This is a genomic window from uncultured Ellagibacter sp., from assembly GCF_934636505.1.
Taxonomy (GTDB): Bacteria; Actinomycetota; Coriobacteriia; order Coriobacteriales; family Eggerthellaceae; genus Ellagibacter.
Genome location: NZ_CAKUAL010000002.1, coordinates 1 through 57,671 on the forward strand (window position 1 = coordinate 1; position 57,671 = coordinate 57,671).

The 57,671-nt window shown below is 61.0% G+C and carries 48 protein-coding genes, 1 tRNA gene and 1 pseudogene; 40 read left to right on the forward strand and 10 right to left on the reverse strand.

Annotated features, from left to right (window positions below):
* The 12 genes and pseudogenes from Q0G18_RS00290 to dxr form a co-directional block, all read left to right on the forward strand.
* A pseudogene (locus Q0G18_RS00290) lies at positions 1 to 282 on the forward strand (IS256 family transposase); the annotation flags it as partial.
* A gap of 409 nt (positions 283 to 691) precedes the next feature.
* Positions 692 to 2,074, forward strand: a complete 1,383-nt coding sequence (gene mobB, locus Q0G18_RS00295; protein WP_297148382.1) for a molybdopterin-guanine dinucleotide biosynthesis protein B — start codon at positions 692 to 694, stop codon at positions 2,072 to 2,074.
* 65 nt (positions 2,075 to 2,139) lie between these two features.
* Positions 2,140 to 3,312 (forward strand): 4Fe-4S binding protein, encoded by a 1,173-nt coding sequence (locus Q0G18_RS00300; RefSeq protein WP_297148384.1) that lies wholly within the window; start codon positions 2,140 to 2,142, stop codon positions 3,310 to 3,312.
* A gap of 173 nt (positions 3,313 to 3,485) precedes the next feature.
* Positions 3,486 to 4,328, forward strand: a complete 843-nt coding sequence (locus tag Q0G18_RS00305) for an amino acid ABC transporter substrate-binding protein (RefSeq protein ID WP_297148386.1) — start codon at positions 3,486 to 3,488, stop codon at positions 4,326 to 4,328.
* A 108-nt stretch (positions 4,329 to 4,436) separates the two neighbouring features.
* The gene (locus Q0G18_RS00310; protein WP_297148388.1) at positions 4,437 to 5,090 is read left to right on the forward strand and encodes an amino acid ABC transporter permease; all 654 of its coding nucleotides are present in this window, start codon (positions 4,437 to 4,439) and stop codon (positions 5,088 to 5,090) included.
* Between the two features lie 24 nt (positions 5,091 to 5,114).
* Positions 5,115 to 5,891, forward strand: a complete 777-nt coding sequence (locus Q0G18_RS00315) for an amino acid ABC transporter ATP-binding protein (RefSeq protein ID WP_297148390.1) — start codon at positions 5,115 to 5,117, stop codon at positions 5,889 to 5,891.
* A gap of 135 nt (positions 5,892 to 6,026) precedes the next feature.
* Positions 6,027 to 7,604 carry a trypsin-like peptidase domain-containing protein gene (locus tag Q0G18_RS00320; protein WP_297148392.1) on the forward strand — a complete coding sequence of 526 codons (1,578 nt, stop codon included), beginning with the start codon at positions 6,027 to 6,029 and terminating at the stop codon, positions 7,602 to 7,604.
* Positions 7,605 to 7,781: 177 nt separating this feature from the next.
* Entirely contained in the window at positions 7,782 to 8,498 is a 717-nt protein-coding gene (gene pyrH / locus Q0G18_RS00325) for a UMP kinase (protein WP_158049653.1), read from the forward strand.
* A gap of 82 nt (positions 8,499 to 8,580) precedes the next feature.
* The gene (frr, locus tag Q0G18_RS00330; protein ID WP_297148395.1) at positions 8,581 to 9,141 is read left to right on the forward strand and encodes a ribosome recycling factor; all 561 of its coding nucleotides are present in this window, start codon (positions 8,581 to 8,583) and stop codon (positions 9,139 to 9,141) included.
* 21 nt (positions 9,142 to 9,162) lie between these two features.
* Entirely contained in the window at positions 9,163 to 9,942 is a 780-nt protein-coding gene (locus Q0G18_RS00335; protein WP_297148397.1) for an isoprenyl transferase, read from the forward strand.
* Between the two features lie 73 nt (positions 9,943 to 10,015).
* Positions 10,016 to 10,936, forward strand: a complete 921-nt coding sequence (locus Q0G18_RS00340) for a phosphatidate cytidylyltransferase (protein ID WP_297148486.1) — start codon at positions 10,016 to 10,018, stop codon at positions 10,934 to 10,936.
* 27 nt (positions 10,937 to 10,963) lie between these two features.
* On the forward strand, positions 10,964 to 12,187 hold the full coding sequence (gene dxr / locus Q0G18_RS00345) for a 1-deoxy-D-xylulose-5-phosphate reductoisomerase (protein WP_297148399.1): 1,224 nt from the start codon (positions 10,964 to 10,966) through the stop codon (positions 12,185 to 12,187).
* Positions 12,188 to 12,255: 68 nt separating this feature from the next.
* Here the strand turns inward: dxr and Q0G18_RS00350 are convergent, their stop codons facing one another.
* A complete protein-coding gene (locus Q0G18_RS00350; RefSeq protein WP_297148402.1) occupies positions 12,256 to 16,887 on the reverse strand; it encodes an isopeptide-forming domain-containing fimbrial protein in 4,632 nt (1,543 codons plus the stop codon).
* A 10-nt stretch (positions 16,888 to 16,897) separates the two neighbouring features.
* On the opposite strand from Q0G18_RS00350, the gene Q0G18_RS00355 reads away from it, so the two are divergent.
* The 4 genes from Q0G18_RS00355 (at position 16,898) to Q0G18_RS00370 (ending at position 20,573) form a co-directional block, all read left to right on the forward strand.
* A complete protein-coding gene (locus Q0G18_RS00355) occupies positions 16,898 to 17,206 on the forward strand; it encodes a hypothetical protein (RefSeq protein ID WP_297148405.1) in 309 nt (102 codons plus the stop codon).
* A gap of 143 nt (positions 17,207 to 17,349) precedes the next feature.
* Complete coding sequence (locus Q0G18_RS00360) at positions 17,350 to 18,462, forward strand: site-2 protease family protein (RefSeq protein ID WP_297148406.1); 1,113 nt, start codon at positions 17,350 to 17,352, stop codon at positions 18,460 to 18,462.
* Between the two features lie 102 nt (positions 18,463 to 18,564).
* Complete coding sequence (locus tag Q0G18_RS00365) at positions 18,565 to 19,254, forward strand: HAD family phosphatase (protein ID WP_297148409.1); 690 nt, start codon at positions 18,565 to 18,567, stop codon at positions 19,252 to 19,254.
* Between the two features lie 98 nt (positions 19,255 to 19,352).
* Entirely contained in the window at positions 19,353 to 20,573 is a 1,221-nt protein-coding gene (locus Q0G18_RS00370) for a putative ABC transporter permease (RefSeq protein ID WP_297148488.1), read from the forward strand.
* Between the two features lie 147 nt (positions 20,574 to 20,720).
* On the opposite strand, the gene Q0G18_RS00375 is transcribed toward Q0G18_RS00370, so the two are convergent.
* On the reverse strand, positions 20,721 to 20,921 hold the full coding sequence (locus tag Q0G18_RS00375) for a hypothetical protein (RefSeq protein WP_297148411.1): 201 nt from the start codon (positions 20,919 to 20,921) through the stop codon (positions 20,721 to 20,723).
* On the reverse strand, positions 20,911 to 21,852 hold the full coding sequence (gene metA, locus Q0G18_RS00380; RefSeq protein ID WP_297148413.1) for a homoserine O-succinyltransferase: 942 nt from the start codon (positions 21,850 to 21,852) through the stop codon (positions 20,911 to 20,913). Before metA ends, Q0G18_RS00375 begins: the two co-directional genes overlap by 11 nt.
* Positions 21,853 to 22,283: 431 nt before the next feature.
* On the opposite strand from metA, the gene rplM reads away from it, so the two are divergent.
* From rplM to Q0G18_RS00395, 3 genes are all read left to right on the forward strand, one after another.
* The gene (rplM, locus tag Q0G18_RS00385) at positions 22,284 to 22,718 is read left to right on the forward strand and encodes a 50S ribosomal protein L13 (protein ID WP_158049677.1); all 435 of its coding nucleotides are present in this window, start codon (positions 22,284 to 22,286) and stop codon (positions 22,716 to 22,718) included.
* A gap of 2 nt (positions 22,719 to 22,720) precedes the next feature.
* Positions 22,721 to 23,113 carry a 30S ribosomal protein S9 gene (rpsI, locus tag Q0G18_RS00390; RefSeq protein ID WP_158049679.1) on the forward strand — a complete coding sequence of 131 codons (393 nt, stop codon included), beginning with the start codon at positions 22,721 to 22,723 and terminating at the stop codon, positions 23,111 to 23,113.
* 408 nt (positions 23,114 to 23,521) lie between these two features.
* Positions 23,522 to 23,680 carry a hypothetical protein gene (locus Q0G18_RS00395; protein WP_297148417.1) on the forward strand — a complete coding sequence of 53 codons (159 nt, stop codon included), beginning with the start codon at positions 23,522 to 23,524 and terminating at the stop codon, positions 23,678 to 23,680.
* A gap of 213 nt (positions 23,681 to 23,893) precedes the next feature.
* Here Q0G18_RS00395 and Q0G18_RS00400 read toward each other — a convergent pair whose 3' ends face one another.
* A complete protein-coding gene (locus Q0G18_RS00400; RefSeq protein ID WP_297148419.1) occupies positions 23,894 to 26,428 on the reverse strand; it encodes an aminotransferase class V-fold PLP-dependent enzyme in 2,535 nt (844 codons plus the stop codon).
* A gap of 221 nt (positions 26,429 to 26,649) precedes the next feature.
* Between Q0G18_RS00400 and Q0G18_RS00405 the strand changes: the two genes are divergently transcribed.
* The 10 genes from Q0G18_RS00405 to Q0G18_RS00450 all read left to right on the forward strand — a co-directional run bounded on the left by Q0G18_RS00405 (position 26,650) and on the right by Q0G18_RS00450 (position 40,017).
* Entirely contained in the window at positions 26,650 to 28,044 is a 1,395-nt protein-coding gene (locus Q0G18_RS00405) for an MFS transporter (RefSeq protein ID WP_297148420.1), read from the forward strand.
* Positions 28,045 to 28,179: 135 nt separating this feature from the next.
* Complete coding sequence (locus tag Q0G18_RS00410) at positions 28,180 to 28,557, forward strand: argininosuccinate lyase (RefSeq protein WP_297148422.1); 378 nt, start codon at positions 28,180 to 28,182, stop codon at positions 28,555 to 28,557.
* The gene (locus Q0G18_RS00415; protein ID WP_297148424.1) at positions 28,544 to 28,972 is read left to right on the forward strand and encodes a type II toxin-antitoxin system VapC family toxin; all 429 of its coding nucleotides are present in this window, start codon (positions 28,544 to 28,546) and stop codon (positions 28,970 to 28,972) included. Before Q0G18_RS00410 ends, Q0G18_RS00415 begins: the two co-directional genes overlap by 14 nt.
* A 323-nt stretch (positions 28,973 to 29,295) precedes the next feature.
* A complete protein-coding gene (locus tag Q0G18_RS00420) occupies positions 29,296 to 31,386 on the forward strand; it encodes a glutamine synthetase III (protein ID WP_297148426.1) in 2,091 nt (696 codons plus the stop codon).
* A gap of 284 nt (positions 31,387 to 31,670) precedes the next feature.
* Positions 31,671 to 33,620, forward strand: coding sequence for a molecular chaperone HtpG (htpG, locus tag Q0G18_RS00425; protein WP_297148428.1), 1,950 nt, complete (start codon positions 31,671 to 31,673; stop codon positions 33,618 to 33,620).
* A gap of 149 nt (positions 33,621 to 33,769) precedes the next feature.
* Positions 33,770 to 33,845 (forward strand) — tRNA-Thr (locus tag Q0G18_RS00430).
* Between the two features lie 217 nt (positions 33,846 to 34,062).
* A complete protein-coding gene (locus Q0G18_RS00435) occupies positions 34,063 to 35,028 on the forward strand; it encodes a LysR family transcriptional regulator (RefSeq protein WP_297148431.1) in 966 nt (321 codons plus the stop codon).
* A gap of 359 nt (positions 35,029 to 35,387) precedes the next feature.
* Positions 35,388 to 37,778, forward strand: coding sequence for a MurT ligase domain-containing protein (locus Q0G18_RS00440; protein ID WP_297148433.1), 2,391 nt, complete (start codon positions 35,388 to 35,390; stop codon positions 37,776 to 37,778).
* Positions 37,779 to 37,922: 144 nt separating this feature from the next.
* Positions 37,923 to 39,446, forward strand: coding sequence for an LCP family protein (locus Q0G18_RS00445; protein ID WP_297148435.1), 1,524 nt, complete (start codon positions 37,923 to 37,925; stop codon positions 39,444 to 39,446).
* Positions 39,447 to 39,537: 91 nt separating this feature from the next.
* Positions 39,538 to 40,017 (forward strand): 23S rRNA (pseudouridine(1915)-N(3))-methyltransferase RlmH, encoded by a 480-nt coding sequence (locus Q0G18_RS00450; protein ID WP_296060047.1) that lies wholly within the window; start codon positions 39,538 to 39,540, stop codon positions 40,015 to 40,017.
* A 124-nt stretch (positions 40,018 to 40,141) separates the two neighbouring features.
* On the opposite strand, the gene Q0G18_RS00455 is transcribed toward Q0G18_RS00450, so the two are convergent.
* The 4 genes from Q0G18_RS00455 to Q0G18_RS00470 form a co-directional block, all read right to left on the reverse strand.
* A complete protein-coding gene (locus tag Q0G18_RS00455; protein ID WP_297148437.1) occupies positions 40,142 to 42,373 on the reverse strand; it encodes an ABC transporter permease in 2,232 nt (743 codons plus the stop codon).
* Between the two features lie 12 nt (positions 42,374 to 42,385).
* Entirely contained in the window at positions 42,386 to 43,255 is an 870-nt protein-coding gene (locus Q0G18_RS00460) for an ABC transporter ATP-binding protein (protein ID WP_297148439.1), read from the reverse strand.
* A gap of 84 nt (positions 43,256 to 43,339) precedes the next feature.
* Positions 43,340 to 44,485, reverse strand: coding sequence for a sensor histidine kinase (locus tag Q0G18_RS00465; protein WP_297148441.1), 1,146 nt, complete (start codon positions 44,483 to 44,485; stop codon positions 43,340 to 43,342).
* The gene (locus Q0G18_RS00470; protein WP_297148443.1) at positions 44,482 to 45,156 is read right to left on the reverse strand and encodes a response regulator transcription factor; all 675 of its coding nucleotides are present in this window, start codon (positions 45,154 to 45,156) and stop codon (positions 44,482 to 44,484) included. The genes Q0G18_RS00465 and Q0G18_RS00470 overlap by 4 nt, the downstream gene beginning before the upstream one ends.
* Positions 45,157 to 45,695: 539 nt before the next feature.
* Between Q0G18_RS00470 and Q0G18_RS00475 the strand changes: the two genes are divergently transcribed.
* The 6 genes from Q0G18_RS00475 to Q0G18_RS00500 all read left to right on the forward strand — a co-directional run bounded on the left by Q0G18_RS00475 (position 45,696) and on the right by Q0G18_RS00500 (position 50,593).
* Entirely contained in the window at positions 45,696 to 46,616 is a 921-nt protein-coding gene (locus tag Q0G18_RS00475; protein WP_297148445.1) for an exodeoxyribonuclease III, read from the forward strand.
* 6 nt (positions 46,617 to 46,622) lie between these two features.
* A complete protein-coding gene (gene folE, locus Q0G18_RS00480) occupies positions 46,623 to 47,204 on the forward strand; it encodes a GTP cyclohydrolase I FolE (protein WP_276995754.1) in 582 nt (193 codons plus the stop codon).
* A gap of 74 nt (positions 47,205 to 47,278) precedes the next feature.
* Entirely contained in the window at positions 47,279 to 47,548 is a 270-nt protein-coding gene (locus tag Q0G18_RS00485; protein WP_297148448.1) for an ACT domain-containing protein, read from the forward strand.
* Positions 47,549 to 47,738: 190 nt separating this feature from the next.
* Positions 47,739 to 49,115, forward strand: a complete 1,377-nt coding sequence (locus Q0G18_RS00490) for a molybdopterin-binding protein (RefSeq protein ID WP_297148450.1) — start codon at positions 47,739 to 47,741, stop codon at positions 49,113 to 49,115.
* A 107-nt stretch (positions 49,116 to 49,222) separates the two neighbouring features.
* A complete protein-coding gene (locus Q0G18_RS00495) occupies positions 49,223 to 49,651 on the forward strand; it encodes a universal stress protein (RefSeq protein ID WP_297148451.1) in 429 nt (142 codons plus the stop codon).
* Between the two features lie 27 nt (positions 49,652 to 49,678).
* Positions 49,679 to 50,593, forward strand: a complete 915-nt coding sequence (locus tag Q0G18_RS00500) for a DUF2064 domain-containing protein (RefSeq protein ID WP_297148453.1) — start codon at positions 49,679 to 49,681, stop codon at positions 50,591 to 50,593.
* A 63-nt stretch (positions 50,594 to 50,656) separates the two neighbouring features.
* Here the strand turns inward: Q0G18_RS00500 and Q0G18_RS00505 are convergent, their stop codons facing one another.
* Together Q0G18_RS00505 and Q0G18_RS00510 are read right to left on the reverse strand one after the other, a co-directional pair.
* Positions 50,657 to 51,493: an RNA methyltransferase gene (locus tag Q0G18_RS00505; protein ID WP_297148455.1), complete on the reverse strand. Its 837-nt coding sequence runs from the start codon at positions 51,491 to 51,493 to the stop codon at positions 50,657 to 50,659.
* Positions 51,494 to 51,499: 6 nt separating this feature from the next.
* Entirely contained in the window at positions 51,500 to 52,339 is an 840-nt protein-coding gene (locus tag Q0G18_RS00510; RefSeq protein ID WP_297148457.1) for a cysteine hydrolase, read from the reverse strand.
* Positions 52,340 to 52,558: 219 nt separating this feature from the next.
* On the opposite strand from Q0G18_RS00510, the gene mazG reads away from it, so the two are divergent.
* The 5 genes from mazG (at position 52,559) to Q0G18_RS00535 (ending at position 57,501) form a co-directional block, all read left to right on the forward strand.
* Entirely contained in the window at positions 52,559 to 53,473 is a 915-nt protein-coding gene (mazG, locus tag Q0G18_RS00515; RefSeq protein WP_297148490.1) for a nucleoside triphosphate pyrophosphohydrolase, read from the forward strand.
* 1 nt (position 53,474) lies between these two features.
* Positions 53,475 to 54,182: a GTP pyrophosphokinase family protein gene (locus tag Q0G18_RS00520; RefSeq protein WP_158050182.1), complete on the forward strand. Its 708-nt coding sequence runs from the start codon at positions 53,475 to 53,477 to the stop codon at positions 54,180 to 54,182.
* Positions 54,183 to 54,286: 104 nt separating this feature from the next.
* Positions 54,287 to 55,411 (forward strand): aldo/keto reductase, encoded by a 1,125-nt coding sequence (locus tag Q0G18_RS00525; protein WP_297148460.1) that lies wholly within the window; start codon positions 54,287 to 54,289, stop codon positions 55,409 to 55,411.
* A 241-nt stretch (positions 55,412 to 55,652) separates the two neighbouring features.
* Positions 55,653 to 56,480, forward strand: coding sequence for an ABC transporter substrate-binding protein (locus Q0G18_RS00530; protein ID WP_297148462.1), 828 nt, complete (start codon positions 55,653 to 55,655; stop codon positions 56,478 to 56,480).
* Positions 56,481 to 56,760: 280 nt separating this feature from the next.
* Complete coding sequence (locus Q0G18_RS00535) at positions 56,761 to 57,501, forward strand: Abi family protein (protein WP_297148464.1); 741 nt, start codon at positions 56,761 to 56,763, stop codon at positions 57,499 to 57,501.
* The last annotated feature ends 170 nt before the right edge of the window (positions 57,502 to 57,671 follow it).

A 57,671-nucleotide genomic window follows, 5' to 3' on the forward strand; every position in this document is an offset into this window, starting at 1 on the left:
GGCGGGGTGAACAGGCAGATAAGGATCGTGCTGGACGAGCACAGGGGCATGAGGCTGGACCATATGGTCAAAGCCGTATTCTGGTACTGCGTGAGCAGGCTCGAATGCCCACCTCCGCCCGAGAGCATCCTGAGGGACATGCCGACCGACGACGACATAGACGGCCTGTACGAGAAGGCCGCCGAGCTCGGCTCAGGGGACGAGTCCGTGGCGAGATGGGGCGACGCGGTGGTGTGGAGCGAGTTCCACTCGAGCAATCCGTGGTCCCATGCCGGCGAATAGCCCGGGACACACTTTTTTGCCTATAACCCTCGTGGGCCAAACTTCAGGTCCTCGAAATGGCAAAAAATAAAGGCTCGCGTTTGCGAGCCTTTATTTGCTTCGTCCAACAGTGAGGAACCTGTCCCCTCCAAAAACAGGATTCTCGCTGTTGCCGAAGTCCGAACTGCGTAGTAGGTCGTTGCATAGTATAGCATCATTTGGCCGAATGCGCGCGACTCTTTTCATCCCGCTTGAGTGATGCGCCTCACCTCGTGCGATTGCGCGATTGGTACTCCGCTCAGCCTCTGGGGATGGTGAAATCGAGCGAATAGGTCGAAGCGTGCGCACCTGCCAGGCGAGGTGCATACTCCTTGCTGCTCCCTTCAGTGATATACTTTCGCCTTACGGAATAAGGACGGGAGAATCATCAATGGTCAACGTGCCGAGCCCGGCAGTTTCAATCGTCGGGCGCCACAATTCGGGGAAAACGACCCTCATCGTGAAGCTTATCGAAGAGCTTGTTGCTCGGGGACACGACGTGGGAAGCGTGAAACATCACAGCCACAAGGGCTTCGACATCGACTATCCGGGCAAGGACTCCTACCGCCATCGTGAGGCGGGCGCTTCGGAGACTGTCATCGCAGCGCCGGGACAGATTGCCCGCATGAAGACGCTCAAGGGCGAGGCGGAATGCTCCGACATCGTGCGAAGCATGCCGGGCCACGATATCGTCGTCGTGGAGGGCTATCGCAAAAGCGGCCTGCCGACCATCGAGCTCATGCGTTCGGGCAACGAGGCGGACCAGCGCGTCGCCGAGGCGTTTGCCTTGGGCGCGGAGCGCGGCTGGGCGCTTGGGACCGACTTCACCCAGATTGCGAAATGCCTTTTCACGCCTGAAGGCGAGCGCATCGAGGGCGCGGAGGAGGCTTTGGACGACAACCTTCGCAACGACGGGGAATGCGCTGCGCAGGCGCCTGCGGACGAAGTTCTCGACGAGCTGGCGGCTGCGGCCGCGGAAGATGGCATCCACCCCGACCTCGTGCGCAAGATGCCCGGCGTGAACACCGTTGCCATCGTGACCGATATTCCTCGCGCAATCGAGGCTGCGGCGATTTACGGTATTCCCGCGTTCGATCTTAACGACACGATTGCCCTCGCTGATTTTGTGGAGTCCCATTTCGTGCGCCCGCGCGTGACGGTGGTCATCCAGGCAGGCGGCGAGAGCCGACGCATGGGCCGCAGCAAAGCGACCGTCCCGTTTTTGGGTCGTCCGCTCATCTGTCGTCTGATCGAGCGCTTAAGCCCCGTGGCTGACGACCTGGTCATCACGACCAACGAGCCCGACAACCTGACGTTCCTGCATCAGGAGTTTCCGCAGCTCAATATCCAACTTGTGTGCGATATCTTCTCAAGCCGCGGCGCGCTGCCGGGTCTGTACACCGCGCTCCAAGCGGCGCGCAACCCCTATGTCGCCATTGTGGCGTGCGACATGGTGTTCGCGTCGGGCGCTCTCGTAGTCGCCGAGGCGCTGTGCATGAACGAGACGGGGGCCGACGTGGTCGTCCCTGTGAACAAGCACGGTTTCGAGCCATTCCACGCGATGTACCGTCGCATGGAGTGCCTACCCGCCGTGCGCCGTGCGCTCGATCGCGGCGAGAAACGCGCGCAGTCGTTTTTCGGGGACGAGTCTGTGGTCGTCCATGAGTTCCCCCAGAGCAAAGTGCTTGAGGCGGAGCCGATGGGCGGCTGCTTCATCAACGCGAACACACCCGATGAGCTGCATGCGCTCGAAGACATGGTGATGGAGGGCTAGCTTCTCCATCGAGGGGATGGCGCCTCGCTGCAGATGCGGGGCCCGCGAAAGGCAGTGATCTTAGAATGCCGAACCTTTCTGACATAGCCGATGTTGCCGAGGCTCTCGGAGGCAAGTCGGTCCTCGTGGTCGAGAAGCGTTGCGTGGCGGTGCGCAACCGCCATTCGACGTGCCGCAAATGCATCGAAGCGTGCGTTGCGGACGCGATCTCGGTCGGCGACAACAGCGTGAAGATCGACGCGGAGGCCTGCGTTTCCTGCGGCGCCTGTACGGTCGTCTGTCCCACCGAGGCGCTTGTTCCCGTCGAGCCTGCCGATGTTGAGCTCGCCAGCGCTGCTGCCTCGGCTACACGTGCGCTCGGCGGCAGCCTCTCCGTGTTCGCATGTGCCCGCATGGCTGCGCGCCGAGAGGGCGATCCCGACAAATACGTGTCCGTCCCCTGCCTTGCGCGCATGGAGGAAAGCCTCCTCTTGCAGCTTGCGTCCCACGGCGTGGGCGATGTGGCGCTCGTCGACGGAACGTGTTCGACCTGCAAGTTCGGCGGTACGAGCGAGGGCGTCACGGCGACGGTTGAGTCGGCGAACTCCCTGCTCGCGGCGCAGGGGTCGAGCGTCCGCGTTCGCCGCGCCTCGGAGTTTCCTCCCGAGGCGATAGAGACGAGCGGGCGCAAGTCGTTCGCCGCGGCGCGCCGCGGGTTCTTCTCGCAGGCGGGCGGTATGGCGAAAGACGCCGTGAAGGTCGCGACGGAGAAGGCGCTCGACGAGACGCTCGGCAAGCAAAATGAGAAGAAGGAGCTGAACCTTCGCGAGCTGCTCCGCCCCGACAAGGACGGTGGGCTGCCGCAATTCGAGCCTTCGCGGCGAATGAACACGCTCGACGCGATGGACGCGATCGGTCAGAGCGTCGTTCCCGAAATCGAGACGCGCCTGTTCGGAAGCGTATCGATCGACGAGTCGAAGTGCCGCGCGTGTGGGATGTGCACCGTGTTCTGTCCGACGGGAGCACTTAAGAAAAGCGAGGAGAAGCCCGCTTCGGGAGAGGGCAGCTACTTGGAGTTCCAGCTGATGGAATGCGTACAATGCAATCTGTGCGCCGACACCTGCCTGCAGAAGTGCATCACGGTCTCCAACGTGATTGCCACCTCCGAGCTCTTCGACTTCGAGCCGCGGCTTATCCATCTTCCCGATCCTCCTGCTCGCGGAAGCCTGCTCTCGCGCCTGAAGTCGACGGGCCGATAACGTGCGCCGTCAGCGAGCGGCCCTTCCTGTGGTCGTATTATTTCGACCGCTTGCGCGATGGGCGGGTTTCTGTGGTATACTGACAACACTTTAGCGCAGTAAAGTGCAGTAGCACAAACAGGGAAGGGCACCGTGCGCGACGAGCGAGCGCGGTGTGCGAAGGAAGGAATCTCATGAAGAAACTGAAGGTAATGGCAGCAGCGGTATGCGCCCTCGCCTTGGCGGCGTGCATGCTTGCCGGTTGCTCCTCCAACAACGCTTCGAACGACAAGAAGGACGCGGCTGCGACCAGCTCGGACAAGACGACGCTCGTCGTCGGCTTCGACCAGTCGTATCCGCCGTACGGCTTCGTCGGCAACGACGGCAACTTCACCGGCTTCGACCTCGACCTCGCTGCCGAGGTTGCCAGCCGCAACGGCTGGGACATCCAGCTCGAGCCCATCGATTGGGACGCGAAGGACACGCTCCTCAACTCCGGCGCCATCACCTGCATCTGGAACGGCTTCACCATGGAAGGCCGCGAGAATGACTACACCTTCTCCGATCCCTACATGCTGAACGCCCAGGTCGTCGTCGTGAAGAAGGGTAGCGGCATCGAGAGCCTCGCCGATCTTGCCGGCAAGAACGTTATCACGCAGACTGACTCTGCCGCCTATGACGTGCTCGCGGGCGACGAGGCGACTAAGGCCGACCTTAAAGCCACCTTCGCCTCGCTTGAGACCATCGGCGATTACAACACCGCCTTCATGCAGCTCGAGTCCGGCGCCGTCGACGCTGTGGCCTGCGACCTCTCCATCGCGCAGTACCAGATGAGCGCCAAGCCCGATGCCTATGTCCAGCTTCCCGAGGACCTTTCCTCCGAGCACTACGCGGTCGGCGTGAAGAAGGGCAACACCGAGCTTGCCGATGCGATCACCAAGACGCTCAAGGAGATGAACGAGGACGGCACCATCGAGAAGCTGTGCGAGAAGTACGCCGAGTACGGCCTGTCCTACACGAACTGGATTCTCAAGTAGTCTTTCGATAAGATAGTTCGCTTGCGGGCATAATTTCCCGCAGGCAGGTGAAAATCGCGGACGGGGCAACCTGTCCGCGATTCGTGTTGCAATAAGAAAGAGGTTGCCGTGGAAATTGGAACCATGCTTTCCATGCTTGGGCAAGGCTTCGTCGTAACCTTGCAGATATTCTTCCTGACGCTGGTGGGGTCGCTGCCGCTTGGCGTGGTGGTGGCGCTTGCGCGCATGAGCCGCGTGAAGCCGATTGCCTGGATCATGAAGTTCTACATTTCCGTCATGCGCGGAACCCCGCTCATGCTGCAGATGTTCTTCATTTACTTCGCTCCCTATTATATCTTCGGAATTCCTCTGAGCATGGAGTCGAAGTTTTCCGCAACGATCGTCGCGTTCATCATCAACTACGCGGCCTACTTCGCCGAGATTTACCGCAGCGGCATCCAGTCGATTCCGCCCGGACAGTACGAGGCCGCCGAGGTCTTGGGCTATTCGCGTCTCCAGACGTTTATGAAAATCGTGCTGCCCCAGGTCATTAAGAGGATTCTTCCCGCTATGGGCAACGAGATCATCACGTTGGTGAAAGACACGTCGCTCGCGTTCGCCATCGGCGTGGCGGAGATGTTCTCGACGGCGAAGGCGCTCGTCGCCTCGCAGGTGAGCATGCTGCCCTTCGTGTTCGCAGCGGTTTTCTACTGGGTATTCAATTTCGTCGTGGAAGTGGTTCTCGGGCGCGTCGAGAAGAAGATGGGTTATTACCACGATTAGCCGTTGGGAAGGTGAGGTTTGGCAATGCCTGAAGATAATGTGCTGGTAAAGCTCGAGCACGGTAAGAAGAGCTTTGGCGATGTCTCGGTGCTCAAAGACATCTCGCTCGAGGTTCGCAAAGGCGAGGTCGTCGCCATCATCGGCCCGTCGGGAGGCGGCAAGTCGACGCTTCTGCGATGCATGACGCTGCTTGAGACGCTTGACGCCGGATCGCTTTCCTACGGCGATTTGCCTGTGGCTGAAGATAACGGGGCAGGGCATGCCGTCTATGGCGGCAAGGATGTGATGAAGCAGGCGAAATCGCGCTTTGGCCTGGTGTTCCAGAACTTCAATCTGTTCCCGCACTACTCGGTGATCAAAAACGTCACCGACGCGCCGGTCAGCGTGCAGAAGCGTCCGCGCGCAGAGGCGCTCGAGCGCGGGCGAGAGCTGCTCGCGAAGATGGGCCTCGCCGACAAGGAGGACATGGTTCCCTGCGAGCTTTCAGGCGGTCAGCAGCAGCGCGTCGCGATCGCCCGTGCGCTTGCGATGGATCCCGAGGTGCTCTTCTTCGACGAGCCGACGAGCGCGCTCGACCCCGAGCTCACGCGAGACGTGCTTAAGGTCATCCGCGACCTGGCTGCTGAGCACATGACCATGGTCATCGTGACGCACGAGATGACTTTCGCCCGCGACGTGGCGGACCGCATCATCTTCATGGACGACGGCCTTGTGGTTGAGGAAGGCCGCGCCGTGGACGTGATCAACAACCCGCAGCAGGAGCGCACGCGCGCGTTCTTAAGCCAGTACCAGCAGGGATAGGGAAGCCTTAGGGGGTACACCCAGAGGTGTATCTGCGTGGTGCAACGATGACGATTGCGCCACGTTTCAGGAGCTCTTCAGGATGGCGTGGTAAGGTTTGCTCAAGAACCCGATGCGGGCGAAGGAGCAAACAACATGAGCGATTACAACGAGAACAATCAGGGTGGATACGACCCTCAGTCAACCAGCCAATCGTTCGGCCAGGGGACGGGCGGCGCGCCGACCCCCCCGAATTCTTACTATCATTACCAGGGCGCAGGCCCGGGTGGTGCGGCGGGGACGAATGCCACGGCGCCAGTCAACCCCGCGTCTTCCTATGCGCAGCCGGCGGGTGCGCACAACGCGCAGGCGTACGCTGCGAAGCAGGACGCAAAGTCCAAGAAGAGCCATTCGGGCGCGAAGACGTTTGGAATCGCGTTCGCGGGCGCTGCGCTTGCATGCGTGCTTGTGCTCGGCGGCGCCGGCGTTGTCAATACAGTGACGAGCGGCTCCCCGTCGGGCTCGACCACGGTGCTCGGCGGCACGTCTTCCGCATCCACGAGCGGCAGCGCCGACGAGAACGCGACGCTTGCGGAAAGCGTCTCCCAGAAATGCCTTCCGTCCGTGGTGGCTATCGACGTGTACACCAACCAGCAGAGCGGCTACTACGGCTACAGCACGCAGAATTCCCTTACCGAGACGTCTCTCGGCAGCGGCGTGGTGCTTTCCTCGGATGGCTACATCGTGACGAACTATCATGTGATCGAGGGCGCCGATGCTCTGAAGGTCACCATCGAGGGCGAGGAATACGACGCAGACATCATCGGCTCCGACCCCAGCTCCGACATCGCGGTCATCAAGGCGAAGAACGCTTCGGGGCTGACCGCTATGGAGTTGGGTGACTCCGACGATCTGACGGTGGGCGAGTGGGTCATGTCGATCGGCAGCCCCTTCGGCCTTGAGCAGTCGGTGGCGACGGGCATCGTGTCGGCTACGAACCGCTCGCAGATCATGGACAACTCTTCCGACTCGTACCAGTACGGCCAGCAGCAGTCGAGCACCACGACGGTCTACACCAACATGATCCAGACCGACGCAGCCATCAACCCCGGCAACTCCGGCGGTGCGCTCGTCGACAAGGACGGCAAGCTCATCGGCATCAACACGCTGATCACGTCCTATTCCGGCAACTACTCCGGCGTCGGATTCGCCATCCCTGTGAACTATGCGGTCAACTTGGCGCAGCAGATTATCGAGGGGAAGACGCCGACTCATGCGCAGCTGGGTGTGTCCCTTTCCACGATTAACGCGCAGACGGCCCAGCGCTACGGCTTCTCGGTGGATGAGGGCGCCTATATCGCAGCGGTGAGCAGCGGCTCTGGCGCTGACTCCGCAGGCCTCAAGGTGGGCGACATCGTGACCGCCTTCGATGGCAAGAAGGTCTCCTCCGCGAGCGATCTTATGCTCGCCGTGCGCTCGAAGAACCCGGGCGATGCGGCCACCGTCACGATCAACCGTGACGGGCAGAGCCAAGACGTGCAGGTGACGCTGGGCTCGGACGAGAGTTCGCAGGCGAGCGCAGGCGCAAGTTCGGGGTCTAACGGCTCGAATGGCTACGGGTCGAGCGGCGGCACGCTTGAGGATCTTCTGCGCCAGTACGGTTACGGCGGCGGCTCCAGCTCGAGCGGGACAAGCGCCAATGCGGGATCGGGCGCGATCGCCCAAGCCGCATAAGCGGACACGATAAGCGAATCGGCACGGTTTCGGCCGCGTGGGGACAAATCCCGCGCGGCCTTTTTCGTTCGAGGTGACGGAAAAGGCGTGCAGTTACGGCTCCGAGGCTCTAGCTTTGGGCCGATTCGGGTAAGATGATTCGAAATGGTTAAATCAAACGCAGAAAAAGGGGTTTCGATGGCCAACGAATACCAGTACAAGCGTGTGCTTCTGAAGCTTTCCGGCGAGGCGCTCGCCGGCGATTTGGGTTACGGAATCGATCCGAAGGTGGTCGATGACCTGGCCGACGAAATCGCGGAAATCGTGCATGATGGTGTCCAGCTCGCTGTCGTTGTGGGCGGCGGCAACATCTTCCGCGGCGTTTCGGGCGCGACGGAGGGCATGGACCGCGCGCAGGCCGACTACATCGGCATGCTCGCCACGGTCATGAACGCGCTCGCCTTGCAGGATTCCTTCGAGCGCCACGGCGTGTTCTCCCGCGTGCAGAGCGCCATCAACATGCAGGAAGTTTCCGAGCCCTACATCAGGCGTCGCGCCATCCGCCACATGGAGAAGGGCCGCGTCGTCATTCTCGCCGCAGGTACCGGCAACCCGTACTTCACGACCGACACCACCGCTGCGCTGCGCGCGTGCGAGCTCGACGTCGATTGTCTCATGAAGGCCACGAAGGTCGACGGCGTCTACGACTCGGATCCCAAGGTCAACCCGGACGCGAAGCGCTTCGATTCCATCAGCTACATGGAAGTGCTCAACAAGGGCCTTCACGTGATGGATTCCACGGCGACGTCGCTTTGCATGGACAACAAGGTTCCTATGATCGTCTTCGACCTGACGGTGAAGGGGAACATTTCTCGCGCGCTCAAGGGCGAAGCGGTGGGAACCACGGTAGAATAACGGCAACGGCCAAGCGAGGGCGCGACCTTCGCGGGCATGCTATCGGCGGCGATGCCGCTCGAAGGGGACGAAAGGAGCTCAGATGAGCATTGACGACATTAAGGCACAGGCCGAAGAGCGCATGGGCAAGGCCCTTTCGGCGCTGCACGAGAACTTTGCATCGGTGCGCACGGGTCGCGCGAACGCGATGGCGCTCGACCGCATCAAGGTGGACTACTACGGGGTTCCCACTCCCGTGAACCAGATGGCCGGCGTGAAGACGCCCGATGCCCATATGCTCGTCATCGAGCCGTGGGACAAGACGACGCTGAAGGCCATCGAGAAGGCGATTCTCGAGAGCGATCTGGGTGTGACGCCTTCCAACGACGGCACGGTCATCCGCCTGCCGTTCCCCGCGCTCACCGAGGAGCGCCGCCGCGAGCTCGTCAAGCAGTGCAAGGCGTACTCCGAGGAAGCGCGCGTCGCCATCCGCAACATCCGCCGCGACGCGAACTCCGCGGTCGAGAAGTGCATCAAGGAAGACAGCTTGCCCGAAGACGAGCAGCGTCGCGCCGAAGGTGCCATCCAGAAGATCACCGACAAGTTCATCGCCGAGGTCGACGAGTCCTTCAAGAAGAAGGAAGCGGAGGTCATGGAAGTTTAGCCCCCTTTGATTCGAGGTCTTTTGAACAAACCGCTTGATATCATTTTCCCCAACCCGCCTTCGGGGCTTGCCCCCGAAGCGCTTGATGCTGCGCGCATTCCCGAGCACATCGCCGTCATCATGGATGGCAACGGCCGTTGGGCGAAAAAGCGCGCGCTCAACCGCCTGAAGGGACATAAGGCGGGAATCGAGGCGGTGCGCGAGACCATCCGCTGCGCGAGCGATCTTGGCGTTCGCTACCTGACCATCTACTCGTTCTCGACCGAGAACTGGAAGCGCCCGCAAGAGGAAGTCGTCGGGCTTATGGATTTGTTCGCGAAGACGATGCTCGCCGAGGTGGACGGCCTTCACGAGGAGCATGTTCGCGTGAAGACGATCGGCGATCTGTCCCTTCTGCCCGAGGAGACGCGCGAGGCGTTCGAGGAGGCATGGGAGAAAACCAAGAACAACACGGGGATGACCCTGGTCGTTGCTGTGAATTACGGCTCGCGCCAGGAGATTCTCCGTGCGGTCAACCGCTGCGCGGAAGAGGTGGCCGCTCGCACTGCCGACGGCCTTGTCCCAAAAGAGATTTCCGCCGAAGACTTTGAGCGCGGGTTGTACACGGCGGGCATGCCCGATCCCGATCTGGTCATTCGGACGAGCGGAGAGGTTCGCTTGTCGAACTTCCTTCTGTGGCAGGTTGCCTATTCGGAGTTCGTCGTGACCGATGTGCTGTGGCCGGACTTCGACCGCTACGAGCTTTTGCGCTGCCTGCTCGAGTTTCAAGGGCGCGATCGCCGCTTTGGGGCGGTGAAGTAGCGTGACCCGCAAGGATGCCGACACGCGAGATGCTGCGGAGGAGTGGAAGCGCTCGGCCGAGCGCAAGGCGAGCCTGAAGGCCGCGCGCGCAACCGATGAGGAAAACGCAGGCCCGACACGTTCTACCCGCATCAAGGATTTTGCTTACAAGAAGACGCCGCAAAAGCTGAAAAATGCAACTGACCTGCAGGTTCGTTTTCGCACAGGTGCGATTTACGTAACCTTGTGCATCGTGTGCATCCTGGTAAGCGACATCTCGACGCTCGTTTTTTTGTGCGCGACGGCGGGGATTTGCGCTGGCGAGTTCTACTATATGCTGCGCGCCGATGCGAAGCTTCCCAACGAGATGCTCGGCATCATCGCCGCGATACTCTACCCCGTAAGCGTGTACTTCCTCGGCGTGGTCGGCGCGCTGTACGTGAGCATCGCGCTTCTGCTCTCGCTTATCGTTTGGTACGTGTTTTGGCTGCGTGCGCGCGTGCCCGATGTCGGCGTGAGCTTTTTCGGTGCGGCGTACACAGGTCTTCTCCTTTCGGGCATCGTGGTCGTGCGCACGGCGCTGCCCGACCCGTGGGGCGGCGTGCTCGTCATCGGCATCTTCCTGAGCATCTGGGCGAACGATTCCTTCGCCTACTTGGTGGGAAGCAAAATCGGTAAGCATAAGATGGCTCCGCGCGTCAGCCCGAAGAAGAGCTGGGAGGGCTTTTTCGCGGGCATCGTTGGTTCGATGGTCATCTGGGGCCTGTTCACGCTGATTCCCGGCTTGAACCTGAACCTTCCCGAGGCGCTCGGGTTCGGTGTGGTCTGCGGTCTTATGGGCGTGCTGGGCGATTTGGCCGAAAGTCGCATCAAACGCAACTCCGGTTTCAAGGATTCTGGCACGATCATGCCGGGTCATGGCGGCCTCCTCGATAGGTGCGACTCCCTGTTTCTCGTCGCGGCATCGTCGGCTATCCTTTTGGTGATTTCCGGGGCAATTCCCTTTAGCGTTTAAACGTCGCTTTTCAAGAAAGGTGCTTTCATGAGGCGTATCGTCGTTTTGGGATCGACGGGGTCGATCGGCACGCAAACGCTCGACGTGGTGCGTCAGCATCCCGATAAGCTTAAGATCGTGGGGCTTGCCGTGAACACGCGCGCCCAGGATATGCTTGCGCAGGCGAAGGAGTTCGGCGTCGGCCACCTCGCCGTGGGCAGCGAAGATGTCGCTGTGGGCGAAAGCGCTTCGGGCCTTGCCGCGTTCGCGAAGCCCTTTGGGGAAGACGGGTCGCTCGGTTTTGGGATGAATGCCGTGGTCGACTTGGTTCGATTATCCGAGGTTGACGTGGTCGTGAACGCGCTTGTGGGCGCTGCGGGCCTGCGTGCAAGCTACGAGACGCTCAAGGCTGGCAAGGTCTTGGCGCTCGCGAACAAAGAGAGCCTTGTTGTCGGCGGCGACTTGATCATGCCGCTTGCAGCGCAGGTCGATGCGGCGCGCAGGGCATCGGGATCTGCTCCCGCGGTGGGGCCGGCGGGCGCGCTCATGCCGATCGACTCCGAGCACGGGGCAATCTACCAGTGCCTGCTCGGCGAGAACGAACGCGAGGTCGCCAAGCTGTGGGTCACCGCATCGGGCGGGCCGTTCCGCGGTCGCACGCGCGACGATTTGCGCGACATCGCGCCTGCTCAGGCCTTGAAACATCCGACCTGGCACATGGGTGCCAAAATCTCGATCGACTCCTCCACGCTCATGAACAAGGGGCTCGAGGTTATTGAGGCGCACCACCTGTTCAACATGCCCTACGACAAGATCGAAGTCGTCGTGCAGCCGCAAAGTGCCATCCACTCCATGGTCGAATACACCGACGGCAGTGTGAAGGCGCATCTGGGGACGACCGACATGCGCATTCCCATCCAGTTTGCGCTCTCGTACCCTGACCGATGGGAGGCCCCGGTCGCGCCGCTCGACTTCCGGACGCTGGGGTCTTTGGAATTCGCCGCCCCCGATGAGAAGACGTTTCGCTGCCTTGCGCTTGCGCGACATGCGGGATCAGTGGGCGGAACTCTTCCCTGCGTGATGAACGCGGCGAACGAGATTGCCGTTGCCGCCTTCCTCTCCGAGCGGGGAAGCTATCTGGGCATTGCGGAATGCGTCGAGGCCGTGATGTCAGAGCACGAATCGCAGGGCGTGCAGAAAGTGGAGAGCATCGAGCAGCTTCAGGCGCTGGACGCTTGGGCGCGTGCGGAAGCCGGGAAGCATATACGCTAGCCTGGAGCTTCATCGTTTTATTCGGGAGGCCGACGGATTGTGCGTCGGCCTCCCGCGCGTTTCGGCCCCTAGCGTCTACCTGCCTTTCTCTTGCGGAGCGCAAGCGCTCCAGCCCCGATGCCGATCGCTCCCGCCGAGACCATGAGCACGGGGATCATCTTCAGCGCGAAGCCCATAAGCTCATCGCCGGTTTTTCCCAGACCCTTGCCCCTTGTGGTGCTGCCGCCCGAATTGACGATGGGCTGCGCGCCTTCGTCGACGTTCACGATGGCGTGGGCGATGCGCGCATCTTCAAGGCTGGGCGAGGTGAGCACCGCCCTGTTCGAGAACTTCGTTCCCGCCAGCGCTTCGTCGGCGATGTCTGCGGCGAAGGTAATCGTTGCGGTGCTTCCCTTTTCGAGCGTCCCGATGAACGCGGAAAACGTGTTGCCATCGCTTTCGAGGGCGGCATCGACCGGTTTTCCGTCGATTGCGACGTGGATGCTGTCGAAGTCGATAGGGGCCCCGCCGGGCATCTTCGTGTCCGCGACCAGCACGCTCTCGACCGTGCCGCCGACTGCCGTCGCCTCGATGGTGAAGCCGATCCGCTCGCCAATGGCTGCACTCTCCCTGTCGACGCTCTTCACGAGCTCGATGTCGACCTTGGAGGCAGGCCGCTCGATGACGGCAACGCGCGCTGTGCTGTGCGGCCTATCGCTTAACGTGGGCGACTCGATCGTCGCGGTGTTTTCGACGGTCGATCCGGCAAGGGATCCCTCTTCGATAAGGGCCTCATATTCGACGGAAACGTTCGACCCTGCGCTCACCTTGCCGAGTTTCAAGGCGAACGATTGGGTGTCCCTGCTTGCGAAGTCAGGTTCGATCCGCTTGCCGTCTACAGTTGCTACGAACGTGGCGTAGTCGATGGCGACCCCTTCGGGCATCCCCTCGTCCACGAGCAGCGCATCTTCGAGGTCTGTCTCGCCGACCTCGACCGATAGGGCGTAGGAAACCGTCTCTCCTGCAAAAACGGATTCTGCCGATGCCGTCTTCTCGATGCTTGCTGTGCCTGCGGGCGCGACGATGTCCACTACTGCTTGCGCAGTACGCTCGCCTCCGAGGGTGGGCGAGGTGAGCGTCGCGCCGTTCACCACCTTGTGCCCAACAAGGCCCTCATCAGCGACGTTCGCCTTGAACGACACCACGGCAACATCGTCTTTCCCCATCGTGCCGAGCTCGATTGCGAACGAGTCCCCTTTCTGGTGCACGACGGGTTCCTCCACGGTCTTTCCATTCACGGTAACGCTCAGGCTGGTGAAGTCGACTTCGATGCCCGAGGGGAGGCCGCTGTCGGTTATCACGGCGTCGCGCAGGGTCCCGTTGGTCGCGCGAGCCGTGATCGTGTACGTAAACGTGTCTCCCACCTGCGCGGTTTCCGCGCTCGCCTCCTTCTCAAGCGAGGCGTCCGCTAAAGGTTCGCCCACTTCGACGTCGTTTGCGGCGCTCGCTGTGGCAGCATCGCTTGCTTTGGCTTGCGCGCGGTTGACGACATGCTCGGATGCGACGGGGAGTTTTGCCGAGTATGCCACCGTGAGGGCCTCGCCGTCGTGCAAATCGATGCCCGGTTGGAGGGAGAAACCGAAGACAGTGCCGTCCTCGTTTTTCTCCAGCGTGACGTCAGGGTTGTCGAGGGTCGTTCCGTCGGGTCCGGTTACCAAGATGGACGAGGCGTCGATCGAGGCGAGCTCGTCGCTTTCGAAGCGGTCGGCGAAGATAACGTTGTGCGCGGTCGAGCCCTCGCGGGTTTGGGCGACGGTGACGGTGTAGTGGGCGACATCCCCCGCCTCGTAGCGCGGCTTGTCGGAGGTCTTCGAGACCTGGAGCTGCGCATCCTTCACCGTAATCGACGCGTCGCCGCTTGTTTGCGTGTTGGGTTCGTCGGTTGCGGCAATCGCTATGTTGCCGACGGTCGATCCCGCGAGCGCGGCGTCGGCGATGGCGACGGTGTAGTCGACGAACACGGCCGTCTCGCCTTCCTCGCCAAGGGGGTTTGTCCCTTGCTCGGCCTTCTCGCCGAAGCGATAGAATGTGCGCTCGGGCGAGTTGCTGGTGAGATTGCGATTCGTCTCTATCGTGAAAGAGGGCTTCTCCCCGTCGGTGCTGATCACGCAGCTGTCGGTGATGTCGTTGCCCTCGGAATCCCAAACTTTGATGCTGTCTCGCTGCAATTCAACTCCCTTCGCTTGCAAAAGGTCGGAAACGACCAGGTTGCGCCCGATTGTCCCCGGCGTGTTATTCGTCACCTTCACGCGGAAGTTCACAAGGTCGCCAATGCTGCAGGTGCTCTGCGATGCAGTCTTCTCCACCTGCAAAGTTGGCTGGTTCAGCCAGGTCAACGCACTGTCGTGCGCGTCGGTCGCATTGTCGGCGCTCACGGTTGCCGTGTTCTCAATTTCCCACCCCGTGATGGAGTCCTCGGGGTAGCACGTGCAGGTAATGGTGACGGGCATATTTGCGGGAAGGTGGCTTATGGTTGTTGCGAATCCGGTCCCCGCAGGCTTTGTCGAGCAGGTGACTTCCCGCTGCTCAAGCTGGCTGGGTGCCGACCCTTCGGCTCCTACCGGATAGGAAATGCTTTCAGGGACTCCCGAGACGTCGACCGCGAGCTCGCCTGTGTCTGTCCGTCCGATCTTGAGTCCCTCGGGAAGGCTCTCGTCGCTTACGATTACGTTGTTCGCAACAGTGCACTCCTTCGTGTTCTCGACGACTATCGTGTATACGACTGCTCCCGCATCTTGCTCGGATGCCCCGATGAAGTGCTCGTAGCGATCGACGGTCTTCTCGATGGAGAGGGTCGCCGTGTTCGTCCAAATCTCGGCAGAATCGGACGCTTCCTCGCAGTTGTTCGCGCGGGCTGTGGCGATGTTCACTTGCTCGGTGCCATTGCCCGCTTGGGTGGCGATGGCCGCGAAGCTTACGGTGAGCGCGTCCCCGTAGTTGAACTTGTCAAGCGAGCAGCTCCAACGGTTGCCCTCGACGCTCGGGGTGGGGAGGCTTTCAAGCCCTGTGACCTGCACCGTTTCGGGGATAAGCTCAAGCCCTTCGGGAAGGCTGTCGAAGAAGACGGCCTCGCGGCACTGGGCGTTTTTCTCGCTTTGCGCGAAGGAAGCGGTGAAGCGGACCACCTCGCCTACCTCGTATTCGTAGGCGTCTGCGGTTTTGTCGACGGTGAGCCTCGGCGGGACGAGAGTCGTCTCGACGCTGTTGCTCGGATAGGTTCCCCTGTCATTGACGCGGGCGTAGGCGCTGTTCGACACGGAGAGCGCGCCGTCGGCGGGGTACTCGATGAGCTCAGCTTTGAACTCGAAACGGTACGTCTCGCCCTGCATGCGCATGGAATGCTGCAGATAGCTTTGCGAGAACACGAACCTCACGGCGTTGTCGCCCTCGCCTCCTTGGCCTGCATAGACCACTTCACCCGCGTTCTCGATCAGCTGTCCCTCGCTGTCGGTGAGATAGCCGCTCCCGTCGACGTAGCGCATCTCGCGGGGAAGCACGTCGACAATCTCGAGGTTGGTGTAGGAGTAGCCGTTTCGGCAGGTCACGCCACGCTCGTGCACGGGAACCTCGACGGTGTAGGCAACCACGTCGCCGATTGAGATCCCTTCGGTCTTGTCGGCAGTTTTGCGCACATCGAGCTTGCCGTCTTCGACGATGTCGTCGTTGGGGTTCGGTGCGGTGAGAAACTCGTTCGTCATGGCGAAAAACGATTGCGCTGTCGAGTTCGAGCCCCTCCAAGACGACATGAACGAGAGCTTAACGGGCGTTCCCTTCTGCGATTCGGTGGTGTCGAAATACGCTCCCACCAGGCCGAGCTTGTAGAGTGGGTCGTTCGGGTCGGCGCTGATGGCGCCGTGCTCGTCCTCGACGCCGCCGCATGGGTATTCGGGCGAGGTGATGATGCTTTGTTCCTCGTCGATGGACAGGAAGTCGTTTTTGTCGACGACCTGCGCGAGCGAGACGGCGCCCCCGAAGCCGAACTTCTGCCCCACATCCAGATCGATGCAGGTCATATGCCCTTTAGCCTCGAAGGGATCGTCGGTTCCCGCGTAGAAGAACTCGACGCTCACCTCAAGGTCGGTCAAGCCCACCGTGTAGAAATTCAGGTTCTCGATGAGCGATCCCGTGCGCTGGTAGCCGCTGTTCACGAACACGCCAGGCTGGAAGGTGTCGTAATCGGCCCGCTCCTCGTATTCGTCCCAGCCGGAAGCGCCGTTCGACATGACGGGCTCCACATAATTCCAGTTGGAAAGCGTGACAACGGCATCGACCTTGTCGTTGCCATAGCTTGCGCCGGTGTAGCGAAGCGCGAAGCTGCCCTTCGGTGTCGTGCGGTCGATGCGTGCCGCGAACCCGGAATCGTCGGGTGAGGCCAGCTCGTCGTAGTCCCGAGGATAGTACTGCTTGATATTCGGTTCGCTCGTGAATCCACGCACGATCTCGACGTCGGTAAAGCTAATGCCCCAGTTGAACCCTTCTGGCGTGAACGAGTCCTCGGGGATGTACTCGATGGGAATCTTGCTCGCCGCCTGCGCGACCCCAGGCGTGCAAAGCGCAGCGCCGGGGGCGAGCCCGATTGCGAGGGCGAGTGCCAGAGCGATGTTGATTGCCTTATGTTTTGCCTGTTCAATCGGCTGAGGAAGCCTCCTTGCGCTAGCCATAGGGGCCTCCTTGCGTGCCGAGTTCGAAAAGTTGGCTATTCATGGTGCTCCTTTCTCGCGAAATGCGCTCACTGCGCCGGGGAGTCTGAGCATAACGTCGCGTTCTGGCGGCGAGGACGCACCAACCTTGCCGTTTCATCGCGCGTTATCTGCACGGAGGTCCCCGAAAGTCGGTGGGAAATCCCTACAAACTCGGCTGAAACTGCACCGCGATTCGAATATCTCCAACGCAAATTCGACGCGCATTCCCGAAAACCTGGCGAAAACCTGGCAGAAAGTCGGCAACGGTTCGGCAACAAAAGCCGCACAGGGGGTGTAGGTTTTCTGGGCTGGGCGCATCGGTCGGCGCGGCTTTCCTATAATGGGCGCTGAACGTGTTATTCGGTGACTCGCTTTCGCCCGCCTTGGATGCGAGGAGCTTGCTGCCCCGTACCCCTTCAAGCCTTCCGAGGAGTCGCTTGCATGGATATTGTCCTTATGATTCTGTACGTCTCGATCCTGCTCGGCTTCCTCGTGTTCATCCACGAGGGCGGGCATTATCTGGCATCCCGCGCGTTTGGCGTGCGCGTGACCGAGTTCATGATCGGCTTTCCCGGGCCTGGCATCGGCTTCACCAAATGGGGCACGAAGTTCGGCGTGACCTGCGTTCCCCTTGGTGGCTACGCGAAGGTGTGCGGGATGGAGCCGGGCGAGATGAGCCCCCATCTGGAAAGCGTGCTTGCGGCGATATACCGGCGCGGGACGGCAAACATGGAGGATATCGCGCAAGATTGCGGCATCTCCAACGACGACGCCCTCGCCGCCCTCGATGAGTTGGTGGAGTGGGGAAGCATCAAGGGTCCTACGAAAAAGGACAAGTTTAACACCTACCGCGCGATGGCCACCCGTCCCACCAAGGGGCAGGTCAAGCGCGCCGAGGCGGCGGGGCAGCCGGTTCCTCTCGCCTATGAGCTGGGACAACCGCGCCTGGTCGACGACCCCCACGCCCTCTTCGAAAGCGAATACAACCAGCAGTACCGAAGCCTTCCCTTCTGGAAGCGCACCATAATCCTCCTTGCGGGAATCGCCGTGAACCTGTTGTTCGCCGTTCTAGTCTTCGTGGTGGTGTACTCCATCGTGGGCGTCGATATGACGAACTCGCAAACGGGCGAGGTCTCGCACATCACCATGTCGCCTTTGCGCTCGGTGGAAGTCGGCTTCGCCTACATCGGCGCGGTGGTCCAGATGGTGGTAAGCCTGTTCAATCCGCAAACGGCGGCCGATGTCGTGTCGAACTCGACGTCGGTAGTCGGCATCGCTGTCATGTCGAAAACCTACGCTGAGGCGGGGCTTCTCGAATTCGTCTTCTTCATGGCGATGCTCTCGGTTTCGCTCGGCATCATGAACCTGCTGCCGATCCCGCCCCTCGACGGCGGCCGCTTCATCATCGAGATCTTCCAGAAGCTCACGCGCAAGAACGTGTCGACGCGCGCCCTGAGCTATATGAGCGCGGCGGGAATGATTCTCTTTCTGGGGTTCTTTGCCATCATGGTCAACCAGGACGTGCAGCGTTTCGTCTTCGGCAACTGGGGTTAGTCCGCGCGCCGCTCGCCCAAATGCTTGCCCGTGCGCCGCAGGGAAACTATCTTTCTTGCTAGGCTCTAGGGGAAAGAGAGAGACGGGCGAAAGGACGGCGAGGTGGCGAGCGAGGCTCCAATCGGCGTGATATTCGACTGTGACGGCACGCTTCTTGACAGCATGGGCGTGTGGCGCGAGATGGAAAGCGAGTTCGCGCATCGGGCGGGCGGCGAGCTTTCGCCAGCCGACAAAGACCTGCTGACGACGATGACCACGCCCGAGGCGGGCGAGTTCTTCCACACGAAATTCGGACTGGGCGCATCCCCCCAAGAGGTCGTGCGCATGGTAGGCGAGTACATGATGGAGTTCTACTCGACCCGCGCGACGGCGCGCCCGGGTGCGCTCGCGTTCGTCCGCGCCCTGTTCGATCGCGGCATCAGGCTGTCGGTGGCCTCTTCCTCCCCGATGCCGTATTTGCTGGCAGGGCTTTCCCATACAGGGTTCCTTCCGATGCTCGACGCGGTAGTTTCCGTCGATGACGTGGGGAAACCGAAGCGCGAACCCGCGGTGTACGACCGCGCGCGCTCGCTTATGGGCACCGAGCTTTCCCATACCTGGGGTGTGGAAGACGCGCTATACGCGGTCGGCACGCTCAAGCGGGCGGGGTACCATACGCTGGCGGTGTACGACTGCGATATGTCAGGAACTTACGCAGCGCTTTCCTCTTCTGCCGAGCGTGCGGTGCGCGATTTCCGCGACCTCGACCCTGACGAGTTCATCGAATTTGCCCGAATGGTTTCCATGCCGTAGGAAAACACGCGACTCCATTCCCTATAATGGACGGCAGTGTTCATAAGGCGGGTAGCGTTCGAAAAGGGAGCATCATGGCGCATGGGGAAAGGGAAGAGATGGTCGTGGCCGAAGGCGGCGCGATCGATGCCGCATGCGATCCGAAACCGAAGATGCCCCTGCTGCTGAAGGTGTTCGGCGTGCTGTGCATCGTGGGCGGGGCGGTCTCCATTCCGAGCGGTGTGCTTGCAGTTGTCGTCATCGTGCAGTTTTTGCGGTCGGGCGGCCTTGCCGAGGAGGCGCTCACGCCCCTTGCTGTGACGGTGGTTCTCGTTGCTGCTCAAGCGGCTATGTTGGTGCTGTTCATCCTGCTGGGCGTGCGTCTTCTCCGCAACAAAAGGCGCTATGCCGCACTGACCGCCGAGGTCCTCATGGCGCTCGCGGCGGTGGCGTTCATCTGCAACATCATGCTCAGCGGCACCGATGTCCATATCGTGCCGACGCTGGTCATCCTCGTGCTTTTGTTCTTCGTGTCAGGCTACGTCGACCCGTCGCTTTCCGAGGAGCGCGAGCTGCAGCGCAAGCTCCGCGACATGGAGACGCGCGACCAGGCAGAAGAGGGAACGCTCGGTCTGGACTCGACGGGGCGCGGCTATATTGCGCTCAACTTCTTCAACGTGTTCTGGATTTTCGTGGTCTGCAGCGTGTTAGGCCTGGTCATCGAAGTAGTGTATCACTTCGTCATCGTCGTTCCCGGCGAGTATCAAGATCGCGCGGGCATGCTGTTCGGGCCGTTCTCGCCCATCTACGGCGTGGGCGCGGTGCTCATGACCATGGCGCTCAACCGCTTCCACGACAAGCCGGTGCCCGTGATCTTTTTGGTGAGCGCTGTGATTGGCGGCGCGTTCGAGTTCTTCGTCAGCTGGTTCATGGAAACCGCATTCGGCGCTGTGGCCTGGGATTATACGGGCACGTTCCTCTCGATCGATGGACGCACGAACGGCATGTTCATGGCGATGTGGGGCATGCTGGGCGTGCTGTGGATAAAGGCGCTCCTGCCGAAGATGCTCGACGTGGTGAACTTGATCCCCTGGAAGCTGCGCTATACCGTGACCGCAGTCGCCACGGCGCTCATGCTCGTGAACGCCATCATGACGCTGCAATCGCTTGATTGCTGGTACGGGCGGCTGTCGGGGCATGTTCCCGAAACGCCCATCGAACAGTTCTACGCCACGTATTTCGACAACGACTTCATGGCGAACCGGTTCGAGAGCATGACCATCAATCCCGACAGCGCGACGCGCGGGTCAGGGGCGCCGCCGGACAGCGCTCTCGGCTAGGGGCTATTCGGTCGCGCGCTGAGACGGCGCGGCTTCGGGTCGGTCCAGTTGTCTTTGCAAGAAAAAGGCCGCTGCGGCACGGGAAGTGCTCAAGCGGCCTTTTTATGGTGCGGTTTGTGAATGGGCGTAGTTTGCGATTGGGAATTTCTACGCCCAAGGGTCGCGCTCGAACAGGGGGTTTGTCTCCCGTCGGTCGGAATAGGGGTCGTAGCCGTCGTCGTCTTCGCTCTCGGCGCGGATGCAGGGATCGCGATGCGCAGGGGCATGCTTGCGCGCTGCCTCGGCAAGAAGCTCCTCGGCGGTTTTTCGCGTCTTGCCCTGCTCGTCTTCCGAAGCGCTATTCGCCATCTGCTGCCTCCTCGTGTCCAATCGCGTCGATTTCATACGGCGTCGTTTGGTACACATAGTAGTTCAGCCAGTTGGTGTAGAGCAACTGCGCGTGCGCGCGCCAGGTCGATTCCGCAGGCTGCGCGGGGTCGTCGTTGGGGTAGTAATGCTTGGGCAGCGGCGCGTTCGGATGGGTCTTCGAGTCGCGCTCGTATTCCACATTCAGGGTTTCGCGGTCGTATTCGGGGTGGCCGAACACGAAGAAATTGCGGCTGTCCGTGCTTTTCGCCATGTAGACGCCGGCCTCGTCCGACTCGGCGATGATTTCCAGATTGGGGTTTGCCTCGATGTCCTCGGCTCGTACGTTGGTGTAGCGCGAATGCGGCGCTCGGAAGCGGTCGTCGAACCCGCGCACCCAGGGGGAAGACGGCTTCACGACGCGGTGTTCGAATACGCCGGTCGTCTTCTCGTCGAGCTCGTACTTCTCGACGCCGTAGCGATAGAAGATGCCCGCCTGGGCTCCCCAGCAGATATGCAGGGTGGAGTGGACGTTCGTCTTCGACCAATCCATGATGCGCGTGAGCTCTTCCCAGTAATCAACGTCGTGGAAATCGAGCAGCTCGACGGGCGCTCCCGTGATGATGAGGCCGTCGAAGTGCTCGTCTTTCACGTCGTCGAAGGAGACGTAGAACGTTTCCAGGTGCTCTTCGGAGACGTTTTTCGCGACGTGGCTCTTCGTGCGGAGGAGCTCCACCTCGATCTGCAACGGCGTGTTCGAGAGCTTTCGCAGGATCTGTGTCTCGGTGGTAATCTTGGTGGGCATGAGGTTTAAGAGCAGCACGCGCAAGGGACGGATATCCTGGTGCAGCGCGCGGTGTTCGGTCATGACGAAGATGTTCTCTTTTTCGAGTTGCGCGGTTGCCGGCAGCGAATCGGGAATCTTGATAGGCATGGCGCATCCTTTCGTCTGGTAGAAACTTCCTCGCTATCCTAGCAAAAAATCAGTTCACCCAATTATATGAAGCGGCGATAACACATTATCGCGGAAATCGAGAAAGCGGATGGTGCAAGGCGCTTTTTCATATTCCCGATTTCCGAAGACTTTCTGCAGATGGCCATGAATAAGATGATTCTGGCTTGACTTCCCCTCGCCAAGCCAGGTAGACTGCAAAAGTTCGCTTTCAAAAGCCCCGTGAAAGCAGTAAAGGCAGAAGCGATATGCCAACGGAGTCCAGGCCTGAGGTATGCGCGTCGGCGTAGGAAACCGACATCTGGCTGACCTGCACTTTTGAAAACAAACACCCGCTTGCGGTAACACGCAAGCGCCCCTTGGAAGGGCCCTTCGGCTCGTTCAAGGAACAGAGTATCTATTGGAGGAAGCAAGTGAAGACGTATCATGCGAAGCCCGGCGAAGTCGAGCGCGAATGGCTTCTGATCGACGCAACCGATCAGGTTCTCGGCCGCGTGGCCACCAAGGCCGCACAGATTCTCAAGGGCAAGCACAAGCCGCAGTACACCCCGCATGTTGATACGGGCGACTTCGTGATCATCATCAACGCGGACAAGATTCGCGTTACCGGCACGAAGGCTGCAGCGAAAGAGTATTACCGCCACAGTGGTTTTCCCGGTGGTCTCAAGTCCGAAACCTTCACCGAAGCCATGGAGAAGCATCCTGAGCGCGTGATCGAGCATGCTGTTAAGGGCATGCTGCCGAAGAACACGCTGGGTCGTGCCCAGGGCATGAAGTTGAAGGTGTACGCTGGCCCTGAGCATCCTCATATGGCTCAGAAGCCCCGCGAGATCAAGATGGAGGGTTAATCATGGCAGGTGAAGCTCTGTATTACGGCACTGGCCGTCGTAAGAACGCCGTTGCTCGCGTGCGCCTCGTCCCGGGCACGGGCAAGGTGACCATCAATGGTCGCGAGGGTGCTGAGTACTTTGGCCGCGAGGCTCTTCTCGATTACGCGAAGACCCCGTTCAAGGTGACCGACACCATGGATCACTTCGACGTGATCGCTCGCATCAACGGTGGCGGCATCTCGGGTCAGGCCGGCGCTCTGCGTCACGGCATCTCCCGCGCTCTGCTTGACGCCGGCGACTATCGCGCCGAGCTCAAGAAGGCTGGCTACCTCACCCGCGACTCTCGTGTGGTCGAGCGTAAGAAGTACGGCCTGAAGAAGGCTCGTAAGCGTCCGCAGTTCTCGAAGCGCTAGTTTCTTCTGGAACATACACGGTTGCAAACCCCGTCGTTCATTCGAGCGGCGGGGTTTCTTTTTTGTTGCTGTGAGGCGGGGGCGTGGTTGGGGTTGGCGCTGTTGGCTGCCTCTTGTTTATAGCGCTCCTTGGAAAGAAGAGGCCCTGCAGCAAATGGGGGGCTGCAGGGCCGATTTGGGGGTGCGTTGAAAACGCGAGTCAACGATAGAACATAGATAATGTTACTAGTCAATATTCAATTCGAAAAAATTTTGACTTGCGGTTGAAAAAATTTAGTGAGTGGCCAAAAAAGTATTCAAATATGGTTGCGTTAGGCTACTAATAACGGTATTCTGAATGCGTTTTTTAGGGGAGCGGTTGCGGTGAAAAGGGGCACGGCGGCCATCAATTGGGAAAGGGGAATCTCAATGAATGCAGCACTCGACAAGATTATGGAGGCTCGCAAGTACGACGGTGTTGTCGTGAAGAACCAAAAAGCACCACAGCCTTTAGGAAACCTGACGACTGCAGAGCATGACAAAGCGCGCGCTGGCTTGTTCCCGGCGCTCGTTGGCTCGGGCAAGTAGCGTTCTTCCTTTAGTAGCGAAGAGGCCTGATCGGTTGCAGGGGGCAGCTGATCAGGCCTTTCTCGTTTTGCGCTTCTTTTAAGTCCCCATGAAATCTTGCTGTGCGCGGGTGGCTCCCTCTTTTGCGGGTCTGCTTCCTGCTCCGCTTTCGGCTCTTCAGCCCCGATTCCAATTGTCTCGATCCGAAATCGATCCTTGTCGTTTAACGGCTGCTCATCGGTAGAGCCTCCGACACATCTCGACGGCTACGGCAAGTGCTTCTATGTCCTCGCAGGTGGTATGCACGGCGAAGCTTGCTCGCCCGGTGCCCACCATGCCCGTCGATGCAGCAAGCGGCATGGCGCAATGCCCGCCCGATCGTATGGCGACGCCCATCATGCCGCACGCGCTGCCGATTTGCGCGGGCGCGGTGTTCGCAAGCGAGAACGACACGAGCCCTCCCGCGCCGTCCAGCTGCGTGTGGTCTCCCCAGATGGTGAGGCCTTCCACCCCATGGAGCGCGTGGACGGCGAACGGGGTCATGGCTTCGGCGTGCTCGAGCACGTGCTCCATGCCCAGCTTCTCCATGTACTCGATGGCGCCCGCCCAGCCGACTGCCTGCGCGATCGGAGGCGTTCCCACCTCGTATTGGATGGCCCCCTGGCGAAGGTAGTAGGAATCGACGGACGCATGCGAGATCGTGCCGCCGCCGATGGCTACGGGGTCCATCTCGTCGAATGCGTCTTTCCCGATGAATAGGCCGCCGATGCCGAGCGGTCCGTACATCTTGTGGGCGGAGAAAGCGGCGAAGTCGCAGCCGATTTCCTTTACGTTGAAGGGCAGATGGGGGAACGATTGCGCGGCGTCGAGCATGAATCGGGCGCCGGCCTGATGTGCCATGCGTGCCATGTTTGCCACGGGGTTCACGATGCCGAGAACGTTCGACACGTGGGCGACGCATACGAGTTTGGGGTGATGGTCAAGGAGGCGCTCGTATTCCCCAAGGTCAAGTCTGCCGTCGGGAAGCAGGGGAATGAAGTCGAGCGCGGCATTCCTGCGGCGCGCCAAAAGGAGCCACGGCAGAAGGTCGGAGTGGTGCTCGGAAAGCGCGACGACGATATGGTCGCCTTCGCTCACGTTGAAATCGCCCCACGAGTGCGCCACCAGATTGCATGACGCGGAAGCGTTCATGGTGTAGACGGTCTGGCGGCGCTCGGCGCCAATGAAGTCCTCAAGCACTTTTCGTGCGTTGTTGAGGGAGCCTGTTGCCTTTGCGGAAAGCTCGTAGCCGCCGCGGTAGACGTTCGCGTTCTCGTGCTCGTTGAAGTTCGCCTCCGCCTGAAGCGCGCGGAAGCAACGCTGCGTCGTAGCGGCGGAGTCCAAGTAGGCGAGTGTGTTTTTCTGCTTGCGATCGTTGAGCAGCGGGAAGTCCTCGCGGTTGCGCCATGCCCAGGCGTCCGCCCAGGTGAGCTTGGCTTGCTCGTCATGGGGAAGCTGGTTGCGCCAGGCATCCATGCGCGAGACGACTTCGCGCGCGATTTCAATGAGCTCCTCGTCGGCGGGCGAGCGCTTGGGGACGTCTTTCTGTGAGGTTGGGGAAGCCTTGGGGGCCTCCAGCCGCTCAGACAGTCCTCGCTGCGCTGCGGAACTCGCTTTGTGGAGGCCCCCAAGGCTTCCTTCCAGTTGGGAGCCCTCCTGCCGTTCTGGCAGTCCTCGCTGCACCGAAGGGCTCACCTGGCGGAGGCTCCCGAAAGCTCCTTCGGCCCGCAGGTCGATCCCGCCCATCTTTTTTCGCGCAATCTGCACCGCTTCGCGCGCGGAAAGCGTGCGGCCCTTCTCGAAGGCAGTCAGCTTTTCGGGCACGATGGCGTTCGCCGCGAGCGTTTCCTCCCCGAAGACTACGTCTTTCAGCGCGATGCGCGGCAGCGGGCGATCGATGCCGTTAGGGCCGGGCTTGCACAGCCCGCTTGCGTCGAGGTTCTCCAAGAAACAGCGCGAGATGAGCATCGGCGTCCGGCGATACCACTGGATCCACGATGCGACGACGTCGAGCGTGGGGTCGTCGCGGAATGTGCGGCAAACTTCAAGAAGATGAGCGGGCGTGATGCGAACTTGATCGCATCCGATCAGCATGACGGAATCGGCGTCGGGGTTGTCCTCGAGTGCGCGCATCGCGTAATCGAGCACGCCTTTGGGCGTGTCGTACAAGGTGAACCCGCAGGCGTCTAGGGTGGCCCGATACGCCGCATCGGCGTCGAAGGGGATGAATTCGACTTCCCTGCCCGATTGGTGGGGCGCGTTCTCGTCTCCATGCGTGGCTCCGTCGTCGTGCGCATTCTCGTTGTCGCGCGCGCCGTTGTCGATATCGCAATGCGCGTCGCCTCTGTTCCTGGCGGCGGCGATGTCGCCCGAGACCACCTCCTCAAGCGCCCGGCGCTCCTCGGGCACGCCTCCCGCAAGTACGTAGACGCGCGCGAACCTCGCCTCAAGCGCACGTGCCGCGGCAATTGCCGTTACCGTCGTGCCCTCGAATCGTTGCAAGGGGCGGGGCGTCTTCTTCTCGCCGTTTTTGGGATCCTCGCATATCACGGTTTTTTCGTTTTCGCTTTCGAAGGCGACCTTCAGCGACGTTGTCCCGAAATTGGTCGCGAGCACGAGGGCGATGGTTTTCCCACATGCGCGTGCGAGCTCGGCCTCCTCGGGGATGGGGCGCTCCACGGGCCCCTGCTTGGGCTGATGCTCATTACGGCGTAGGTAGTTCGCTGACATAGGGTCTCCTTCGTCTGCCTGCCTCATGCTTTGCTTGAAGCGACGGATCGATTCCGTATAGGATACAGCTGATTCTTTCTCTTTGCGCGAACTGTGCGAAAACCGATGCTTCGAGGGAATCGTCTTCTCTTGACGCCCGCGCGACCTTGCGACAGCCGTCGCGCACTCGTTCGGAAGGTGACGTAACTTCCTCGCGCCCCATCGGGTACAATGAATCCATTATGGCTAGTTCATTCAACCTAAACGCATACGGTGCGATGTTCCGCGTGAAGGCCGCCTATTCTTTCGAGGTAGGCGGTCTTCTCGTGCGTATGTACGCGTTCATGCGCACCATCGGCACCGTGTCCATGCTCACGCTTTCGGGGTATTCCTATTTCATGGCGGGTTTGGTTGCGTCGGTGGTGGCGTTTGCCCTGTTCTTGATATCGCCGCGCGTCTCGAAGCGGATTGACGAGCGCGGTCAGGGCGCAATCGTCTTGCCCGCCACGTGCATCGCATTGCTTGGGTGTGCGATCTTGCTGGTCACCGTGCTGCTCAAACTGCCGATTGCGCTGTGCTTCGTGGGCGCGGTGCTCATGGGCTTTCTTCCCACGCCTCAGGCACTCACGCGTGCCCGCTGGGTCTACCTGGTGAAATCGGGTCGCCTGGGCGATAATGCACCCGAGCTCAAGACCGTCTTCTCCTACGAGGGCGTGATGGACGATATCGTCTTCATGGTGAGTCCCGCGCTTTCCATTGCACTCGCTTCGGGAATCCACCCTATCGCCGGCATGGGATGCGGCTTTATCTGCTGCGTGGTGGGGACGCTGCTGCTTGTGTCATCGAAGGACACCGAGCCGGTGCCAGGTTGGGAAAAGAAGCTTGCGAACCGGGAAGGTGCCGCGCCTTCCGAGCGTGCCGAAAGTGTCGTCTTCGCCGAGCCCGGCGCTGCGGTCGAAGGCTTGGGAAGCGGAAGCGCTCCCGCAGCTGGCCCGGACGTTGTGCGCGATGCCTCCGCGGACGCGGTCGACGATGCTCGCGCGGGCAAGAGGAAGCGCTCCCGCAGCCTGTTCCTCACGAATCCCGTGGTGCGCACGCTGTTCTTCCTGTCGCTTCTGATGGGCTGCTTCTTCGGTATCTTCGACACTGCCACGGTCTCCTTCGCGCAGATCGAGCTTAACGACCCAGTGTTCGCAAGCCTCATCCTCGCCATCGAGTCGCTTGTGTCGACCATCGTCGGGTTCGTGTTTGGCATGATTCTTTTCACCGCACGTCAAAGCAAGAAGATGCTGGCGTTCTCCATCGTAATCGGCCTCGGTTACGGGTCGATGATTTTCGTGAGCTCGTCGTTAAGCCTGCTTGTGGTCATCTTCGTAGCGGCGGGTACGTACGCTCCGTTCGTTATCACGCTGAACGAGACGGCCGAGCGCGCTGTGCCCGAGGCGAACATCACCGAGGCGCTCACGTGGGTGACCTCGGGCAGCATCTGCGGCCTTGCGTTCGGGCCGACGCTCGCCGGCGTCATCATCGACACGTGGGGGTCGTTCGCGTGCTTCGGCGCGGGCGCCTTCGTTGCGCTCGCCATTCCGGTGCTGGCCGTTCTTACCTATCCCATGATGAAGAAGCAGGTGGGGTAGGGGAAGCTGGGCTAACGTTCTCGCCATTTTTTGTCCACGGCGGGTCGTTTCCAGGGAAGAAGGCATTCTTGGCAACGGCACTTTCTTTCATGTATAATGCATGTAAAAAGCATGCGTTTATGAAAGGGGGCTGTCATGCCGGCTTTGCAAGTTCGCGATTTCCCCGAGGATCTGTATGAAAAGCTGAAAGAGGTCGCCGCGAGGGAGCACAGGAGCGTTGCGCAGCAGACCATCGTCGCCGTCGAGGCGATGGTGTCGGGTGAGTGTGCGCACGCGAAGGAAGAGCCTCGCCGTTCGCTCTATCTCGATTTTGACACGGAGGCAAAGCGCGCCGCCCGCATCAAGAAGCGTCAGGAGCTGTTCGAAAGCGCGAAGGCTCATCCTCTGGTTTTGCCCCTCGATGCACAGAGCCCCGTCGATGTCGTCCGCGAAGCGAGGGAAGAGCGAAGTAGGCATATCGGAGAAGTGCTTGACGAAATCATGGAGCGGAGGGTCTCCTATGGTGGTAATTGATGCAAATGCGGCTCTCGAAATGGCTTTCGAAGGCGAGCGCGGTGATGCTCTTAGGGCTCTTCTATTGCAAGGCGAAGAAGCTATTGCTCCGTCTGTTTTTCATTCCGAGGTGTCGAACGCATGCTTCAAGTATGCGGCTTTTGGGTCGATGGGCGAGGAGAAAGCCCAGGTCTTGCTCGATCGGGTGGAGGCCCTCGTCGATTACTTTCATGACGACGCGTCGCTCGCGAAGGAGGCGCTCTCCGAATCGATTCGCTACCGGCATCCCGTATACGACATGTTCTATCTGGTTCTCGCCCGTCGGACGGGTGCGACGCTTTTCACTCTCGACAAAAAGATGTGGGCTCTTGCGCGCGACATGCACGTGAACTGCATCGAGGAGGTGGACCTCAGATCGCTGTCGGTTCTGGTCTGATAAGTCATGCTTTCTCGCGGCATGTGTTCTCCTTGCGTAAGGCTATCCTTAAAAAAGATTGATTGCAGTCTACCAGAACTGCGCCTCATCTTCCCCTGTCTTTGGCGCTCCCGTTGCAACAAAGTGTTCTTTGCCCTGTAAACTGTCCGAAACAATTCGCCGTTAGTTTGATAAGCGTTGGTTAAGGGGGCGTCGCGCGGAACTTCGTGTTATCGTGTCGAGCAAGCGGCCATCAGCCAAAAGCTGCGATGGCACCCCTAAAGTAAACTGCGGTTGTGACCGCCTAATCGGCGTTTGAGACGACCAGTGAAGGAGCGCGGTATATGTCACACGTTTCAGAAATCTACGGATCGATGGTGTTCAACGAGCACACCATGCAGGAGCGTCTGCCTTCCGCAACGTACAAGCAGCTCATGAGGACCATCAAGGACGGCGAGCCGCTCAACCTCGAGGTTGCGAACGTCGTTGCCCATGCGATGAAGGAATGGGCGATCGAAAAGGGAGCCACGCACTACACGCACTGGTTCCAGCCGCTTACCGGCATCACGTCCGAGAAGCATGACGCCTTCCTCGACCCGACGCCCGACGGCCGCGCGATTCAGAGCTTTTCCGGCAAGGAGCTCATTCAGGGCGAACCCGATGCGTCGAGCTTCCCCTCGGGCGGCCTGCGCGCTACCTTCGAGGCCCGCGGCTACACCGCGTGGGATCCGACGAGCTATGCGTTCGTGAAGGACGAGGTGCTGTGCATCCCCACCGCGTTCTGCAGCTATACCGGCGAGGCGCTCGACAAGAAGACGCCGCTTCTGCGTTCCATGGTCGCCATCGATGAGCAGGCGAACCGCGTGCTCAAGCTCTTCGGCGAGGGCCATCAGAAGGTTGTTACCACGGTCGGTGCTGAGCAGGAGTACTTCCTCATCTCCGAGAAGGACTACGCTAAGCGCCTTGACCTTGTGCTGACCGGCCGCACGCTGTTCGGCTATCCGCCGTGCAAGGGCCAGGAACTTGAGGAGCACTATTTCGGCGCCATTCGCCCGACGGTGAACGAGTTTATGAAGGAGCTCGACGACGAGTTGTGGAAGCTCGGCGTTTCCGCGAAGACCAAGCACAACGAGGTCGCGCCTGCGCAGCACGAGCTCGCGCCGATTTTCTCGAACTCGAATCGCGCTATCGACGAGAACCTGCTCACGATGGAGAAGATGAAGCTTCTCGCCAGCCACCACGGCCTTGTCTGCCTGCAGCATGAAAAGCCCTTCGAGGGCATCAACGGCTCGGGCAAGCACAACAACTGGGCGATTTCCGCAGGCAAGAAGAACCTGCTCGATCCAGGCGAGAACCCGATGGAGAACCTACGCTTCCTCGTGTTTCTGACGGGCGTCATCCAGGCGGTCGACGACTACCAGGAGCTCTTGCGCATGTCCGTGGCGTCGGCCGGCAACGACCATCGTCTGGGCGCCAACGAGGCTCCTCCGGCGATCGTGTCCATCTTCCTGGGCGACGAGCTGGGCGCCATCGTGGATGCGCTCATCTCCGACAAGGAGTACACGTCCGCCGAGCGCGTGGCGATGGATCTGGGCGTGGCCGTGCTCCCGAACTTCCTGAAGGACAACACTGACCGCAACCGGACGAGCCCGTTCGCCTTCACCGGCAACAAGTTCGAGTTCCGCATGCCGGGCTCCGCGGTGAACCTCTCCGACGCGAACACCATCTTGAACACGGCCATGGCGAAGAGCCTGAAGGAGTTCGCCGATGCTATGGAGGGCAAGTCCGGCGATGAATTCGAGGCAGCTGCAATCGCCTACATCAAGGATGACCTGCGCAAGCATCAGCGCATCATCTTCAATGGCAACGGCTACTCCGATGAATGGCCGGTGGAAGCCGAGCGCCGCGGCCTGGCGAACCATCCCACGACGGCCGACGCGCTGCCGTGCTTCATCGACCAGAAGAGCATCGATCTGTTCGGTGAGTTCAACGTGCTCTCCGAGGTTGAGGTTCGCTCTCGCTACGAAGTGAAGCTCGAGAAGTACAACAAGCTCCTCAACATCGAGGCGCGCACGATGAAGCGCATGGTCCGTCGCTTCTTCCTGCCCGCGATCAACAGCTTCGCCGCCGACGTGGCGAAGGATATCGCCCAGGTCAAGGCTGCGCTGCCCTCTGCTGACCAGTCGTTCCAGGAGAGGAAGCTCCAAACGGTGGTCGACGGCACGAAGCGCGTGGAAGAGGCGCTCGACGCTCTCAACACCGCGCATCTCGCCAACGTCGAGATCGCCGACCAGCAGGAGCGCGCGAACGACAACGCGCACCATGTCATCCCGCTTATGGACGAGCTTCGAGCTGCAATCGACGCGATGGAGATCGTCGTCGACGACAACCACTGGCCGGTGCCGACCTACAACGAGATTCTGTTCTACTGCTAAAACGCAAGGTCATAGCCGCACGAAAGAGCCCCGAGATATCTCGGGGCTCTTTTTTGCGGTAGTTCATATTTCACTTTAGTATTTTCTTGCGTTCAAACGCAATTGGCATGCGTTCAAATTATAAAGTCGGACCGGACAAAGGCAATTGCGAAAAGTTGAGTCTATCGCACTTAGATTACTTGACATGACGTATCGCGTCGTTACAATGCCTTTTAGCACTCAAAGACGGGGACTGCCAAAGCAAAGTGCCAAAGTGGTCTTTCGAGAACAGGAAGCGATACGCCATGAAGAAATTTAAAACAGAGAGCAAGAAACTGCTCGACCTCATGATCAACTCGATCTACACCAATCGCGAGATCTTCCTCCGCGAGCTTATCTCGAACGCGTCCGACGCCGTCGACAAGCTCTATTTCAAGAGCCTGACGGATTCCGACGTGCAGCTTTCCAAGGACGAGCTGGCCATTCACGTCGGCTTCGACGAGGATGCCCGCACCATCACCATTTCTGACAACGGCATCGGCATGACGAAGGACGAGCTCGACAAGAACCTTGGTACTATCGCGCACTCCGATTCCCAGGCGTTCAAGACCGACAACGCCGAGCAGCAGGGCGACGACATCGACATCATCGGCCAGTTCGGCGTCGGCTTCTACTCCAGCTTCATGGTTGCCTCCAAGGTACGCGTCGTTTCCCGCGCGTTCGGCAGCGACGAGGCGTGGGCGTGGGAATCCGACGGCGTTGAGGGCTACACTATCGCCGAGGCCGAGCGCGCCGAGCACGGCACCGATGTCATCCTTACGCTCAAGGAGAACACCGACGAGGACAACTACGACACCTATCTTTCCGAGTACGGCCTGAAGGACCTGATCAAGCGTTATAGCAACTACGTGCGCTACCCCATCCAGATGGAGGTTTCCAAGACGCGCGAGAAGCCGAAGCCCGAAGACGCCGGCGACGACTACAAGCCCGAGTACGAGACCTACACCGAGACCGACACGATCAACTCGATGATCCCCATCTGGAAGCGCAAGAAGTCCGACGTGACCGACGAGGAGTACAACGAGTTCTACAAGACAAACTTCCACGATTTCGCCGACCCTGCGCGTACCGTCTCGCTGCATGCCGAGGGCGCGCTGACCTACGACGCGCTGCTGTTCGTGCCGAGCCGCGCCCCGTATGACCTGTACAGCAAGGACTTCAAGAAGGGTCTCGCGCTTTATAGCTCTAACGTGCTCATCATGGACAAGTGCGAAGACCTCCTGCCCGACTACTTCAACTTCGTCCGCGGCATCGTTGACTCGCAGGACCTCACGCTCAACATCTCGCGCGAAACGCTGCAGCACAACAGTCAGCTGAAGGCTATTGCCCGCCGCGTCGAGAAGAAGATCAAGTCCGACCTTGAAAATTTCCTCGACAAGGATCGCGAGGGCTACGAGAACTTCTTCGAGAACTTCGGCCGCGGCATGAAGTACGGCCTCTACACCTCCTACGGCACGGCAAAAGATGTGCTGGGCGACCTGCTCCTCTTCTACTCGGCAAAGCAGAAGAAGATGATCACGTTCAAGGAATACGTGAAGGCTGCCGCCGATGGCCAGGAGACCATTTACTACGCCACGGGCGACTCCGTCGAGCGCATGGCGCAGCTGCCGATCGTGACGACGGTGCTCGCGAAGGGCTACGACGTGCTGCTGTGCCCCGAGGATGTCGACGAATTCTGCATGATGGCCATGTCCGATTACGCTGTGCCCGACGCGGCCGACCCCGACTCGCTCACCGCGTGGCCGCTTAAGAACGTGGGCGGCGAGAACCTCGGCCTTGAATCCGACGAGGAGAAAAAGGAAGCCGAGGAGACGGCCGAGTCCAACAAGGACCTGTTCGAGGCCATGAAGAGCGCTCTCGACGGCAAGGTGGAGAAGGTTGCGGTGTCCACGCGCCAGACCGACGCCCCTGCCTTCATCACCACCGAAGGCGGCGTGTCGCTTAAGATGGAGAAGATTCTCGCGGGCGCGCCGAAGAGCGCCGAGGAAGAGGGCGCGGTGAAATCGCATCGCGTGCTCGAAGTGAACGCGAAGCACCCGGTGTTCGAGGTCATGCAGAAGGCGCAGGAATCGGGCGACGACGAAAAAGTGAAGCTGTACTCGGGCATTCTGTACGACCAGGCGCTTCTCGTCGAGGGTATCCCGCTGGACGATCCGGTTGCCTACACTGAGGCGGTCACGAAGCTGATGAAGTAGGCCTCAGAGCCTCAGGGCCGCAGGGCGCGAACGGGGAACCGGGGAGCCTCAGAAGGGGAATCGGGAATCGGTTCAAGAAAACCCTTGCGCTTGCGCGATTGATTCGCTATTATTTGTTTTCGCGTCTGAAGCTTGTGCTTCACTCGTTTGCCAACGTGGCTCAGCTGGTAGAGCAACGCACTCGTAATGCGTAGGTCAGCGGTTCGAATCCGCTCGTTGGCTCCAGAAACTTACAGGCCGTCGGCATTGAACCGGCGGCCTGTTTTGTTGTTGAACGCGAAATAGGCGGGTTAGTGGTCCTTCCCGGTGGTTTTTGCCTCCCACTGTCGGACGGGCTTTCTCGTTCGTGTTTTCTTGCGGGGAGAAGAAGGTCGGCTCTGCTATTCTCTGTCGGACAGGACGCTTTAGAAGACGAAAGCGCTCAGGGCGGAAAGGCGGGAACATGAACATCGAGCATCTGCGTGAATTCGAATACCTCGCCGAGAACCTGAGCTTCCGCGATACTGCGCGCCATTTCTTCGTGAGCCCGTCTGTTATCAGCCGCCATATTTCGGCTATGGAAGACGAGCTCGGCACCAAGCTCTTCATCCGCTCGAAACAGTCGGTCGCCATCACCGAGGCCGGAACCGTTTTCCTTGACCGATCGAAGGCCATCCTTTCCGAATACAACGCCGCCCTTGCCGAGATGTCGCGCCTCGACGAAGGCGGAAAACCCGTGGTGCGTTTGGGCTATCTGCACAATGCGGCGCGCCCGTTCATCCTGCAATTCACGTCGTATCTGAAGGAGCATTACCCGGAAATCGAGATCGAGTTCAAAGGCATGCCGTACAAGATGCTCTATACCGCGCTCGATGACAACAGGGCCGATCTCAACATCATGCTCAACGTGTATTCGCCCCACCAGCAGCGCTATGAGCTCGCGACCATGTATCGCGATCAGTTCTGCGTGGTCGTCCGGGCGAACAGCCGGCTTGCGCGAGATTGCGCCGACGGCATCGAGCTTTCTCGTCTTGTGGGCCTTGACCTGCTCCTTCCAAGCGAGAAGGATTTCCCGGGCTTGCAGGAGCGGATGCGAAAGGTGCTCGAAACCGAGCCTTCCCTTCTAATGGAGCGCGCTCGCAGCTTCCGCGACGTCGACTCGATGTACATCCAGGTGGAAACGTCCAACAGCGTCGGCATTTCCACAAGCGCGAACTGGGCATACGGCTCGAGCAAGGTGGTGTATCTCCCCATCAAGGGCGTCGATGCCGGCATCGACGTGAACGCCTACATCGGCCGCTCGCTTTCGGGCCGCACACTCACTGCGTGCAAAGAGGCGCTTGCGAGCTGTCAGGCCTATCTTGAAGATTTCTCCGTGCTCGAGAACGCTCGCGTGCAATGGCGGGCACGAGTGAGCGCGCTCTACTAAGCTGGCTGTTGCGCAATCGCAAACGGGGTTGTTCCGCATATTGCAACAACGCTTGCGGAATGCGAATCACCAGGTCGGCGGGAAGACGCATACAATCATCCCAGTGAGAAACATCCGACGGTGTTATCCCCTCCTTACAAAGCTGTCGGTTGCACTCCCTTATCCCCTTTGGCTCGCCGCCCTCTCCAATCCTGTCGGCGAGCTCCTTTAAGGAGCCGTTATCCCAAAAGCGGCTCCTTTTTCTTTGGTTTCTCCGCGCACTTGGGCGCTGTCGCGCAAAGCCGTTGTACCCTTTTATCGGTACTATTCGATTGCGGGCATATAGCCCGAGAGGTTCGCCGCGTTTGCGAGGAGTGTCCATGTCCATTAGATTTGCCGCAGCTCAAGCCGTAAGCTCCATCTCGACGTGGGGCTTGAAGCACGTGTTCCGCCGGCCAGCGGCAAACTTCCCAGGGAAGATCGCGCTCTATGTGGACCCGCGTTTGCTCGCGAACCTGCGGGGGAAGCTTGCCCGCGGGTCGATCATGGTGGTGGGCACCAACGGGAAGACCACGGTGACCAACTTGCTCGCCGATGTCCTCGAAGGCTCGGGCGCCCGCGTGGTGTGCAACCGGACGGGCGCGAACCTCGATTCCGGCGTATCGACAGCGCTTCTTCACGCGAAAAAGGCGGACTGGGGCGTGTTCGAGTCCGACGAGCTGTGGTTGAAGAAGATGACGCCGCAGCTCAAGCCGACTTACGTGCTGCTTCTGAACCTGTTCCGCGACCAGCTCGACCGTTGTGGCGAAATCGATCGCATCCAGGACAGCATCGTCGAAGCGCTTGCCGCCTCACCTGAGACCATCCTCGTTTTCAACGCCGACGACCCCTTGTGCGCCACCATCGCCAAGCGCGCCTCTGAGCAGCCCGGGCGCGAGCGGACGCGCCAGATTGCGTTCGGGGTGGGCGAGAGCATGGGCCTTGCGCAGAACACGGTCTCCGACGCCACGATGTGCCAGCTGTGCTCGTCGATGTTCGAGTACAACTTCCGCCAATACGGCCAGCTGGGAGCTTGGCATTGCCCGACGTGCGGCTTCTCCCGCCCCGCGCTCGATTTCGCGGCGCAAAACGTGGAACTTGGCGAGCGCGAGCTTTCCTTCGACATCGCCAGCCCGCAGCCGAACGCGGGCGAGTCCGCACCTGCAAGGCCGATCCGCGCGGCATTCAGCGGTGCCTACATGGTGTACAACCTGCTCGCGGTGGGCGTCGCGGCCGACCTTGTGGGCTGCGGAAACGACGCGATCCAGGCTGCCATCGAGTCCTTCGACCCGAAGAACGGCCGTCTGCAGCACTACTCCGTCGAAGGGCGAAGCGTCCTGCTCAACCTCGCGAAGAACCCCACGGGCTTCAACCAGAACCTCAAGATCATCGAGAAGGACGCTTCTCCTAAGACGGTCGCCTTCTTCATCAACGACAAAGAGGCCGACGGCCACGACATCTCGTGGCTGTGGGACATCGACTTCGAGGAGCTTTCGCGCCAGGAGGGTTGCGTCGTGTTCGCCGGGGGCATCCGCGGCAACGACATGCAGGTGCGCCTGAAGTACGCGGGTATTCCTTCCAAGGTGGTGAAAAACACGCAGGAATTCCTCGACGAGCTGGCGAAACTTCCGTGCGAAATGAATGCTTACGCCATCGCGAACTACACGGCGCTGCCAAGCGTGAAGTCCGCTCTCGATGCTGTGGAAAGCGAAGCTGGCGACCTTGCGAACTGCGAGGCTGGCGACTCTGTGCGGGCCGACGGCGGGTCGTCTTCGAACGCGGATGCTCCTTCGTCTATCATTACGGCAGCTCCTGAGCCTGCGCGGGGGGCTCCGCGCGCAGTTCCGCAGCGAAGCGAGGACTGTTTGAGCACGGAGTCCCCCGCGCGGGATCAGGAGCGAACGGGGTCTAATGAGCGACTGGGCGCGGCAGAACCCGCCGAGATGGGAGAGTCCCCCGCGCGGGGTCAGAAGGGGACTACCCCCATCGTGATCGCCCACATGTTCCCCGACCTGCTGAACCTCTACGGCGACGGTGGCAACGTGCGCATCTTGAGCGAGCGCCTTGCATGGCGCGGGATTCCCGTCCAGGTGAAGCGCGTCGAATATGGCGAATCCGTCGATCTTGGCGACGTCGACCTGGTGTTTCTCGGCGGCGGCCCCGACCGTGAGCAGAAGCTTGCGTCGGCGGAGCTCATGCGCATGAAAGACGAGCTCGCCGCGTACGTGGAAGAGGACGGGCCGGTGCTTGCCATCTGCGGCGGGTATCAGATTCTCGGCAAGACTTGGCTGCTCGGCGATGAGGAAGTTCCCGGGCTCGACATCGTCGGCATCGAGACGCGCCGCCCCGGCACGTCCGCCGACCGCCTTATCGACAACATCGTGCTCTCCTCGCCGCTCGCGACGCATCCGGTGGTGGGATACGAGAACCACGCGGGCAGAACGTACCTCGCGGAAGGGGTGAAGCCTTTCGGTGCGGTGGTTTCCTCGGTTGGGCACGGCAACAACGACGCGGACAAGGCTGACGGCGCGCTTTATCGCAAGGTTCTCGGCACTTATCTCCACGGTCCGCTGCTTTCGAAGAATCCGGAAATCGCCGACTGGCTTTTGGCCGCCGCATGCGAGCGCCATGCCGGGCGAACGGGTGAAAGCGTGCCCGCGCTTGCCCAGCTCGACGACGCAGAGGAGCTGGCGGCGAACGCGTTCATGGCGGAGAGGGTCGGGGCGAAGTAGGCTTTCGCTCCGCGCGTTCGACCTGCAAAACAGGGAAGCGAAGCTCCAAGTTGTAGGTTTTCAGTGGGCGTCCTGCGGCTATTTGCCAGAATTGGGGCATCCTCGCTTGTCAATAATTAAGGCAGTCGGCAAAATCTATTTGACATGAGAAGAAATAAGAAAAAATCCCCCAACGCCGTCGGGCAGCACGGTCAGCACACGATGGACGCCCAAGCGTCCGCGAGCTTCGACCAAAAGTCCCCGACGCCCCACGCCTCCCATGCGGCGGCGTCCTTTGGTGACGGCGAAAACCTCGCCCCTGCGCAGAATCCCTACTCGCGTCGCGTGACGCAGGCGGAATACACCAAGAAGCGCAAGAGCAAGAAGCGCAAGAAGATCGTGCTTGCGGTGTGCATCGCCCTTCTGGCGGTGGTGCTCGGAGGAGTCGGCGCCGCGTTCGCCTATATCAACACCATCAACGCCAATCTCAACGAAGGCGTCGACGACGATCTTCGCGATGCGCTCGTCGACACGAAGTACGCCGGCGACCCGTTCTACATGCTGCTCATGGGCACTGACGGCTCGGAGGAGCGCTCGGAGTCGGCCGAGTACGCGGGCGATCAGTTTCGCTCCGACAGCATGATCCTCGCGCGCATCGACCCGCAGAACAAGCAGGTCACCATGGTGTCGCTCCATCGCGATACGCTCATCGACATGGGCACGAACGGCAAGCAGAAGCTCAACGCGGCGCACTCGATCGGCGGCGCGGCATACACGATTGAGGTCGTTTCGAAGTTCGCAGGCGTTCCCATCTCGCATTATGCGGAAATCGACTTCGACGGCTTCAAGGAAGCGGTCGACGCGCTCGGCGGTGTGGAAGTCGACGTCCCGATGGAGATCAACGACGAGGATGCGGGCGGTCATCTCGACGCCGGCTTGCAGACCCTCAACGGCGACCAGGCGCTCATCCTGTGCCGCGCGCGCCATGCGTACGACGCCTACGGCGACGGCGACCGTTATCGCGCCGCCAACCAGCGCCTCGTGCTTTCCGCTGTCGCGAAGAAGATCCTCTCCTCCGACCCGATCACCATGGCGAACACGATCCAGGCGCTCTCCAAGTACATCACGACCGACTTCAACGTGACCGACATCATCTCGCTCGCGTCGAGCATGCAAGGGCTCAACACCGACACCGGCATCTACTCGGCAATGGAGCCCACCACCTCGAAGCTCGTTAACGGCACCTGGTACGAATACGTGAACGAAAAAGAGTGGCAAACCATGATGCAGCGCGTCGACCAGGGCCTTCCACCGACTACCGAGGACGTGATCGACGAGAAGAACGGCACGGTGCTCGCCAGCACGGGCGACAAGGCGGGTGCAACCTCTAACACGTCTTCCACCACGACCGCAACCAGGTCGGGCAAGGTGACCGTGAAGAACGGCGCGAACATCGATGGGGCCGCTGCCACTGCCGCCACGAAGATCGAGAAGCTTGGCTACACCACCGAGACCGGCAACGCGAGCTCCTCGTTCTCGACGACGGTCGTCGTGTACACCAACGACAGCCAAAAGGAAGCGGCTGAGGAAATCGTGAAGCAAATCGGCAACGGCGTCGCGACCAAGAATGACGGGCGTTACACGTTCTCAACCGACTTCCTCGTGGTCATCGGCTCGGATTGGAAATAGCGCCTGCGCGCTTGCGGGCGCAGGGAGAATGGATGGAACACGCGCGGCCGGCGCATTGCGGGCCGCGCGTTTTTTATGGGAAGGGGTGCGGATGAAGTTCACGGTCATCGCGGTGGGGAAGCTCAAGGAGCGCTTTTGGACGGAAGCGTGCGCGGAGTACCTCAAGCGCTTGCAGCCGTATGCGAAGACGGAGGTGCGCGAAATCGCCGACGTGGACCCGCGACGTGCGGGAGGTATCGAGGGCGCGCGCGATAAAGAGGGCGCGGCGATTTGCGCGGAGCTCGACAAGCTGGGCCCGGACGTTCATGTGGCGCTTCTGGCGATCGATGGCAAGGAACGCTCGAGCGTGGGCATCTCCCAGCGAATCGATTCGCTGGCGCTTGCGGGGAAGAGCAGCTTTGCGTTTGTCATCGGCGGGTCGGACGGCGTGAGCGCGGAAGTGCGCGCTCGGGCTGATGAGCTGCTGTCGTTCGGTCCGATCACCCTGCCTCACAACTTGGCGCGCGTCGTGCTCTTGGAGCAGCTCTACCGCGCGCAGAAGATCTCGCACGGCGAGCCCTACCACAAGTAGACGGCCAGCCGCGGAAGGCGGCCAGCCACGGGAGAGCAGCCTACCACAAGAAGACGACTGGCCGCGGGGAAGGCAGCCAGCCGTCTATCGAGTTCGTGTCCCGCGCTCTGCGTGAGCTGTTCGCCTATGCGAGCAGCCCCTTGCCCGCACCGGAAACGACCGCCGATCGTGCGACCAGGTATGTCGACGCCAGATAGATTGCGTACACCGCAATTACCAGCGCAATACCAACGGCAAGCGTGCCTGCAACCGCCGAAGCGCCCCAAATCGACAGGAGGTTCTTGTACAGAAGGCTGATCGCGCATGCCGAGTGGCACCCTGCCACTAGAAGCGGCGCCCCGAAGTAAATGCCGATCTGCGTGCGCAGGCTTCGCAGAACCATGCTCCTGTCGCATCCCAGCTGAGCGAGCAGGCGGTAGCGCGGGATGCTGTCCGCCACCTCGGAGAGCTGCTGGACGGAAAGAACCGCCGCCGTGGTCATGAGGAAAACGAACCCGATGTAGAGCGCCAGGTAAACCAAGAGAAGCTTAAGCCCCATGCTGTCGGCGATGATGCCCTCGCTCGTGTCGTAATATGACACCGGCCACGGGCGAGAGTCGTATGTCCAACCGGCTTCGGCGAGTTCCTCGCGCGGGGGAACCGACTTGCCGTACTCGGTTAAGAGGTCCTCCATGGCCTGCTGTTTTGAATCGCTGGCCAGGTTGACGTTGAGCTCGCTCAGATACGGCAGATCGCCCGCGGCGAACCTCTCGGCCGCCAACTCATCGGGAACCACCAGCACGGCGATGAGGCAGCTCATACTGCTCACCTGGAGCGACTGTGAAACCACCTGTCCGGATGCGGTTAGAGTATGCCCGTCGACGGTGATGGTTCGCCCTTTCTGGCCAAGGGCCTTGGCGTACTCGGCCGATTTGTCGACCGTGTTGTCGACCAGATACTCGCCTGCGGCAAGTTCGATCGGCTTTTCGCCTGCAAGCTGTCGAGCAGCGTTGAACTGCGATAACGGCACGTACTGCACGCCTTCGTCAGCCATGCTGGAATTCTCGTCGGAGCCGATTTGCTCAAGCGTGAAGCCGCAAGCATCGGCAAGCTGCTTGTTCGTCAAGTCGCTCGCGAGCCACGTGTCCACCTGAGCCGAGCCGGTCACGCGTTCGTCCCAATCGGGAATGAGCGATTTCAGATACGCGGCGGTGGAGCCGTCGCTCGCCTGCCATAGGTTGTGAACCTCGTCGTGCTCGGCCTCGGCTATCTTGATGGCGGTCGCCTTCTCCTCGTCACCGCCATACTTCTCGGCCGGCACCGCTTCCATATCGGAGGTGTCGAGCGACATGAGGCTCGCGCGAATAGATGCGTCGAACTGGGTGTTCTCTTCCAGTTGATCGGAGAACATCGACGCCAAGCTGAAGCCCGTCGAGAACACGACGATGCTGAAGAACAGAAGGACGCTCACGGCCCACAGCGACACGAACGCGGTGTTCACCTTCGTCGCGATCTGGCGCATGGTGAACATGGCGAGACCCTTGAAGTAAACGCCCCGCAAACGCTGGATCAGCAGGATAAAGAACCCCGACGCCGACCAGAACAGGCCCAGCGTGCCGACGAGCATCAACACGGTTGCGATGCGGAAGTGTTCGCCGAAGTAGACCAGGCCATCGAGGTTGAGCTCGGAATACGCCTTCGCCAAAATCAGGCATGACAGCACGAACACAATCAGGCAGATGAGGGGGTTGCGCACGGGCATGCGCTCGCTGCGGGAGCGTGCCGAGAGCAGTGTGGCAAGTTTGCAGCGCGAAATCTGTATGGCGTTGAACAGGGCGACCACGACGAAGATAAGCGCGAAACAGCCCAGGGTCAGCTGCGCGGATCGGGCGCTGAACAGCAGATGGTAGTCGCCGATCGCCACGCCGATAAGGCCCGCCGTGGCGAAGGCAATCGCTTGCGAGATCAGAAAGCCAAGCCCCAAGCCCACCACCAGCGCAAGCACGCCGACGATCAGCGTTTCCGTCAGGACTACCGAGGAAACCTGTCGCGGGCTCATGCCGAGCAAAAGGTAGGTGCCGAACTCCTTCTTGCGGGCTCGAACCACGAACCGGTTGGCGTACAGGACCAAAAAGCCCAAAACGACGGCGACGACTACGCTGAAATAGGTCATGATCTGGGCCAAGATATCGAAAATGCTCGCACCAGATGCCAGGAAAACACCCTCGGCACCTTCTTGGGCTTCGAAAAGCACGCGCGAATCCCCGATAGCGTTGAAGGCGTAGAACACCGCCACGCCCAAGGCCAGGGTAACGAAGTACACAGCGTAGTCGCGCACGCTGCGGCGCACGTTGCGCAAGGCGAGTTTCATCAACATGATGACCGCCGCCTAGTTGCCGAGTGCGGTGACGTGCGAGGCCACGAAACCGACTGCGGAGGATGTGCCCTGCTTGCCAGAGAGAAACGCCTGAACCTCGAGGATGTGCTGGTAGAAGTCGGTTCTGCTGCTATCGCCGCGGCGCAGCTCGTTGAACAGCTTGCCGTCCTTGATGAACAGGATGCGGTCGGCATACGATGCCGCGACCGCGTCGTGCGTGACCATCATGATGGTGGCGTGCAGCTTCGAGTTCAACACCTCGAGCGTCTCGAGGAGAACGGCCGCGTTGCGTGAGTCGAGCGCTCCCGTGGGCTCGTCGGCAAGAACTAACTTCGGATCGGCAACGATGGCGCGCGCCGCAGCTACGCGCTGGCGCTGGCCGCCCGACATCTGGCGCGGGTACTTCTGTAAAACGTCCGTCACGCCCAGCAGAGTGGCGGTGCGCTCGACCTTCGTGCGGACGGCGTCGGCCTTCTCTCCTTTGATGGTGAGGGCCAAAGCGATGTTCTCGAAGCCGGTCAAGGTGTCGAGCAGGTTGGCGTCCTGGAAGATGAAGCCCAGGTCGTCGCGGCGGAACTTGGAGAGCTGGCGGCTGCGCAGCTGCGTGATGTCGAGCCCGTTCAAGACGATGTTTCCGCTGGTCACGGTATCGATAGTGGAGATGCAATTCAAAAGCGTGCTTTTGCCCGAGCCGGACGGGCCCATCACGCCGACGAACTCGCCTTCGCAGATGTCGAACGACACGTCGTCAAGTGCGCGCGTGACGGCCTCGCGCGAGCCGTACACCTTCAAAACGTTGCGCACGGAGAGCAAAACCTTGCGGCTATCGGGCTGATTCGCATTCGCAATGCCTGCTGGAGGGGTTGCGGTAACCACAGACATGGGGATTCCTTTCTCTTCGATTCGGCACATCCCCATGATGCGACGAGCGCGAAAACGAAGCCATCGAAGGGCCTTACCGAAATCTTACGGTTTTGTAAGGTTTGCCGCCAAGTCCATGCGCGTGCGGTCGAGCGGGAAGGTGAGCGCGATGGTCGTGCCCGCCCCCTCTTCCGAGGAAACACGCAGGCCAAGGCCCATTCTCTCGCAGGCGACAGCGGCAAGATAGAGCCCCATGCCCGTCGCTTTGTGGTGGGCGCGGCCCTGGCTTCCCGTAAATCCGCGATCGAACACGCGCGGCACGTCGGCGGCGGGAATGCCGTCGCCATCGTCGCTGATCAAAAGCTCGATGCAGCCGTCTTTCGTTCCCGCGTCCTTCACCGCGCCTTCGAAGCGAACGGTTTTCGCGCCGTACTTCGCCGAGTTCTCCAGAACCTGTCCGATGATGAAATCGACCCATTTCGCGTCGGCGAACACCTCGAGCGTCTCGTCGATCGCGAAATCGAGCGAAACGCCCGCGCCGATGAGCGTGCGAGACCTCTGGCGGCATGCCTTGCGAGCGAGTGCCGCAAGGTTTAACTCCTCGATGGAGAAATCCTCGCTCAGAGTTGCCGATCTCGCGTAGTATAACGCCTGTTCGACGCGCGACTCGATGCGATCGAGGTCGCCGCGCACCTCATCGGCCCCAGGTCCGTGAAGGCTCGACAACGCAAGCTGGGCCGATGCGATGGGCGTCTTCGCCTCGTGAACCCACAGCTCGATGTAGTCGCGGTAATCCTTCATGTCGCGGGAGCGGGCGGCAAGCTCGTCCGAGGCAGCCTTGCCCTGCACGGCGAGCGCACGATAGGCCAGTGTTCCCTCCAACGTGCGCGGCTCGTCCAGAATCGACGAGAGGTAGCGCGCGTTGTCGGGCGAATTGCAAAAGTGGTCCAGCTGCTGGTAGAACTCGCGGTTGCGCGAGAAGCCAACGACGAGCACAATGCAGGCGAACAGGGCCTCGCAAAGGGAAACGAGCGCGATGGCGGAAACGTTCGAGCTGGTCACAGCCAAGATACCCGCAACAATGAGCATGAGGGCGACCATGCCGAACACGAACCCGGCGCGCGAGCGAAGATACGCCCCGAACGAGTACGCACACTCGATGCGGTCCTCGGCAGCGAACGGCGCAGGCTCAGGATCGCGGGGCGAACCAACGGCCGTGTGGTCGGGCTCTTCCCAATTCGTGCTGCTCATCGAATCACATACCCCAGGCCGCGGCGGGTGGTGATGAAGTCGTCGGGTACGCCTGCGGACTCCAGGCTGCGGCGCAGGCGATTCACGTTCACCGTGAGCGTGTTGTCATCGACGAACGCGTCGGTTTGCCACAGCTCGTCCATCAGCTCGCTGCGCGAGATGATGGATCCCGCGTTCTCCATAAGGATGCGCAGAATCAGAAGCTCGTTGCGCGAGAGCTCCACGCGCTTGCCGCGATACGAGACCTCGGCCCGCACGCTGTCAAGGGAGACGCCGCCATGCTCGATTTGCCCGCGCGCCGAATCGGCTGACCCGCTGCGGGCGAGCGCGCGGTCGATGCGGGCAAGCAGCACAGCGGGACGGTAGGGCTTGACCACGTAGTCGTCGGCGCCGACGCTCATGCTCATGACCTCGTCAAACTCGCTGTCCGAAGAGGTCAGCACGATGATGGGGACGTTGCTTTCCTGGCGAATCGCGCGGCAAATCTCGTGGCCGTACGCACCGGGAAGCGAAAGGTCGAGCAGGATGCAGTCGGGGGCGGCAGCCAAAGCTTCGGCCGCGGCGTTCGCAAACGATTCGCAGCAAAGGCACTCGTGGCCCTTGAGCTGCAGCATGCGCACAAGATTCTCCCGTAGTGAGACGTCGTCTTCGACAATGAGCAAACGCGCCATTGGTCCCCCTTCGCGTCAATCGGATGAGCTGATGATAGCGCAACGGGAAGCCATCTGGCATTTCGTCATCGTACTGTAGCGCCGTTTTCGCGCTCTTGAGGCAGGGCGCCGTAAGCGCCGCCGCTATCGTTGCGATGCTGCAAAGTACGCAGGTGAACGCGCGCGACATGCATGTTTGGTCGTTTGTCGCGGGTCTTGGGAAGGTGTGGGGCGGCGAGATAGGAAGTCGGGTGAGCCGCCCCGCAGTTGGAAGGTAATGAACGGGAAGGTGGGCAAGCGCTTGCATAAGGAGGACACAGACGCTTGCCCGATGTGTTTCAGACCTCCTCAAGTATAAGACATATGCCAATAGATGACAAGCGCAAATTGGCACTATTTCGCACATGTCGCACTACGCGCTCGCGCTATACTGATGCGACTACGGGCGGCATGCCTGCTGCAACTGCGGGCCGCGTGGCTGCTTGCGACTGCGGGCAGCGCTCCGCCGCGGTTGCAAGAGGCATGCCCGCGCGTTGCTCCTCGCTTGGAAAGGTGAACCGATGAGACTGATCTCGTGGAACGTGAACGGCCTGCGCGCCGTTATGAAGAAGGGCTTCGAGGACATCGTGGCCGAGTTCGACGCCGATGTCTTCGCCCTACAGGAGACAAAGCTCCAGGCGGGGCAGGCGACGCTCGATCTTCCCCAATACCTAGAGTTCTGGAGCTATGCCGAGCGGAAAGGCTACTCAGGGACGGCGGTCTTCACCAAGCGCGCGCCTCTGCAGGTGCTTCATGGGTTGGGCTCGGAGTACCTCGACACCGAGGGGCGCATCGTCGCGCTCGAGTTCCCCGAGTTCTGGTTTGTCGACGTGTACACGCCGAACGCGCAAAACGAGCTCGCCCGCATCGGGCATCGCATGGAGTGGGACGACGCGTTCCGCGACTTTTGCAAGGGGCTTGAAGAGGGCGTGCTTCCCGGGGATGTTCCCGTCGAGCGCGCCGATGCCGACGGGCTGGTCGTTCTCGGCTCCGATGCCCCCAAGGACACCCCGCGCCACCCGCTCGGGGCAGGGCACATGCCCAAAGAAGTGCTTCCCTTGACGCAGGCGGGGGAGACCGCCGCGCCGAAACCTGTCATCATGTGCGGCGACTTCAACGTGGCACACAATGAAATTGATTTGAAGAATCCTGGTCCCAACAGGGGGAACGCGGGTTTCTCCGACGAGGAGCGCGGCAAATTCTCCGACTTGCTCGCCGCAGGCTTCACCGACACGTTCCGTACCCTTCATCCCGATACGACGGGCGCGTACTCGTGGTGGAGCTACCGTTTCAACGCGCGCAAGAACAACGCGGGGTGGCGCATCGATTACTTTTTGGTGAGCGACGGAATCGCCGACAAGGTGGAGGACGCGAGCATTTACAATGAAGTATTCGGAAGCGACCATTGCCCGGTGGGCATTGACATAGCACTGGAGGATTAACAGCCTATGGATACTCGGAAAATCGAAGAAGGCGTGCGCCTCATTCTCGAGGGCGTCGGCGAGGACCCCAATCGCGAAGGGCTGCGCGAGACGCCTGCCCGCGTGGCGCGCATGTACGAAGAGGTGTTCGCGGGGCTCGCGCAAGATCCCGCTGTCCACTTCGAGAAGACCTTCGACGAGCACTGCAACGAGATGGTCCTCGTGCGCGACATCTCCTTCTACTCGATGTGCGAGCATCATCTTGTGCCCTTCTTCGGCAAGGCGCACATCGGCTACATCCCCGCCGCGGACGGCCGCGTGTGCGGGCTCTCGAAGCTCGCGCGTCTCGTGGAAGTGTTCGCGAAGCGTCCTCAGGTGCAGGAGCGCCTGACCGGGCAGATCGCCGATACCCTGGTGGAGCAGCTCCACCCGCAGGGTGTCATCGTGGTGCTCGAGGCTGAGCACATGTGCATGAGTATGCGCGGCGTGAAGAAACCGGGCAGCCGTACGGTCACGAGCGCGGTTCGCGGCGTGTTCGCGGGCTCGACGCCGGCTTCGCGCGCTTCTCGCAGCGAGGCCATGTCGCTTATCCTTCGCGACGCTCGCTAGGCGCAGCGCACGTCGCCGTCGGCGGGCAAATCGGGTAGTATGGGAACCACAAGAAACGGATGAAAGGTGCAACCATGAAGTGCGTTATCTCTGTTCTGGGCAAGGACCGCAGCGGCATCGTCGCGGCGGTGGCGGTGGCGCTTGCGGAATGCGGCGCGAACATCGACGACATCAGCCAGACCATCTTGAACGACATCTTCTCGATGACGATGCTCACCACGCTCGATACGGAGAAGGCCGACTTCGACACCGTGCAGGACAAGCTCAAGGCGGTAGGGGAGAATCTCGGCGTGCAGATCATCATCCAGCGCGAAGACGTCTTCCAGTACATGTACAAGATTTAGAAAACGACACCTGAGCTGGGGTTCGCTTAGCTTCAACCCACACTACGCCACATTGCGGCCATATCGCCCGTCGGGAAGATTGATTCTCGGCGGGCTTTCTTTTCGCCCGATTCTATTCGTCATTCACTATAATGGAGCGTACGCGATAATCGTCGCAAGCTTGTGCTGCGGCACATGAACAGGAGGAACTATGAGAGATCATTCCCAGCATATCCAGCTCTCTCGTGAGCAGGCGGTCTCGTCGATGCTCGAGGCCATGGATGCGGCACCTGCAGGTTTCGGGTGGGCGAACATCGCCGCGGGCGAGGATTTGCACAGCAGCGAGGTTGCTCGCAAATGCTGCGAGCAGGTGGCGCTTGCCGATTCGGTGGGGCGCGTGCTCGCCTATGACGTGGTCTCTCGGTGCGACATGCCCTCCGCGCTCACGTGCGCGATGGACTCGATCGCCCTGCACTGGTCCGATTTCGAGAACCTCGCGGAAGGCGAGCTGCCCGACACGAGCACATGGGTTCGCGGGGTGGATTGGCAGTTTGCGAACACGGGCGTCGCGATGCCCGAAGGGTTCGACACCGCCATCGTCATCGAGCACGTGCAGGTGTCGGAAGACCAGCAGCACGTGACCATCGACGCCGCCCCCTCGAAGCAGGGTGCGGGCACGCGTCCTGCGGGCTCGACCATGAAGCGCGGCGATGTCCTCGCGACTGCCGGCACGGTCGTGACGCCCGACGTCGCGGCGCGCATGGGAACGGGCGACAATGCCGTGGTCCCCGTTGTCCGCAAGCCTCGCGTGGCCTTCATCCCCACGGGTAACGAGCTCGTTCCCGCAGGTATCCCCCTCGACCCGACGCGCGTCGATCAGTTTGCCGCCCGCGGCCGCAACTTCGAGACGAACAGCATCCTCGTGCGCGCGAAGGTGGAAGCGTGGGGCGGGCAGTTCGTTCCCTTCGACATCGTGTGCGACGAACGCCCCGAAATCGAGGCCGCCATCAAACGCGCATGCGAGGTCGCCGACATCGTCGTTCTGAATGCGGGCTCCTCGAAGGGCTCGGATGACTGGTCGTGCGAGGTCATGGAAGAGATGGGTCGCATGATCTGCCATCAGACGAATCACGGCCCGGGGCATCACAGCTCCTACGCCGTCGTCGACAACGTGCCCATTGTGGGCATCTCCGGTCCTTCGGGCGGCGCGTCGTTCACCCTTGACTTCTACCTGCGTCCGCTTATGCGCAAGTATTTGGGGCTTGATCCCATCGTGCCGAAGACGGCGGCCCGCTTGACCGAGGCGTTCCCGGCTCCGAAGCACGGCCCGGGCGCGAAGAACGGCAAACCTGCTGGTGAGGAGCGCCCACGCGAGCATCCCGACCATGCACCGGGAGAGCCGGAGTTCTTCGGCATCCGCCCTCTCCGCGTGGAGCCGAGCGCCGACGGTGTGCTCGAGGCGACGCCGATTGACGGTCGCCCCGGATCGAAGACGGCATGGGGAGCGAACGCTTTCACCATGATGGGCATGGGTCCCGGCATCGAGCCTCCCGCGGCAGGCGACATCATCGAGGTGGAGTTTCTCTAACGCGCCTCGGCGACGCTTTCCCGCGTGGTGTTATACTTTCTTGCAATGATTAGCAGTTTGCAACGGCAACCCGGCGCCCGAGGGGTGCAGGGAGGAAGGAGCGCGTTATGTCTATGAACAAAGTGCTCGCTGCGGTGGATGCAACTGACGGCGGCCGCAAGGCGTTAGAGCTTGCGATCAGCGTGACCGAGAACAACCCTGATGCTGTCATCGACTTGGTGTACGTGGTGCCGATTCCCTTGCTCGACGATTCCCAGATGACGAGCTTCCGCTCCATCTTGGAAATGATGATGAACGACGGGAAAACGCTGCTCGAGAGGCTGGCTAGCGCTCACGAGGATGCGGCCGATCGCCTGAACCCGCTGCTCATCACGGGAACGAACCCCGCTACCGAGATCGTGAAGTTGATCGATCAGGGCGACTACGACCTTGTCGTTATCGGCAACCGCGGGCTTTCGGGCATGAAGGAGTACATGGGAAGCGTCAGCCACAAGGTGCTGCACGGCTCGTCGGTGCCGGTGCTCATTGCCAAGTAAGTCATACTTCGAAACAAGGAGCGTTCTGTGAGCGAATCGAAAAGCGAGCAGGGCGGCATGGAAAAGGAGCGCGTGCGCAAAAACGCGCTCCTTTTGTTCAGCAAGCCGCCGATTCCGGGTTTGGTGAAAACCCGCCTGACCGTGCTGAAAGACGGTGTGTTCCAGCCTGAGGTTGCCTCGGGGCTCTACCATTGTATGCTCTTCGACGTGGTGGAAATCTGCTGCGCGGCGATGGCCGATTTGGAACGCGAAAGTGCCGAGCGGGCACGGGAAGCGCTCGCCGCGGGCGAGGAAGCGGTGCGCGATGAGTACGAGATGATCATCTCGACGACGCCCGAAAAGAACGTCGAGGTGATGCGAAAGCTGTTCTCCGATGCGGGACAATGGCCGCGCGAGCTGGTGTTTCTCTGCGACGAGGGTGCAAGTTTCGACGAACATTACAACCAGGCGTTCGAGAAGACGTGGGAACGCGGCGCTGATTGCATCCTTTCTATGGGCGCCGATATGCCTGCGCTCACCAAGGCCGATGTGCGCGCAGGGTTCGACGCACTCCACAAGCTCGACGGGGTTGTGAGTGGCGGCATTGTGCTCGCTCCCGACCAGGAGATGGGCGTGTCGGTAATCGGTTGGACGCGCGAGACCAACTTCGACCATTCGGGCGTGTTCTACAACCAGGAGGGCCTCACGGTGCTTCCCGCCTATATCGACAAGGCGCGAAAGCAGGGGCTCCCTGCGCTTTACCTGCCGCCTATTCCCGACGTGGACACGATGGCCGACCTCATGCACAACATCACGCTCGTCGAGGCGCTCAACTACTGCGCGCAATACGACGACGTTACGCCGCCGTGGCGCACGGCCCAGGCGCTCAAGGAGATGGGATGGGATGAAGTGCGCGTTCCCCCCAACGACCTGCACGATCCGCGAGAGGAAATCGACAAATAGAAAAACTGGGCGGGCGAAGAGTTGTCTCCCGCCTCGCGCAGCGTCGGCCCGTTCCGTCGGCTGTTAAGCCGACGGAACCACCAACTCCCAAAACGCAACCGCGCTTGCCGCGGCGACGTTCAAGGAATCTACTTGGTGGTACATGGGAATCTTCACCGTGTAATCGCAGCGGGCGATGGTGCTTTCTGCCAAGCCGTCGCCTTCCGTGCCCAGCACGAGCGCAATCTTCTCGCATTCCTTCAGCTTCTCGTCGCGCAAGCTCACCGAGTCGTCGGAAAGCGCGAGCGCTGCCGTGGTGAAGCCGAGCTCGTGGAGCAAAGGGATGCCGGTTTGCGCCCAATCGTGGGCGTCTTCCCCGATGCGTGCCCAGGGAATCTGAAACACAGTGCCCATCGATACGCGCACCGCGCGGCGATAGAGCGGGTCGTAACATGCCGGCGTGATCAGCACGGCGTCGACCCCGAGCGCCGCTGCCGAGCGGAAGATGGCCCCGACGTTCGTGTGGTTCGTGATGTCTTCTAAAACCGCGACAACGCGCGCGCCCTCGCACGCCTCGGCGACGCTTTTCGGGCGCGGTCGGCGAAAGGCCCCCAAGGCGCCGCGCGTCAGCTCGAATCCGCAGAGTTTCTCAAGTTCATCGTGGGGAGCGACAAACACGGGGATGGCGGGGTCGATCTGTTCGATGCGCTCGACGATGCCCGCCATGGAGGGCATCCATTTCTCCTCCATGAGCAGCGACAACGGCTGCATTCCCCCTTCGAGGGCGCGCTCGATCACCTTCCTCGACTCGGCGATGAAGATGCCCTTTTCGGGCTCGAGTTTGTTGCGCAGCTGCGCTTCGGTGAGCCGTGCGTAGGCGTCGAGGCGCTCGTCCTCAAGCGTGTCGATTCTCACAATCATGATGGCCTAAATCCCCCTCGGAGCGCGCATTGCGGGAAGCTCGCGGGCGTCGGACGAAGCGCGCGTCGCGGGCGGTGCGGTCGTGCCCGTCGGCGCCAACGTGCGGGAACCGAGCGTGCGGGGATGGCGGCCCGACGTGGGGGCGCTGCAGGGAGCGGCCGCACCTGTCGTCCGATCGACTTGGCCTTGCGCGCTGCCGCCTGCGTAGTACTCTGCCTCGATTGCGCGCGCCGTGTCGCCTGCGATGTCCTGCACCTGGGAGAGCCCCTGCTCGAGGAATTCCGCAACGCTCATGATGTGCGCGCCGATATAGGCCATGTCCTCGATGTTCGCGCGCTGCACCTCGGGCGTGCGCGAGGAGGTGGCGTCCTCCAAGATGACGACGTTGTAGTTCAGGGAAAGAGCGTCGTAGCAGGTCGAGCGCACGCAGTTCGGAGTCGTGGTGCCCGCGAGCACTACGGTGTTTATTCCCTCGTGCGAGAGCACGTCGTCGAGCTGCGTGTCAAAGAACGCCGAGAAGCGCGGTTTCACCATCACGCGGTCGCCGTCTGCGGGCGTCAGCAGGTCGGGCCAGTTGAGCGAGCTCTCGTCCTCGCTTGCGGGGGAAAGCGGGCGCCCTCCGTCGCACCATTGCCGATAGCGCACGGGCTCCACGTTCGCGCCGTCGGCGCTGTAGATGCGGCGGATATGGAAGATGCTCATCCCGATTGAGCGCGCGAAATCGAGGGCGTGGGCGCATGCCGGCACCGTGTCCGCGGCGCCGGCAACGCATAGGGCGCTTGTGGGGTCGATGAAGCCGTTTTGCATGTCTATCAGCAGGAATGCTGCACGTGTTGGTTCTATCATGGAATCGCTTTCCTTGTGGTCGGTCTTCGTAGTATAGCGCCTTGCGTCCCGGTGATGCCCGGCGCGAACGCGTGCGGGTTGTTAGGCAGTTTAGCGATTCATCAACGGAATCGGTGACGGTATGGGATTGCATGGGGAATGCGGGTATACTCGTATTCTCAAGGAAAGAAAAGGGGAACAGTGTCACACGAAGACAATGCCGCCGAATCGGGCGCCCAGATACCTGACGGCGCACTCGACCGATACGGAAATCCGACAGACCATCCAGCATTTAACCAGTTCGTCGCCACGATTTCGGCCCTCCGGGCCCCGGACGGCTGTCCATGGGATCGCGAGCAGACGCACGCATCAATCTCCCACAACATGATAGAGGAAGCCTACGAGGCCGTTTGCGCGATCGAGGAAGAGGACGTCGCCCACCTGCGCGAAGAGCTCGGCGACGTGCTTTTGCAGGTGGTGCTCCAAAGCCAGATCGCCGCCGATGCAGGGGAGTTCTCAATCGACGACGTGTGCGCCGATGTGAACGCGAAGATGGTGCGCCGCCATCCGCATGTATTCGGCGGTCTCGAGGCCTCCAACGCGAGCGAGGTACTCGATGTGTGGGACCAGGTGAAACTTGCGGAGCGGCAGGCGACAGGCGACGCCGACGGCTCGGGCGCAGGTGAGCCCGAGGGCCTGCTCGGCGGTGTGCCGCGCACCTTCCCCGCGCTCATGGAGGCGCAGAAGATTTCCCGCAAGGCTGCCGCCGTGGGCTTCGAATGGGATTCCATCGAGGACGTGTGGGACAAGGTTGCCGAGGAGAAATCCGAGCTCATCGAGGCGTATGCCGCTGCTCCGCATGCTGCAAACGGCAAGATCGACACCTCCGTGGCGGGCGAGTTCGGCCTTGACGAAAAGGAGGCGGCTCGTCGCGCCGAAGCGGCGGAGATGGAGTTCGGCGATGTGCTTTTCGCGCTGGTCAACGCGGGCAGACGCATGGGGATCGACGCCGAAAGCGCCCTTCGCGCCTCGAACGCGAAGTTCCGCGCCCGTTGGGCAGCGATGGAGGAAATAGCCTCCGAACAGGGGAAACGTATGCAAGATTTCTCGATCTCGGAGCAAAATGAGCTCTGGGGCGAAGTGAAGGGGAGATAAGATGACGAGCGCCGCGCAGCTTTTGAGTGAGCAGGACCACAGGGACACGTGGTCGCTTACTATTGGCAAGGACATGTCGGATGAGGACATCGAGTTCGTGCGTGAGGCGGGAGCGAAGCTTCGCGAGCTGAGCCAGCGCTACCGCGCCGCGCTGCGCGAGATGGTCGTCCGCTTCGAAATTCTCGACCAGGACCTGAACCTGCGCAAAGACCGCACGCCCATCCATCATGTTGAGTCGCGCGTAAAGACCCCCGAGAGCATCATCGAGAAGATCGGCCGCTACGGCAAGGAGCGCACGCTCGAGAACATCGAGAAGTACATCATGGACATCGCGGGCATCCGCGTGATCTGCTCCTATATCAGCGACGTGTACAACCTGTTCGACCTGCTGCAACGTCAGGACGACCTGGAAATCGTCACGGTCAAGGACTATATCGCCAACCCCAAGCCCAACGGGTACCGCAGCTTGCACGTGATTGTTCGCATTCCCGTGTACTTCCTCGATTCCAAGCAGATGGTGCCGGTCGAAATTCAGCTGCGAACCGTCGCCATGGACTTCTGGGCGAGCCTCGAGCACGACCTGAAGTACAAGGCGAAGCGCGAGATCGAGGGCATCGATTCCTACGGCGAGCTGAAGGATTGCAGCCGCATCATCGAGGACGTCGAAGCGCGCATGCAGATCCTCGCACGGGCGCTCGACTCCGAGTAGCAGGGGGCATTTCTCCGCGCGGTTGCCGCGTTCCTGCGGTTCTTTCTTGACTTGAAGCGAGCTTGAGGTTTTATCATGGGTGCATCACAGAGAGAGGAGCACCCATGAACTCAGATTTCGCCCGCGTGTCGAAGCTTGGCTTCGGCTGCATGCGCCTGCCCCAGACCGACCCGAAAGATCCCACCGCAATCGATATCGAGCACGTCAAACAGATGGTCGATGCCTACTTGGCCGGCGGCGGGAACTACTTCGACACCGCGTTCGTCTACCATAACGGCGCATCCGAGAAGGCCCTCGGGGAAGCGCTCGTCGCGCGCCACCCGCGCGAGTCCTACACCATCGCCACGAAATGCCTTGCCTGGGCATGCCCCGACGAGAAGACGGCGAAGTCGAATCTGCCCACGTCACTTGAGCGGTTGGGAACCGACTACATCGATTTCTACCTGCTCCACAACGTGGGCGGAAAGCGTACGAAGGTTTTCGACGATTGGGGGATGTGGGACTTCGCGCAGAAGGCCAAGCAGGACGGCCTGATCCGCCACGTCGGCTTCTCCATGCACGATGGCCCCGAGACGCTCGATCGCATACTCACCGACCACCCCGAGATGGAGTTCGTGCAGCTGCAGGTGAACTACCTTGATTGGGAAAGCCCGGTTGTGCAATCGCGCCGCTGCATGGAAGTGGCAGCCGAGCACGGTGTCCCCGTCATCATCATGGAGCCCGCCCGCGGCGGAATGCTCGTCAACCTGGTCGATCGCGTTGCGGCGCCGCTTGTTGCCTGCAGCCCCGAGAAGAGCCTCGCGTCGTGGGCGTACCGCTTCTGCTACAACCTGCCGGGCGTGCTCACGGTGCTCTCCGGCATGTCGACTATCGACCAGGTTCGCCAGAACATCGCTGACTTCAAGGCGAGCGAGCCGTTTTCCCAAGCAGAGACTGAAGCGCTTGCCCAGACGCGCGAAATCCTCGAATCGATTGCGGCGATTCCATGCACGAACTGCCGCTACTGCGTGAAGGGGTGCCCGCAGGAGGTCGCCATTCCTGAAATCATGGGGCTTTTGAACCTCGAGGCGCAGGTCGAAAACAACAAGTTCGTGAGCGATCTGTACAGCTGGCAGGCGAAGCCCGGTCGCGCGTCCGACTGCATCGAGTGCGGACTGTGCGAGTCGATGTGCCCGCAGCAGATTGGCATCATCGAGAACCTGAAGACCGCCGTCGAGCATTTCGAGTAAGGTCGAGCGGGCTTTGGGGCGCGTGCGGCGGACCCGGGCGAGCGTGCGGCGGGTTCGGGCGAGCGTATGGCGGGCCCAGGCTGCACTCCCGGCTGCGCGAAGCGTCGCCGCACCCCGATTATTCACGCCTGTAACAAAGATGTAACAGCATCTGGCCTTTTCTTGTTCGACAAAGCCCTTGCGAGCCTTTATAGTGAACGAGATATCTCATCTTGCTTTTAATATGGAAAGGGGAAGGAAGATGAAAATGAAGAAGCTGGGCGTGGTGCTCGCCGCTGGCGTGCTCGCCGCTTCGCTTGCCTTGTTCGGATGCTCCTCGAACAGCACCGCGGGCAACGACACCAAGAAGGACGATTCCGCCAAGGCCGACACGAGCTACACGCTTGTCAAGGATGGCACGCTCACGATGGGCACCTCCGCCGACTATCCTCCGTTCGAGAACCTCGAGAACGGTGAGGCTGTCGGCTTCGATGTCGATTTGTGCAAGGCTGTCGCCGACGAGCTCGGCCTCAAGTTCGAAGTCGTCAACAACCAGTTTGACACGCTGCTCACCGGCCTTGCCGCTGGCGGTAAGTTCGATGTCGTGCTTGCTGGCATGACCGTCGAGCCCGAGCGTGCGGAACTCGCCGACTTCACCGACACCTACTACGTCGATGACCAGGCCGTTGCCGTTATGAAGGACGGCGCTATCACCAAGGACAACGCCAAGGAAGAGCTGAACAAGGCCGGCGTCATCATCGCCGTGCAGTCCGGCACCACCGGCGAGACCTACTGCCGCGAGAACTTCCCGAACGCGACCATCCAGCCCTATGGCAACTCCACCGATAGCTTCGCCGCTATGCAGGCTGGCCAGGCGACCGCCGTGTGCACCAACGCCGCCGTCGTGAAGAAGATGCTCTCCGAGGCCTACAGCGACGCTCAGGTCGTCCTCGAGGTTGCGACCGGCGAAGAGTACGCCGTTGCCGTGAACAAGGACAACCCGGAGCTCACCAAGGCCATCAACGAGGCCATCAAGAAGCTCCAGGACGATGGCACCGTCGAGAAGCTCGCTGCCAAGTGGCTCGGGTAAACGCCCTGCCGCACGCTGAGCGCCCGTAACGGGCGAGAGCTCGCGTGCCGATAGCGTTCAACCGCCATTGACGCCCTATCCTGTCCGAGAGCGGCTCGCCGAGAAGCGAGCAAGCTCGAAGACGGGATAGGGCTTTTCTTTTCTGGGGTCTCCCGTCGGCACTGGCACGTAGCACGAGATTGCCAAATCCAGCAAGGGCGTATAAAATACGCATCGATGGGCCCGGGATGACCGCTGATTCAAGTCACCGGGCCTAAATTGTATTTACAGGAGAAACCTTATGGCAGACGCATGCGAGCACCCCGAAACCGAAATGCGGCGCGAGTGGGCCGAGCGCTGGCTCTCGCCTTCAAGGCTATCCTCTTACCTCGACCTTTGCGGCGGCGACGTCGACCGCGCGCTCGACTTACACGAATGGAACCTCATGCTCGGGCGCGCCCTCATGGGCGACATTGCACACTTTGAGCTCGCACTGCGCAATGCTTACGATAGAATCCTCACCGAGCGCTTCGAAGGCGACGAGCACTGGCTCTTCGACGCGAGATCACCCGTGACGCGCCCCATCATGCGAATGAGCAAGGCGAAAAAGCAGCGCGATGTGAACATGGTGAACCGCCGAGCCATCGACGACGCCCGCGGGCGGGCGCACGACCCGGCAAACCCCAATCAGGTGATCGCGGGCCTTATGCTCGGCTTCTGGGCGCACATGACCGACCGTAGCCGCGAGCGAGACCTTTGGATCCCGTATCTGCACGCCGCATGGCCTGCCGGAACCGACAGGGCGAAGCTCAACCTGCAACTCGAAGCAATCAACAAGTTGCGCAACCGCGTCGCGCACAGCGAGCGCCTATTCAATCCGGGACCCGACGGGTGTTCGCCCGCAAGGGTCGACGCAGAGATGCTCGCTTTGTTCCGCGCTTTATCGCCGCAAGCTTACGAAGGTCTTTACGGCAATGAGAACACGACGACGGTCGAGAGGTTTCTCGATGACCACCCGTCGCCGATAGATGTGAGGCTGTAGCGGATCCGCCTGCCGAGTCCGCGCGTCCCCGAATCACCCCTTTTCAAGCCACCCGCTACGAACCCCGGCGGAAACCTGGGAATGATTAAAGGTGCGACCTGCGGTTTCGCGAGCCATTTGAGTCATTCCCAAAATCGCGAATCAAGGGCCTGATTCGCCCAAATTGCGCA

Excerpts from the sequence above, each read along its gene's own strand:
- mobB (WP_297148382.1), top strand. The coding sequence starts at position 692 with ATGGTCAACGTGCCGAGCCCGGCAGTTTCAATCGTCGGGCGCCACAAT.
- Q0G18_RS00300 (WP_297148384.1), top strand. The coding sequence starts at position 2,140 with ATGCCGAACCTTTCTGACATAGCCGATGTTGCCGAGGCTCTCGGAGGC.
- Q0G18_RS00305 (WP_297148386.1), top strand. The coding sequence starts at position 3,486 with ATGAAGAAACTGAAGGTAATGGCAGCAGCGGTATGCGCCCTCGCCTTG.
- Q0G18_RS00315 (WP_297148390.1), top strand. The coding sequence starts at position 5,115 with ATGCCTGAAGATAATGTGCTGGTAAAGCTCGAGCACGGTAAGAAGAGC.
- Q0G18_RS00320 (WP_297148392.1), top strand. The coding sequence starts at position 6,027 with ATGAGCGATTACAACGAGAACAATCAGGGTGGATACGACCCTCAGTCA.
- pyrH (WP_158049653.1), top strand. The coding sequence starts at position 7,782 with ATGGCCAACGAATACCAGTACAAGCGTGTGCTTCTGAAGCTTTCCGGC.
- frr (WP_297148395.1), top strand. The coding sequence starts at position 8,581 with ATGAGCATTGACGACATTAAGGCACAGGCCGAAGAGCGCATGGGCAAG.
- dxr (WP_297148399.1), top strand. The coding sequence starts at position 10,964 with ATGAGGCGTATCGTCGTTTTGGGATCGACGGGGTCGATCGGCACGCAA.
- Q0G18_RS00350 (WP_297148402.1), bottom strand. The coding sequence starts at position 16,887 with ATGGCTAGCGCAAGGAGGCTTCCTCAGCCGATTGAACAGGCAAAACAT.
- Q0G18_RS00360 (WP_297148406.1), top strand. The coding sequence starts at position 17,350 with ATGGATATTGTCCTTATGATTCTGTACGTCTCGATCCTGCTCGGCTTC.
- Q0G18_RS00370 (WP_297148488.1), top strand. The coding sequence starts at position 19,353 with ATGGTCGTGGCCGAAGGCGGCGCGATCGATGCCGCATGCGATCCGAAA.
- Q0G18_RS00375 (WP_297148411.1), bottom strand. The coding sequence starts at position 20,921 with ATGGCGAATAGCGCTTCGGAAGACGAGCAGGGCAAGACGCGAAAAACC.
- metA (WP_297148413.1), bottom strand. The coding sequence starts at position 21,852 with ATGCCTATCAAGATTCCCGATTCGCTGCCGGCAACCGCGCAACTCGAA.
- rpsI (WP_158049679.1), top strand. The coding sequence starts at position 22,721 with ATGGCAGGTGAAGCTCTGTATTACGGCACTGGCCGTCGTAAGAACGCC.
- Q0G18_RS00395 (WP_297148417.1), top strand. The coding sequence starts at position 23,522 with ATGAATGCAGCACTCGACAAGATTATGGAGGCTCGCAAGTACGACGGT.
- Q0G18_RS00400 (WP_297148419.1), bottom strand. The coding sequence starts at position 26,428 with ATGTCAGCGAACTACCTACGCCGTAATGAGCATCAGCCCAAGCAGGGG.
- Q0G18_RS00405 (WP_297148420.1), top strand. The coding sequence starts at position 26,650 with ATGGCTAGTTCATTCAACCTAAACGCATACGGTGCGATGTTCCGCGTG.
- Q0G18_RS00410 (WP_297148422.1), top strand. The coding sequence starts at position 28,180 with ATGCCGGCTTTGCAAGTTCGCGATTTCCCCGAGGATCTGTATGAAAAG.
- Q0G18_RS00415 (WP_297148424.1), top strand. The coding sequence starts at position 28,544 with ATGGTGGTAATTGATGCAAATGCGGCTCTCGAAATGGCTTTCGAAGGC.
- Q0G18_RS00420 (WP_297148426.1), top strand. The coding sequence starts at position 29,296 with ATGTCACACGTTTCAGAAATCTACGGATCGATGGTGTTCAACGAGCAC.
- htpG (WP_297148428.1), top strand. The coding sequence starts at position 31,671 with ATGAAGAAATTTAAAACAGAGAGCAAGAAACTGCTCGACCTCATGATC.
- Q0G18_RS00435 (WP_297148431.1), top strand. The coding sequence starts at position 34,063 with ATGAACATCGAGCATCTGCGTGAATTCGAATACCTCGCCGAGAACCTG.
- Q0G18_RS00440 (WP_297148433.1), top strand. The coding sequence starts at position 35,388 with ATGTCCATTAGATTTGCCGCAGCTCAAGCCGTAAGCTCCATCTCGACG.
- Q0G18_RS00445 (WP_297148435.1), top strand. The coding sequence starts at position 37,923 with ATGAGAAGAAATAAGAAAAAATCCCCCAACGCCGTCGGGCAGCACGGT.
- Q0G18_RS00450 (WP_296060047.1), top strand. The coding sequence starts at position 39,538 with ATGAAGTTCACGGTCATCGCGGTGGGGAAGCTCAAGGAGCGCTTTTGG.
- Q0G18_RS00455 (WP_297148437.1), bottom strand. The coding sequence starts at position 42,373 with ATGTTGATGAAACTCGCCTTGCGCAACGTGCGCCGCAGCGTGCGCGAC.
- Q0G18_RS00460 (WP_297148439.1), bottom strand. The coding sequence starts at position 43,255 with ATGTCTGTGGTTACCGCAACCCCTCCAGCAGGCATTGCGAATGCGAAT.
- Q0G18_RS00465 (WP_297148441.1), bottom strand. The coding sequence starts at position 44,485 with ATGAGCAGCACGAATTGGGAAGAGCCCGACCACACGGCCGTTGGTTCG.
- Q0G18_RS00470 (WP_297148443.1), bottom strand. The coding sequence starts at position 45,156 with ATGGCGCGTTTGCTCATTGTCGAAGACGACGTCTCACTACGGGAGAAT.
- Q0G18_RS00475 (WP_297148445.1), top strand. The coding sequence starts at position 45,696 with ATGAGACTGATCTCGTGGAACGTGAACGGCCTGCGCGCCGTTATGAAG.
- folE (WP_276995754.1), top strand. The coding sequence starts at position 46,623 with ATGGATACTCGGAAAATCGAAGAAGGCGTGCGCCTCATTCTCGAGGGC.
- Q0G18_RS00485 (WP_297148448.1), top strand. The coding sequence starts at position 47,279 with ATGAAGTGCGTTATCTCTGTTCTGGGCAAGGACCGCAGCGGCATCGTC.
- Q0G18_RS00490 (WP_297148450.1), top strand. The coding sequence starts at position 47,739 with ATGAGAGATCATTCCCAGCATATCCAGCTCTCTCGTGAGCAGGCGGTC.
- Q0G18_RS00495 (WP_297148451.1), top strand. The coding sequence starts at position 49,223 with ATGTCTATGAACAAAGTGCTCGCTGCGGTGGATGCAACTGACGGCGGC.
- Q0G18_RS00505 (WP_297148455.1), bottom strand. The coding sequence starts at position 51,493 with ATGATTGTGAGAATCGACACGCTTGAGGACGAGCGCCTCGACGCCTAC.
- Q0G18_RS00510 (WP_297148457.1), bottom strand. The coding sequence starts at position 52,339 with ATGATAGAACCAACACGTGCAGCATTCCTGCTGATAGACATGCAAAAC.
- Q0G18_RS00520 (WP_158050182.1), top strand. The coding sequence starts at position 53,475 with ATGACGAGCGCCGCGCAGCTTTTGAGTGAGCAGGACCACAGGGACACG.
- Q0G18_RS00525 (WP_297148460.1), top strand. The coding sequence starts at position 54,287 with ATGAACTCAGATTTCGCCCGCGTGTCGAAGCTTGGCTTCGGCTGCATG.
- Q0G18_RS00530 (WP_297148462.1), top strand. The coding sequence starts at position 55,653 with ATGAAAATGAAGAAGCTGGGCGTGGTGCTCGCCGCTGGCGTGCTCGCC.
- Q0G18_RS00535 (WP_297148464.1), top strand. The coding sequence starts at position 56,761 with ATGGCAGACGCATGCGAGCACCCCGAAACCGAAATGCGGCGCGAGTGG.